Source organism: Flavobacterium artemisiae, assembly GCF_042678225.1.
Classification (GTDB): domain Bacteria; phylum Bacteroidota; class Bacteroidia; order Flavobacteriales; family Flavobacteriaceae; genus Flavobacterium; species Flavobacterium artemisiae.
Window position 1 is genome coordinate 542,308 of record NZ_JBHUDZ010000016.1, and the last position, 57,671, is coordinate 599,978.

A 57,671-nucleotide genomic window follows, 5' to 3' on the forward strand; every position below is an offset into this window, starting at 1 on the left:
AGCGAAAGCCAGTCCTGTCAAAAGTATATCAATTGCACCGCCTGTCAGGGCAGGCTTAAAATGCACCAATACAATCAGGTGCATTTCAAAGAAATCGAATATTTCGCCGTAACTGATGCCTGCCAAGGGTATCAGGTTGTGCGCATCATCTGCTCGCACAAGGACATGAAAAAGAATTTTCTTCCCGACTATTCGCATACAGAAGTAATGCAGCATTGGATAAATCCCAAAGGGGAAGTGCGCACCATCTCAAGAAGCACCAACGTTTTTTCCCAAGCCTATGATGCATGGAAATATTATTCCCCTTTGGAAATCCGTCCCAAAAATTTTCAGGACTCCCCAAAATACCGCATAAATCCCTATAAGGTTTATCCGCACATGAAAGTGATTCCGCTTTTGAAAAGAAACGGCTTTAAAACTTCGACCTATGGCATTGCACCGCAGATTCTCTTTACCGCACTTTTGAAAGACCCCATTGCAGAAACCCTTTTAAAATCGGCGCAGAATTCCCTGCTCAAACATTATCTTACTTCCCATGAACAGCACCTGCGTGAGAACTGGCAGGCTGTAAAAACCTGCCTTAAGCTCGGCTATAAAATTCAGGACATCAAAATTTGGGAGGATTATATTGCCCTGCTCCGATGGTTTAAAAAAGACCTCGGCTCTCCTGCGCTTGCCTGTCCCGAAAATTTAGACGAAGCGCATGACAGGCTTGTCGCCAAAAAAAGGGAGATTCAAAGAAGAAAGCATCTTGCGCAGATGCGCGCCGAAATACAGCAGGCAGAGCCGATTTATAAAAACGATAAAAAACAGTTCTTGGGGCTTTCATTTACCGATAACGACCTTACGGTAAAAGTCCTTGACCGTGTGCAGGATTTTCTCAACGAAGGCGACTCGCTCCATCACTGCGTATTTACCAACGAGTATTATAAAAAGAAAGATTCCCTTATCCTTTCTGCGCAGATAGAGAACAGACCTATTGAAACCATTGAAATATCCCTTTCAAAAATGGAAATAATCCAATGCAGGGGTAATCGAAATAAAGCCACCAAATATCACAGCAGGATTCTAAGGATTATCCGCAGAAACCTGCCTGAGATTGCCAAACGGTTGAAAAAACAGAAAAAGCAGACCGCTGTTGCTTAAACCCTTTAATACTTACACCGCAGACTTCTACTGCGGTTTTTTTTCGGCGCGCAGACACTTTAAGGCGCACGGGACAGTCTTCGTTTAAGGGCTATTGCGGAATGTTAAGTCAATTTCATCACAAAGTTCGGGCACGGCTTTCGGTTCTCCGCAAAAAATTCCCCCATAAATGCAGGGCTGCGCTCCTGCTTTATTGCGTTGCTTTCTGCGTTCGCTCAGCCCTGCCCGAGCAGCGGTGCTGTAATTAATCTTAAAACTACAGCAGCTATGAAAAATCAAAATCAAAACACAGACTGGCAGAAAGTATCAGAAATCGAGCTGATCTATAAATCCAAAGTAAAAAGCGCCGACAGGCCTTATATCACATCTTCCAGAGATGCTTACCGAATTCTTGTTGACAGCTGGGATCCCGGCAAGATAGAATTCTTTGAGCAGTTCAAAGTACTTTTGCTAAACCAGTCCAACAGGGTTCTGGGAATCTACGAGCTCTCCTCAGGAGGCATTGCAGGGACTGTGGTTGATATGCGCCTGCTTTTCGCGGCAGCCCTGAAAGCTGCCGCCGTCGGAATCATTATCACCCACAACCATCCCTCAGGAAAGACAGTGCCTTCAGAGGCCGACAGAAATATGACCCGAAAAATCCATGAAGCGGGAAAACTGCTGGATATACCGCTGCTTGACCACATCATCGTAACACCTGAGACCTATTACTCTTTTGCAGATGAAGGCGCCCTGTAAGGGCGTTTTCATCTTTTATGCCCTTGGTCTGTTCTGGTTTTTTAAGTAATTTTGCCCTATGAATCATGAAGAAATAAAACGCCATTTTGAGAACAATCCTCCCCCGAAGGAAGTTAGATTGACTGAATGGGCAAATATCACCGATACGCAGGTTTTCCTCAACAGCTGCTATTCGACTATCAGAAACTTTAACGGCCCGATAGACAGATGCCCTGCATGGTGGCATCTGAGGGATTTTTACATTCTAATGAAAAAAACAGCCGGCCAGCCGATCAGCGAAGAGCCTGCTTCAGAATAATTCTAATCCTACCGTAAATTCTTAATAAAGCAAAAAAGCACCTAAATCGGTGCTTTTTTTATGCCCTGAAAAATAAGGCTTTTTAAACTTTGTTATTATTTAGAACATTTTATTTTTAAAAATTGTTATTGACTGTACTAATTTTGGTCTGTATAAAATGATTAAGATTATGAGCCGGGCTATTGTACACATCGACATGAACACGTTTTTCGTATCCTGCGAAAGGCTGACAAATTCAGAACTTAACGGCATACCGCTTATCATCGGCGGAGGTGACAGGGGCGTTGTGGCATCGTGCTCTTATGAAGCCAGAAAATTCGGCGTGCGTTCCGCCATGCCGATCCATATGGCCATGAAGCTCTGTCCTCAGGCAAAAATTATGAAAGGCGACATGGAACTCTACTCCAGGCTTTCCCACGACATCACCGAGATCATTCAGGAAAAGGCGCCCGTGGTGGAAAAAGCCAGCATTGATGAATTTTATCTGGACATTACCGGCATGGATAAATTTTACGGCAGCTATAAATGGACCGATGAGCTCGCCCAGCGCATCACCAAAGAAACGGGGCTTCCCCTAACCTTTGCGCTTTCGGTGAACAAAACCGTTTCGAAAATCGGAACCGGCGAAGGCAAACAGAAGCAGAACCTGGAGATTCCCGAACATCTGGTGCAGTCCTTTTTGAATCCGCTTTCCATTAGAAAAATCCCGATGGTCGGCCAGAAGACCTTTGAGCTCCTTTCGAGAATCGGCATCCGCACCATCCAGACGCTCTCTGAAATGCCTGCCGAATCCCTGCAGCAGATGATAGGCAAAAACGGAACCGAGCTCTGGAAAAAAGCCAATGGGATTGACAACACCCCTGTAGAGCCCTACACGGAAAGAAAGTCAATTTCTACCGAGCATACTTTCTCGCAGGACACCATCGATGTATTGAAACTCAACAGGATCCTGCAGGGCATGGTGGAGAAACTGGCTTACCAGCTGCGCGCAGAGGAATGGCTCACCTCAACGGTAACCGTCAAAATCAGGTACGCCAATTTTGATACCGAAACCAAACAGTCAAGGGTGCCGTACACCTCAGCGGATCATATTCTGACCCAGACCGTCACTGATCTCTTTGCCAAGCTCTACCAGCGCCGTATGCGCCTGCGCCTCATCGGAGTGCGCTTCAGCGGTCTGGTCAGGGGAACCTATCAGATTGACCTTTTCAATGATACCGAAGAAATGCTCTCGCTCTATCAGGCGATGGACAGGATGAAGACCCGTTACGGCTTCGATGCCGTGATGAGATGCGCCGGAGCATCTTTCAAACCCAACAATAAAGACGAAATTTTAAAACGCAAAAAATAAATCATGTACCTCAACTGCCACTCTTTTCATTCGCTGCGCTACGGCACTATTCCGCTGGATGATCTGATCAGACAGGCAGCCCAGTGCGGTGTGACGGCAGCGGCCTTGACCGATATCAATACCGTTACGGGGATTTATGATTTTATAAAAGGCTGCCAGGCTCTAGGCATAAAACCGCTTGTAGGGATAGAATTCCGCTGCAGACATAAATTCCGCTATATCGGCCTTGCCAAAAATGCTGCAGGGCTTGCCCAGATGAACCGGTTTCTGACCGATCATAATTTCAGCGGCGCTCCTCTTCCCCAAAAGGCTCCGTCTTATGAATCGGTTTATTTTGTCTATTCGCTGGAAAATGCACCTGCGCAGCTCAGCGAAAATGAATTTATCGGCATCCAGCCTGACCAGCTCGGCAGGCTTTTTATGCCTGAGCTTAAAAAGAAGATTTCCAAGATGGTTATCCTGCAGCCGGTGGTGTTCCGCACCAAAAGGGAATATAACCTCCACAGGATTCTGCGCGCAGTCGACCTCAATGAACTGCTCTCAAAACTCGGACCCGAGGACTGCTGCAGAAAATCAGATATGATGATTCCCGAAGCTGAACTTATTGGGCAATATAAAGACTATCCGCAGATTATTGAGAATACTCGATACATCATTGAGAACTGCAATTTCAATTATGATTTCGAGAGTCCGAAAAACAAAAAGCATTATACCAAAAATAAAGCGGGAGACATTGCCCTTCTGACCACCCTTGCCGAAGAAGGTCTGGTATGGCGCTACGGACGGCATAACGCCGAAGCAAAAGCGCGTGTCGAGAAAGAGCTAAAAGTAATCAATGATCTTGAATTCAGCGGCTATTTCCTCATTACCTGGGATATCATACGCTACAGCAACAGCCGGGGTTTCCTCCACATTGGAAGAGGCTCGGGCGCCAACAGCATAATTGCCTACTGTCTGGGAATAACGGACATCTGCCCTCTGGAGCTTGATCTGTATTTTGAGCGGTTTCTGAATGAAAACCGCAAGAGCCCTCCCGATTTCGATATCGACTGGTCGTGGAAAGAGCGTGATGTGATCCTGAAATACATCTTCGACCGTTATGGCTATGAGAATGTGGCGTTCTGCGGCACGAATGTGGAATTCAAATACCGCTCGATTTTCCGCGAGGTCGGCAAAGTTTTTGGGCTTCCGAAAGACGAGCTGGATATGCTGGCCAAAAATCCCATGAAGCTCCACCAGACCAACTCCATAGTCAAACTGGTGCAGGAATACGGGATGATGCTCGAAAAATATCCCAACATGCGCAGCATGCATTCCTGCGGAATCCTAATCTCGGAAGACCCGCTGACCAATTACACGCCGCTGGAAATGCCGCCGAAAGGTTTTCCCATTGTCTTGTTTGATATGCATACGGCTGAGGATATCGGTTTTGACAAATTTGACATTCTCAGCCAGAGAGGCATCGGACATATTGATGATACCGTGAAAATAATTGAACAGAACAGAGGTATTCGCATCAATATCCGCGACACTAGAATATCAAAAAACGAGCAGTCCGCAAACGTATATCTTGCAGAAGGACGAACCATAGGATGCTTCTACATTGAAAGCCCGGCGATGCGCGGACTGCTGCGCCGTCTGAAATGCGATAATTATAAAACGCTTGTAGCGGCATCATCGATTATCCGCCCGGGAGTGGCACAGTCCGGAATGATGAAGGAGTATATCTTCCGCCATAACAACCCGTCAAGATTTGAATATTTCCATCCGGTCTTTGAAAAGGAGCTCGGAGAAACCTACGGCATTATGGTGTATCAGGAAGACGTGATCAAAATTGCCCTGCATTATGGCGGGCTCTCAGCTGCCGACGGAGATATCTTAAGGCGTGCCATGTCGGGAAAAGGACGCTCAAAAGCGGCGCTTCAGAAAGTAAAGGACGATTTCTTTATTGCTGCTGCCGCAAAAGGGCATCCCGAACAGCTGAGCCAGGAGATCTACCGCCAGATCGAATCCTTTGCGGGCTATTCTTTCTGCAAGGCGCACTCTGCCTCCTATGCCGTGGAGAGCTATCAGAGCCTTTATCTGAAGGTGCACTTCCCTATTGAATTTATGGTTGCCGTCATAAATAATCAGGGAGGATTTTACCGAACTGAAATCTATGTGCACGAAGCCAGAATGGCCGGCGCTGTTATCCATACTCCCTGCGTGAATAAAAGCAGATTTGAAACCGCGCTTTACAGTAGCGATATTTATCTGGGATTTATGCACCTGCAGGGCCTTGATTCCAAACTATCGCAGTTCATCGCTTTTGAGCGCGAGAGAAACGGCATTTATAAATCACTCGAAGATTTTATAAACAGGGTTCCAATGGGAATTGAGAATGTGAAAACCCTTATTTTTATAGGCGCATTCCGTTTTACGGGAAAAACCAAAAACCAGCTCCTGGTGCAGGTAAGCCTTCTGATGAATAATTTCAAGCCCGAAAATCGCGGACTTATGCTGATTCAGCAGCCCGCCAAAGAATTCAAGTTGCCTGTCCTGGAGCGCTCGGTATTTGAAGATGCCTTCGATGAAATCGAGCTGCTGAATTTTCCGGTTTCCTGTACCGTGTTTGATCTGCTTCAGACCAGACACCGCGGGGACGTGATGGTCAGGGATTTATTAAAATACCATAAAAAACAGGTCCGCATGCTGGCCTACCTGATCTCGACAAAACAGGTGCCGACCAAAAGGGGCAATATGTATTTCGGGACATGGATCGATCATGAAGGAGCCTATTTTGATACAGCGCATTTTCCGGACAGCCTTGTAAATAATCCCTTTCAGGGAGGAGGATGCTACCTACTTTTGGGAACAGTTGAAATTGACTATCATTTTCCAACAATCACAATTTCAAGAATGGCAAAAATGCCTTTCATCCCCGATCCCAGATATTCGGACTCGGAAAAAAGGTATACCACACAGTACAATATCAAACAGGATGTCAGCAGCACCCACCGCCAGCCTTATCCGCAGGAGCACGAAATCAATCTCCCGCGCCACAGAATGAAATTTTAGACTTTTATTTATGTAAAGTCCTTACAATGAATTAATTTTGATAGAGAAGCAAGAAAAGGAAAAGAAAAATAAACATCCAGCACATCAGTTTTCTGCTGTTTCTTTTCCAAAGCATTTGCTTACGATGCTCATTTTCTTTTACAAGCCTTTCAATACGCTTGATGTCTATTGGGTAATATTCCATAAGATCGTTTTGTCAAATTTAAGCGCAATTAAAAAGACAAAAGCTCTGCAAAGGCCATATTTGTATCAGGATAGGACATTTTTAAAACAGCTTAAAAACGGAAAATTATGTGTTATTACACCCAGCAGAATGCTTCGATAGAAAATCTAAAAAGACGTTTTAACGCGGAACTCGACAACGAGGAGACCTTTCTGCAGTCGGATTTCATAAACGGGTTCTCCCATCCAAATATCCCTGTGATACTGGATTCCTCTCCGCATCTAATCACAACGGATTATACTTGGGGACTTCTGCCTTCCTGGGCAAAAGACATTGAGTTCAGGAAAAACACCCTTAATGCCCGCATTGAAACCATTGATGAGAAAGCATCATTCAAAAATATAACCCATAACCGATGCCTGATAATCGCATCTGCCTATTACGAATGGCATTGGAATGATGAGAAGGGAAAAAGCAAAGACAGATATCAGATCAACTCGCAGGATGATGAAATCTTCACTTTTGCAGGTTTGTATTCCTCATGGACTGATCCCCTAACGGATGAGATTAAAAATACCTATACCATGGTAACGACAAAAGCCAACAGACTAATGGACTTTGTGCATAACCATAAACACAGGATGCCGATCATGCTCAAAAAGCAGGATGAAACAGCTTGGCTGGATCAGTCTGTGACTATTAACGAATTTGCCTATCCCTACGAAGGAAACTTAATCGCGCTTCCGTCAAATTAATACCAATTTTATGAAACAGGGTATCGATTTTTTTAATGGAATGAGCACCGAAGATCTGCATGAGAGATTTATGCAGAAGCTGTATTCAAAGACCGAATTCATACAATACAATGACCCTGATGACTTTTTCGATCCTGAGCAGGAATACGGGAATCACATTACCCAGTGCATTTCTGAGGAAAGAGACTTTATAAGACAATTAATTCGTAAATCTTTAGCAGAAGCTGGCATAAAATTGACAGATGATCAGGTAGAAGAAATGGTGAAGCAGAAAAGAGAGGAAATTAACCTACTAACAGGATCAGCAATCGAAGACTATATTGAAAAGGTATCGGTAACCTATATTGATCCTATCTGTGAATTTAAACAAAAATTTCTTTTGCGGAGATTGGTTAGTAGATTTTGGAAGTTTATAAAATCGTTAAATACAAAATAAAACGACAGAACGCGGACAGCTGAACAAATCAATTTTGTAAGGATGTTTTACGGCATCCTTCATTGCATTGCCGCTGGCTGCGCGATGGTGTTGTAAGTGTTGTATCTGACAGCCATGTCAAATATTTCCTGATCGTAAAAGTTCCAAAACCTTGTCTTTTTCAACTCACCGAAGATGTAGTTCAATTACCTTTCCAAGTTCTTATAGGGGTTGCAGAAACTCTCAGCAAAGATGCTGTAGCTTTACCCTATCTAATTGAGGTAGTTTCAAATAACGGTCTTGCATTTTTCAATGGCTTTCATAAGTTATTTTTTTAAGTTTAAAAATCTTATTTGTGCTTTTCACAAATCACCCTCCTGCCTTAAAACTTGTTTTCAAAAAAAACGGAAAAAAGAAAGCAGTCTGTCCCACATTTGGATTTGAAAGGTCATCATGGTAACTGGCAAAATGAAAAAACAATTCCTGTTTACGGATTCTCGTAATAACCTAAATAAATTAATTCCGAGATTTGCCATTATGCAAATATTATATTGTCAATAGTCTGGAATTATCCAAAGATTCACTATGCCACAAAAAAAAGCATCGGACATAAACAAGGAGTCACTGCGAAGAAGAAAAAATTTATAACAAAAAAATCAAAGCAGAAGCTAATTAACGTATTTACACCTAATATGCATGTTTGAAAATTCCTTAAATTTAGAACCATTAAAGACCAAACAGACCAACATAAATAAAGTTAAAACACCATGAACAGCAATCTTTCAAACAGAGGTTCCCAGTGGCGAAAATGGGATCTTCACATACATACTCCATACTCAATTGAACAGGATTACGGCGGCTACAGCACCGAAAATTGGGACCGATTTATAAACGAACTCGAGAACCTCCCTCTAGAAATAAAAGTTTTAGGAATCAACGATTACATTTTTCTTGAAGGATACAAAAAAGTCCTGAAAGAAAAAGCAGCCGGAAGGCTAAAGAATATTGATTTGCTACTACCGGTGATCGAACTGCGTATAGATAAATTTGGAAACCTTAATAAAGATGATGCTTTCAAGAGAGTCAATTTCCATGTCATTTTTTCACCCGAATTAAGCCCCGAAGCAATCGAAGGCCAGTTTCTGAACAGTCTGACTTCCCTTTACAAGCTTGAACACGACTCTGAAATAACAGATGCCGATTGGGGAGGCGTTATTACAAGGGAAAGCCTACAGCAGCTTGGAGAAAAATTAATGGCATCATCGGGAGGGAAACTTAACGGCAGTCCGCTTCACATTGGATTCAATTCATTCAATGTGAGCTACAGCGACCTTCTGATAAAACTTCAGAATCCCCAGCTCCAGGGTAAATTCATTACCGCGGTCGGAAAAACAGAATGGGATGCATTGAGATGGGATGCATCACCCGCTGAAAAGAAAACGGTAATCAACAATTGCCATCTGGTTTTTTGCGCGTCGCCAACAGTTGGAGAAGCAGCAAAAGCGAAAGCCAAGCTTATTGAACAGAACGTTAACTCCAATCTGCTGCACTGCAGTGATGCCCACGGCTATGCAATGCCAGAAGGTAAAACAGCTCCAAAGAAATTAGGTCACTGTTTTACGTGGATTAAAGCAGACACTACTTTTGAAGGTCTAAAACAGATTATCCACGAACCTGAACAGAGAGTCCGTATTCAGAATGATGAACCCGACCAGAAAGAAGACAGTCTGGTTATTGAAGAGGTGCGATTCGTTTCGGACAGCAATCTGTTTACTCCTGAATCCATATTACTAAATAGCGGTCTTAATGTAATTATCGGGGGAAAATCATCAGGCAAGTCAATCCTCTTGTATAACATCGCACGTACGCTTCTTACCGATAGGGCCATTTTAAAAACTGACGATAAGAAATACCGCTATGAATTTGGTACAGGTTTTGACTTTATAGTGAAAATGAGATCTGGCCTTGAGGAATCAGTTCATCGAGATGATCTGACACCGAGCATACTGTCAGAAATAAAATATATACCGCAAAACTATCTTTCAAAACTTGCAGAACCAGAGAATAAAAAGGGAAATGAACTTCAAAAATTAGTGAGAGGTTTACTCTTAGAAGACAGCCTTTCTAAATATAAATATCAGGATTTTATTAATATTGTCACATCCAACGACAGCAAAAGGGAACTTATCATCAATAGCTACTTTGACATAAAAGCAAAACTCTTATCACTTAACGCTGATCTGTTAAGTAAAGGCAGTGAGGAAGCGCTAAACAAGAGCGTCAAAGACAATGAAGAAAAAATCACAAAGCTCAAGGAGAGCATTGGAATGAAGCCAGAAGACATTAGCAAATACAACTTATACAATGAAGAGCTTCAAACCATAAATATTGAAATTAATAGCCTCAGAGCTGATCATTCTAAATTAATAAATTTTAACACCGAGGCAAAGAGCATCTTAAAGGAACTTGCATCCAAAAGAAATCTTGCATTGCAGGCTTTCGAAGTCCCAGCTGTCAAAGAATTCTATGAGAATTTTTATGTCGGCATAGACGAAGTTTACCGCAGTTTAGAGCAATTGGAAGTAAGTGTCAAACTGGATGAGAACCGCCATTTTGTTGATCAGGACAATATTTTTAACCGCATATTCAGTTCCAAAGTCCAACGCCAAAACGAACTGCTGGAACTCCTGAAGCCGTTTCTGAAAGATGCAGAGATTAAAAAGCAAATTGAGGAACTGGAGAAGATTGTACAGGAATATAAGCAAAAACTGAGCGTCATCAGCCAGCTTAAAACCGAAATCAAGAGCTGCAGAGAAGCCCTGAGCGACGAAATAGAAAAAGTATTTTCGGTCTACAGAGCGTCGCATGATGAGTATATCAAAATAGTGCACGAAATCGGAAAACGAGCGGGAAAACTCAAGGATGAAAACCTAACTATTAAGGGCATTCCAAGATTTAATTTTCCTAAACTCAGAAAAAAAATACTGGAAATAAGTGACGGAAGAAGAGGCAGTTACCAAGAATATGCAACTTTTGCAGAGGAGGCTACTGCAGTTTCTGATTATAATCTTGAAGCACATATTGATGAACTGAAGACAATTTTTTCGAAAATAGAAGCAGGCGAATACTTTCTAAACAGCAAAACTGACCAAAAAAACGCCATTAAGATCCTGCTTGATGATTACTTTTTTGATTATTGGGAGGTAACATATGATTCAGATACACTAGATAAAATGTCAACCGGAAAAGCAAGTTTTGTAATCCTTATGCTTATTATTGGCTTAAGCGAATCTCCTGCACCTATACTAATTGACCAGCCAGAGGACAATCTGGATAATCGTTCCATAACTAAGGATCTCGTTTCCTACCTAAGAAATAAAAAGCAGGACAGGCAGATCATCCTAGTTACCCATAATCCAAATATTGTTGTCAATGCGGATGCTGAAAACATTATTGTTGCTAACCAGAAAGGCCAGAATGACGTCAAAACCTCAAGTATTTACCAATTCGACTACATAAACGGTTCTATTGAAAATTCATTCCCTAATAAATCCGATGAGAAAAATATACTTCTCAGTATGGGCATTAGAGAACACATAGCCGATATAGTTGAAGGAGGAAAAGATGCATTCAAAAAAAGAGAAAAAAAATATGGATTTAAAAACACGGTCTAATCAAGAGTAAAGTCGCAGCAATGTCCGCCAATGACGAATTTTCTTTTAAACGTTAATTCGCTTCAGTTATTTTTATGCGATTTCGACTCCCTTAAAGACTGAACAGAATCCAGCATTATCTGACTCGCAACTTTTTTTCAATTGCGAAGAAGAATTTAATTCAAAATACCACACGGTAACTATTTAGCACTAACCTACTAATATTATCCATCATATGTCTGATAAATCAATCGAGATCAGCAAAAATTATATAGAAAAGACTGCTAATGAGAAAATACTTGGCACATTAAGAGATCTGTTTGTGCTTAAAAATCTCGATTTAGGAGAAAATAAAACAGACTCGAGCCAGGACTGGGGTACTGATTTTTATATTGAAGTTATAAACAAACAAATAAAAAGAGAGCTTCTATTTTTAATTCAGTGCAAGGGAACCAACGGAAATATTAGTATAAAGAATGACAATACATTTTCATGGCAAATGTCGATCCGACATGCCAATTATTATTACCATGAACTTTCAGAACCTCTTATATATTTTGTCTGCGATATCCAGACAAAAATAGTTTATTGGTATCCTGTCCAGATCGATCACAATCTCGAAGACAGGATAAAGGAGCAGATCAAACTAGACATACAATCTCTTCAGGTGTACATTCCTGCTTCTAATGTACTCTGCGAAGAGAATTTTGAAAGATTTCTGGCTGACCTTGAAATTTCCAGAAGAACACAGATTCATAAAAACAAGATAAAAATCAATAATACATCCAATTATGATGAAATCCTTAAAATCGGAAGCGAACTAAATATTATTGACGCGTTCGATAAAATATTAAACCTCTATCAGGGCATTAATGTTTTTCCAACCTATATTATCGACAAAATACTATCGTTCCTCGGCAGAGGCACGTCATTATATGGAGAAACCTTAACGACAAACAATGAAATTCTATTTGAATTATTTGAAAATCTGAACCTAAAAAATAATAAGATTTTCCTAAATAAGAAAATTACGCTCTATAATAATGTAGCTGATATTCAAAAAAAACTGCATAGGATTCTGGATTTTTTTGAATTGAATTTAATAACACATATTGAATGGAGAGGTACAGCCCAAAAGCCAGCGGACCGTCTTTGCGTTCACGATCTTTTTTTTAATGGCAAATGCCAATGCGAAAGATGCACCTATAAAAAACTCAATCTAAGAAAAACTGAAAAACTGCTAAATTCTTCACCCTCTGATATGAGTTTTGAAAGCAGGCTGAAGAAAGCCTATACCTTATTTCTTATAAATGACTATGAAAGCTCTTACAGGCAATACAGCAGTCTACTTAAAGAAATTAGAATTACCGAACATCCAGGCGTTTATATTGTTGCCAAATATAATCTCCAGCAGCTGAATATACATTTCAATAACAACCTTACACCTAACAGAGCTGAGATCTTAGAGGAGCTTAAGAATCAAAATTTTATTCTAGATGAAATTTTAATCCCGGGATATTTCCATGATGTACTGAAATTAATCAAGGAGAACCGGCTGGTTCCCAACAGTATCTTAACAGTTGACGATACCTTGACCGAAATCAGAAATTTGTGGAATAGCGACCAGCTTGGGGGAAGCTCCAGCAACAGTTTTGACCGCACATTGGTCATTGACTTTTTGCGAGCTTATAATTTTATAGAATTCAATCTGCTGATCTACAATGAGTATAAAGAGTTTGAAACGCTAGTAAGCAAAGCCCTCGAGGGCATATTTGCCCTCTATTCCATACAGAATGCCAGTTCAACAAAGTATAAACATTTTGGGCATTCCATTATCAATATGTGGCTTTTTCACGCCGATCCCCGCCAAGCACATAAACTGATAAAAAAATACCGCCTAAAGATTCTAGCACTAGAATCTACTAAGACTGTCTGCAATGAACTTTCAATGTACTGCAGCAATTTAATAACGTCTGCTGATTTGATCCAACAGCGTTTTAAGGATAAAAATCATTCCCATAACAGAAAAATTGCTAGGATCATTGAGAATTACCTGCTAATCATATCGATGATCCAGACCGATGATGAAACAAGAAATATACTTCTGAGCAAATACATAACGCTAGTCCAAAAACTGGACCACTGGTATTTTACTGCTTTTGAATACCTCACCTTTTTTCTGGATAATGTCCAAAATATCACTTCTGAAAATATAAAAAAAATAATCCTGCTTATGTTAAAGCATGAAAGATACACTTATGATACTTTCTCGCTGGCTGTTTCGCGTTATTGTGAAAAATATCCAGCTGGCAGATCATTGGAAAATGAACTGAAAAGTCTGTTTGCAGTAGAAAAATTTAATCATGAGGATTTTTGCAAAAACAATAAATTTTCAGAGCTGGTATTTTTAATACCTAAATTGACCAAACCTACCCAAAACAGGATAAAAAAGGGAATCCTAAGCAAACTGCATGCAAACTTCAGCACAAGCATTTATTATTCCTTTACGGTCTATGACATTATAGATTTTGACGCTGCCCTTTTGGAAAAATACATTGAAAGCACCCCAGATTATACCCAAGAGCCCTACAGCAGGAATTTCCTTGGAACAAGAAAAGAATTAAGAAATTATCATTTGGATAGACTCATCAGTCTGATCTTTAAATTCGATCTGGAATTTACATCGGAAATACGCAGCCTATCTTGCAGAGCTGCAGGCAGCGACTACTATGACTGGCTGATGAATATGGAAACCTACAATTATGAAAACTTTAATATCTACTGGGTATTATATAATAAAACCGCCTATTATTTAAAAGCATTTAAAAAATGCAAAATACTTAAGGCACATCTCGCAGCGGGACTCAAGGAAAATTATATTGAAGGAGTGGCAAAAGTATATTTAACAATAACATCTTAAAAATCAGTATGGCAGTATGGCGGGAAGCTTAAAATAATTCTTTTACTTAAATATTTCAGTGAAGTTAACCGCTTTTACCTTCAGCCGACAATTCCGCCCGATTTGCTATTTTTATAAAATGAGAAATATAACAATGTTTAAAGTACAGCCATGAGATTGCCCGAAAATTACTTTACCGACAGCAAAATTAAGTCATTGAGCTCCCGCTTGGAAACAGTTGCAAAGGATCCGCATTGCTCTCGAATCTATGTTGGCTCTTCCGTTAAGTCCGAGAACCTAAAATTCAATCTTACAAGTCTGCTTTCAAATATCATCTTAAAAGTTCAACTGAGCAAAAGAGAAAAAAAAGATTTTATGCAGATCATTGAACTGTACAACTCAGAAAACAAGACTGAAGTCCAATACCAAGATTTTACAGCTATTAACTGGATTGTCGAGGTAAATCAAGAAATTGTAATACCCGAACTCTTAAGAACTTCCATATTCAGAAAGAGCTACACGAAAGAGGAAGGTAAAACGACAACAACAAGCCCTGATCTACAACACTTTATATCCATTCTAGAATTGTATCATGAGCGATTTTATAAAGAAAGAAAACTGCTTATATCAACAAAAGAGCTAAACGAAATTTTGAAAAAGGCCCACGAGTCTATAAATATGCAATTTCTATTAGAAAAAGGCATTATTGCAAGAACAGAAGATCCCAAAAGCTACCAATGGAAAGATTCCAACCAATATGTCCGTCACCTTGGCACCGAAATCGGCGCTACTTTATGGGCTGAATTTGGCGGTGAGGCTGCGGAATATGAATCTTTCAGGCAATATTACACACTGATCCGGTCAGTAGGGATATGGCCTACAGATCTTAAAAATTTCCTTACACGTAATAGCTGCAGCAATTTAGTAAAACTTGCGGTAAAATATTTATACGATCAGCAGGATCTTGCACAATCTGCATCTGAATTTAGAAAAATATGGCTCAACGCCTCTGACTACTATGACAGAGGAATTACAGCCGAAATTCCATCAATAGAATTTAATTATAGTGACACCTTCACTTTTATAAATAGCGTAAAATGGGCGGAACGACAATTTCCAGATATTTTTGATTATCAATCTAGCAGAAATTACTTTCTGCTGCTTGTAAATGTTATTATAGAAAATGAACCAGATCATCCCAGACCGCATCAATCGATATTAAAGCTACTAGAAGAGCTAAATTTTCCAATCGTGGTATGGAACATATATGAGCGAATCCCGAAGCACTATCCGGAGCTGATCCCCTCACTCTTGCGTGACACGAATCTTGTACCCCTGGCTTTCCGGCTGATTGATAAAATCACTATAAATGAAAATTACCAGTCTGAAGATTCCGATGAACAGAAATACAGACTAAATAGTGAAGAAATCAATGCGTACTGGATGGAAATGTTTGCAATTTTTCTTGACAAAGCAGAAGCAATTAACTACGAAAAAGAAAAAATGGGCATCGTGCTGTCAAGAATCCTTGGTGACCTTGCATTAAAAATATTTACCAGCGAAGGGCAGACCAGAAACAATTGGAGAGATCATCTTAAGTACAGAAAAAGATATGATACAGTCATTAAAAAACTAAGCGTTTTAAGGCTTTCAAATTCATTCTCCGGCAAAGATGCAGTAAATCCCCGCATTATTTTCCACTTCCTACCTTCAATGACCAAATATGTGATGGAACAGCTTTCAATAAATGAAGTACCAAATAATGGCTATCTCAGAATCAAATCCAGCTGGACCGATTTGGGTATTGAAATTCTTAAACTGCTTAATCTGCGAACTTCAGAGGCAGAAGTCGGCAAAGAACTGAGCCGTGTTTTACAGGACAGTGGCAGCAGCCTGACTCTAGCTCTTAGAGATTACCTAGTTTACTATTACACGGTTAAGGAATTTGATACAAAAAACTTCTATGGACAAGAAGCGGCCAGATGGAATGCTTCACGCACAGATCGCGAATTTGGCATAGAAATTATTGATTGGGGCTATCTGATTACTTGTATGGAAAGTGAATCAATCCTTGAAGGGATTAACGACACCATTATCGGTTCTCTAAACTTTTTAAAAAAAGGCGATAAATATGATAAGCAGAATATAGAGCAGGCCACCAAGCTCAAACTTTACACCAAGTCCCTGCTGCTTGCGTTTCTTGCTATAAGCGAAAAGAAAAATGAATATGAAATATATGGCTTGCCGGCATTGTCCGCCTTACAAAAGCTGGAAAAGTGGATTATGCAATATGCGCTTCGATATTCTGTGCAAGATATCTCCAATAGCAGAACCGATATTTTCAATGAGCTTTACAATAGTTTTGGCTACCACCAATATCATACTCATCTGAGTGACCTGCTATACAGATCCGTACCTTATTTCAAAACCGATACCCAGGAAAAATTCGTTGCTGATTATGTCACTCAGAACAATGATATATCGCGCTTGCTAGCGGCACTCAATTTAATCGATCAAAAAAATCTCCAGGACATCATCTCCGAGAGAATAAATCAAATTGATGTAGCCCAATACATATCTTCAAAGTTTATGATAACGGATCTTGAATATGCATTAAGAGAAGCCATAGTTTCTGATAATCACTGGCAACTGGCAGAACAGTTTCTTCTAAAAATTCAGAACCACTATAACAAGCTCAAAGATACATACCAGAAGGCTGAAGATTTTCTATTTGAGATAAATCTTCTGCTTGCCTTCAGACAAAATAATTTTGATAAACTGAAAAGCATGCTAGTGCCTGAAAAAAAATATAGAATTGAGGGGGAAAATAAGAAAGGTAGAGACCTGAAGAGCTATTTCATTGCACTATTTTATATCTACAACGATAAGACGTACGACAAAGCCATCAGACTTCTACATAAACTGCAGGCGGATGATCCAAAAAACATTCGGTATGCCTTTCAGTTATATCGCGCACAAACCCTTAAAGCTATAGATTCATAATGGACATAAAACTACTTCATCAAGCACGTGAGGCTTGGAATAATACCCTGGGATTGCTTTCTGAAGAGGAAAAAGAAGCACTGGGTGAATTCCGGGACCAAATTTTAATGACAGACCTGCATCATCTTGATTTCAAAAAGGATGCGATAGAGTTTACCGCTATTGTGCGCCAATTATCCAAAAGCAGCCTCTACAATCAGGAAATTATTCCTGTAATTTACAATTATTATACTGATGGTGACCATCACGAAATGGCTTATGAGTACATACGAAATGCTGAAAAACATCTGAATATTATAAAGGAAACAATACTTCCTAAAATTCGGTTGCTGATAAATGATGCATTTTCCGCTAAACTTGAGGGCAGTCTCCAAAATAGCTTTTCCAATATCCTTAGCCTTCCTCCAGATGTCCTGGTGAGAATTGTTCCGGGAATTCTTAATGACAAAAGGGTTTTAAGCGAATTCATTTTGAATGAATTCATTCAGGCAGCAAGAATTCTTAAGGAAAAAATAGACGGATTGAGCGAAATCAAATCTGAAGATAAATACAATGATCTGCTTTTAGCCTTGCTCAGGCTCAGGTTGCCTGTCTGGGGATGGGAGATTTCGGATCAAGCCAGGACAGGAAAGTCACCAACAAAAAAAGCGGCCGGAGAGGTTGACCTCACTATTAAGGCAGGTGGGAATACCATCGCTTTATTTGAAGCTTTGGTTCTGAGTAAAAGAAATCGAATATATACACAGAAGCATGTAATGAAGACTACAACATATGCTAGCTTCTTGGACAGGTATTATATGCTAATCTACTATACAGGCAAAACTGCTGATTTTGATAAGACATGGGAAAACTATAAGAATGACGCTTCGGCCACTTCCTTTGCAAAACAGTATAAATTTAACACTGTGAAAGGATACGAGGATCTTTCTGCAAAATTTCAAAATATCAATACGCTGAAAATAGCCAAATCGTTTCACGGCAAAACGGAATATTTCCATTTAATGATTGATCTTAGCCGATAAAAAATTCTGAAACATTTAAAGCAGAAATTCCATCAGTCTAGCTGATATGACAATAATCAATTAAATTAAAATCTACAATGTTTTCAAAACCAATAAATAGCAGCCTGAAAATTAAAGTCAATACAATCCTAAAATCAGCAAAAAGAAAAGCCGATAAAGCTTTTGCTGAAAATATCGCATCAAAAGCAAAAGATTTGGACGATTTTGAAAGCCTAAAAATAATTGATAGGGAATATAAAGCTTTAAAGAAGAAGATTAAAAGATCGGATTACCCATTTTATATTGAAAACAGCAGTACGCCGGAATGGCTCCTTACGCAATTTGCCAGCCGAACCTATCTGCTAAATATCGACGAGAGCAGTGAGTTAGAAGAGGCAATATATCTTGGAAAATACAGAAGCAATATAAGTAAAAATATAGTGAAGATATTGAAAAAGATTCCGAGCTATTCTTATGAGCAGTTCGTAAATGGTGAAGTCTGCAGGTTTTTCCTATTTTTCAAGGAATATAAAAATATAGCTGAAGATGATTACTACAAAATAATAAAATGGCAGTCTGAGAAAATAATCAGCATTATAAGCTATGAAAGCTCAATGCTGATAAAAAAAATTCAAATCCACTGCCAAAATATAGATAGGCCTGAATTGTTTATCTCATCACAAAGAGCCATTATTGAGGAGCTCTTCACCTACAATGGATCCAGCGCATGCGAAATTAAAAATATACTCTCGAAGCTGTATATCTTTCAGGATTTTAATTTTGAAAACTTTGAGAATGTTACATTGCTTGAGAATTTTAAAATTTACAAAAATGAAGAATTTCACTGGCACAAAGCGGATTATAATATGATTAAGCCTATAGCGGATTATCTTTTATTAAAGCCCGAATCTATTTTCACAAATGATTTTTTAGTTTTTCAGACCATTGATAAAATTGCCGTATGGTTCAGCCAGATACTCAAAGGAAGGGATATTCAAAATGATTACATCGTTCCCGATTATGCTAAAGAATTTGACAAGGTTAAAAATGAAGCACAAGAAGAAATAGAAAGGATTTCAGATCTACTGTATGATTTTATTAACGATGAAACGAATACCGAAAAAGAAATTAAAGACTATTTCCTAAATCTTTATGATAGCTACAGAATAAGATTAAATAATATAAAAGACAAAAATGTACTGCAGGTTATTTCCAATGATAAAGAACATATTCTTATCGATTTTTATACAACGAATGCTTTCTTCAGTAATGATTTGGAAAAGGTCTCAGAACACATTAAAGAGCTAATGGTTATACATGAGTTATCTTGGGAAATTCTGGTGGCATACAATAATTTTTTTGATACAAAGAACATATATGATACACAGGATTACGGCGTTTCAGATATTACGATGCTATTAAACAAAATGGTATTGAATAAAAAACTTTATAAAGCCAGTAAAAAGGCTATGGATGATTTTTTTCTGCATTTTCAAAAATATAGCCTGCCTTTCGATTATCATATTAAAAATGTTCAGGAACTATTAGTTAGTGTTTTTTCCATCGCATTGAAAAACCTTCAGGAAATTTTAGATGATGCAGAACCGACAAATAAAGTTATATTTCTTCAAAGCAGAATCAAAGAGATAAAACAGCGTGAGCTTCAATTCAAACAAATTGAAAGTGAATATATTATTGATTCCAGTAGATTTAGATATACTGAACTTCTCAAGGAATTCTTAATGATTGAAGCCGACTTCCTAAAAGAGACCATGACTATTAGAAATATTCTTCCTGCTCCCCAGATACCACCCAAATTAGATCTAACACCCACCTTCGAAAACATTGTAAGCAGGGAACATCAGATTTTTATAAGCCAAATGATGGAAGACTTATGCATTACGCTTAATGGCAAATCTGTTATTAGTGAAAGAAAAAAAGGTGCAATCCGCGGAATTGTAGAGGCTCTGAAAGAAAACAGGATTCTTCCCGATAAAAGTCTCGAGAGCCTATGCAGAATAATTGGCAATAAAATAAATCTTGATATAAACTCCAAACTTGACTTTTCCAATATTTCCGAAAAATATAGAAAAGAGGCTTGTCGCTATATTGCTCAGAATTATCGGGGCTAATATAATTTTTATAAGGTCTTAGCCCGCCAACCTTATAAGATACTATCCATAACTAAATATTTGCACCATTAACAAATAAAAAAAAAAGTTATGATTATAGTAAATTTAAAAGTGAAAAAGTATTTTAATTTGAAAGCGCAAATTGGAAAAAGCGTTGTAGAGATTACTATTAAAATTGGACAACCTATGGCCTTAAATTGTTACATATTATGCATCATTTGTCGTTGTTACGATCTTTCTTGGGCTACAATAAACAGCCTGCCGTTCTTATGGCGAATTGTACTAAAATTGTGGCATTGCAGCCATGTATTTTTTCAATAAAAATTTTAAATGCGCAAAATGGCAAATAACCCTGTAAAAATCCATTATCGCGACATAATCATAAAAACTCCTACAAGTTAGCCAGCATTTGAAATGCCATTTGTCTTGGCTAAAAACTGAAACAGAATATAAGTATTTTTCCTTTATTTGAAAAACAAGCATTGTATCACTTGGAAGGACACAGGCAAGCTATTCAAAAATAACTGTAAATTATGCCGTCTGTTTTGCATAGAACCAGTATAATAATATAGCAAAACAGCTGCTATAAATTTAAGCTTACTTCGGTTTTGAACCCTATACTTTATTTCAGTTAAGCAAAAGTACAGAGATCCTATCGATATTGAAAAATTAAAATATGCAGAATATAATATTCTTAGCTAAAATAAAAATGTACAGAAATCACACTAAGAGATTAACAAAATCAAGGTTCACTTCAATTTTGAAATGTAAAATAGATCTTCAATATTTAATAAGAAGCAGTAATTTCATTATTGTTTAGGGCCTATATTCAAAAACATCTTTCAGCCCGACCTGCCCTTTTTCTTTAACGATTTTCCCTAATATGATCTTTGTGTAAGGAGTACTTAGAGCCTTGCAGAGATACTTTATATTCTGTTCATTTCTTTCAAAAGGTATCAGTGCCGCAAGCTCTAATCCAATTTGCGTAAGAGACAATATAGCGACGCTATTTTGCTTTTCATGCGCGGCAGTGGTTACCTGTATTCCGGTATCTCCAAATTCATAAAACATTAGGGCGGGAAATTCTAACGCGGGAAAATGCAACCCTATATTAGGCCCGCTTGAAAGCAGCCCTATTTCATACATCAGCAGAATTTCTGAGTACGGAATATTAAAGTACCCTTCAAAAGTATTCTGCTCAATGTAGGGAATAAAATGCCCTCTGCTGTGCCTTACATTTAACTGGACAAATTTTGTAAAAATTTCAGCCTCATATTTAGTAATATTCTTTAAGAGCTCCAAAGTCCTTAAGGAGAACGATCCCGGCTTTTTTACTTCACCTGAAAGAATCTTTCCCCACAACTCCTGCATCTGCTCATTTGAAATATCTTCTGCAAGATTAAAAAATCTTGTCGTCCAGTCGGAATCAACCTTATCGGAATTAACTTCCGAATCCTGGTTTAGCTCCTCAGCGGCAATTTCAATAATCTTCTCAATATTAACCTGTTTCCTATGTTCGCGATAAACAATTTTTTGTTCCATTTCACTCATCGTTTCAAATTCAATGAGCCTGTTCTCTGCAGCGGCTTTGGCTTTCGCTTTTTCCAGTACCAGCAATTTGTAAGCTTCCGCGTCAGCTTCTTTTCTGATTGCCCGAGGTCTGTACAACGTTCCGAAACCCTGGCTGATAACTTCGATTAATTTTTCAATCGGCTTTCCTTCAAAGAATGTAATTCCTCCCATCTCCTAAAATTTTTTTTTAATAGGCACGCACTTCCTTCCAAAACTTTTAAGATTCAATTTTCACCAAAACTATCTCGCCGTCGCTGGTTAGGTTTTTCTATGATGTTAAAATCTTCGCAAACCCGTCTTAAATCCCTAAATTTTGATTTTTAATAAGTTATGCATATCAAATATAACTATTTTATTAAATAAGAAAATACAAATTTATTAATTGTCTTTAATGAAAACTATACCTGCCACTGATCTTTGTCTATCCCTGATCAAGCTTGAGTTGCCTCCAAAAGGCCACAAAAAGCTACTGCTATTTTAATAAATTTTTCCCTTTTAATCTTTGTGGCAGAATCATGGCACAATATATTTTGAACAATCAAAAATCTAGTAAAATCAAAACCTAATTAGTCAGGGTTCGAGTACATTAAAGAATAATACTTGGGACTTATAAAATTTTCAAATACATACATCGGCTGTAAGGTGCAGAATCGGTGCATTTAGATTTAAAACAATTTTAAAACATTGTATTAAAACTATTTAAACACTTAGGTTCGAATCATTACTACCATTTAAAACCAATAAGAAGTAATACTCATTAATATGCTGCAACATCTTGATAAAAGCATTTGTAGGTGATAATTTTATTTTCACAAGAAGGCACTTAAAATAACCAGAATTTGAAAATAAAAATGCAAAAGCTTTGTCTATTAGATTTTATATCGTAATATTGCAATATAAATATAAAACGATGGGAGCAACAAAAACAGATCACTTTACAGAAAGCCAGAATGAGCTTGCTGTTTTAGCCAAAGCATTAGGCCATCCTGCGCGTATTGCTATTATGGAATATTTATTGAAAGTGGATGCCTGCATCTGCGGAGATATTGTAAACGAACTTCCCCTTTCACAGCCGACCGTTTCACAGCATTTGAAAGAATTAAAGAATGCAGGACTGATTAAAGGAAGCATCGAAGGAAATTCCATCTGCTACTGCATCAATGAACCAGGACTGGAAAAGATAAAAGGCTTCTTTGAGCACATATCAGATCATTTGGCAAAGAAGAGAAGCGAATGCTGTTAATCTATAAAAATATGGAAATCAGGAAACTTTCAGACAAACACTGGGATCAGGTAAAAATAATTTACCAAAAAGGGATAGACACCGGCAATGCAACTTTCCAGACCAGCGCCCCATCATGGGAAGACTGGGACCAGTCGCATCTTAAGTCATGCCGGGTTGTGATGCAGGAAGACGGTAATGTAATTGGCTGGGCTGCCCTTACACCTGTTTCTTCACGCTGCGTTTATGCAGGGGTTGCAGAAGTGAGCGTATATGTGGATCCAGCACATTCAGGAAAAGGAATCGGGCTTACCCTTTTAAATGAACTTGTCCGCCAGAGCGAAGCAGAAGGAATCTGGACGCTTCAGGCAGGAATCTTCCCTGAGAACACGGCAAGTCTCCGCATCCATGAAAAAGCAGGTTTCAGGATACTTGGTACAAGGGAGAAAATTGGAAAACAAAATGGTATCTGGAGAGATACTGCGCTCCTTGAAAGAAGAAGCTCCGTTATTAATTAATAAAAAATATAGTCTAACTAAATATAAAAAATTATGAAACTTTCAGAAATTAAAGAAGTGCTTAAAACAGTGGAAGCTGTAAATTTTGAACTGCCGGACGGCACATTTGTACCGGAATATTTTCACGTAACTGAAGTAGGCTTGGTTACGAAAAACTTCATCGACTGCGGAGGAACAGTAAGAAAAGAAACAGTTGTAAACTTCCAGCTTTGGGATGCCAACGACTACGAGCACAGGCTTAAGCCTCAGAAACTGATCCACATCATTGAGCTTTCAGAAAAAGTATTGGGAATTGAAGACCATGAAATTGAAGTGGAGTATCAGAACACGACTATCGGTAAATACGATTTGGATTTTAACGGTAAAAACTTCACTCTGCTTAACAAGCAGACAGCCTGCCTTGCTCAGGAGCAGTGCGGTATTCCATCTGACAAGCCAAAAGTAAAATTATCTCAGCTAAATGCTGATAATGCTTCTTCATGCACTCCGGGCGGAGGATGCTGCTAATCAATAAACCATAACAGCCAAAGAACTATGTTATATCCACAAATTGAGAATACCGTTAAATCATTTGATTTTAAGCAGATCTCCGAAGATCGCAAAGCAGTCCTGCAGCCATTAATCGACTTCATTCAGACTAAAGTGGACAGCAATCTGGAAACCAGACTGAACCTAATCTGCACACACAATTCCAGAAGAAGCCATCTCTCGCAGGTTTGGGCGCAGACTGCGGCTGCCTATTACGGCATCAAAAACGTTTCATGCTATTCAGGAGGAACAGAGGCTACTGCCCTTTTCCCGATGACAGCGGAGACTTTGAAGGATACAGGATTCAGCATCAAAACCCTTTCAGAGGGATCAAACCCTGTTTATTCCATAAAATATTCAGCTGACGGGCTTCCTGTTATCGGTTTTTCCAAAACCTATGATGATGATTTCAATCCTGAAAGCGGATTTGCTGCAATAATGACCTGCTCGCAGGCTGACGGCGGATGCCCTTTTATAGCAGGTGCGGAGAAAAGAATTCCGATCACTTTTGAAGATCCAAAAATTTCTGACGGAACGCCTCAGCAGAAAGAGACTTATCTGGAGCGCAGCCTGCAGATTGGAACTGAAATGTTTTACGTATTCTCACAAATAAAAAAATAAAATGTCAGCAAATAACTGTGCACCAGCCGTCGGACGCAAAAAATTGAGCTTCCTTGACCGCTTCTTAACCCTTTGGATTTTCCTTGCTATGGCTATAGGCGTGGCAATAGGCTACTTAATTCCTTCCAGCGGAGATTTCATCAATTCTTTCTCCAGCGGTACCACAAACATTCCATTGGCAATTGGACTTATCCTGATGATGTATCCGCCTCTGGCAAAAGTAAAATATGAGCAGATGGGACAGGTTTTCAAAAACACTAAAGTCTTGAGTGCTTCTTTATTCCTGAACTGGATTGTAGGCCCTGTTTTGATGTTTTTATTGGCGCTCCTATTTTTAAGTGGATATCCTGAATACATGATTGGAGTGATCCTCATCGGTCTGGCACGCTGTATTGCAATGGTTGTGGTATGGAACGATCTGGCAGACGGAAACCGTGAATATGCAGCAGGACTTATTGCCCTTAACAGTATTTTTCAGGTGCTGCTTTACAGTGTATACGCTTATATCTTTATAACCATCCTTCCTCCCTATTTTGGATATAATGGTTTTGAAGTCAATATCAGCATTGCCCAGATTGCAGAGAGTGTGGGAATCTATTTGGGTATTCCTTTTGCTCTGGGAATCATAAGCCGTTATGCTTTGATAGCCTTAAAAGGTTCTGAATGGTTTGAGAATAAGTACGTGCCGTTTATCTCGCCGATTACACTTATTTCACTGCTCTTTACAATCATTGTAATGTTCAGCCTGAAAGGGGAACTTATTGTTCAGATCCCTATGGATGTCGTGCGTATTGCAATACCGCTTGTAATATACTTTACTTTGATGTTTGTCATCAGCTTTTTTACTGGAAAATATTTTGGGGCAGACTATTCAAAAGCGACCTCTATTGCGTTTACAGCAACCGGAAATAATTTTGAATTGGCTATCGCCGTGGCAATCGGAGTATTCGGAATAAACAGCGGACAGGCTTTTGCAGGTGTTATAGGTCCATTGGTAGAAGTCCCTGCTCTTATTGCACTGGTAAACCTTGCCTTCTGGTTCAGAAAGAAGTATTTCACGAAACAGGCAGCTGAAGCAACTGCTTAAGAAAATATGAGAATTGCAATAATATCGGATATACATGCGAACTTCCCCGCATTGGAGCAGACCCTAAAAAGTATTGAAGAGCAGAATATTGATGCTGTTTACTGCCTGGGAGATTTGGTTGGCTACAATTTATGCCCCAATGCCGTGATCAACGAGATCCGTAAAAAGCATATCCCTACCCTTGCAGGAAATCACGATGTCAAAGCTGTCGAGATACACAATGACGGTTCAAATGACATTGAAAGCTACGCATATCAGATTGTGGGTAAAGAGCAGATAAAGTATCTTTCTGCTCTTCCTGCCCATATTAAGCTTGAATACCAGACAGCCAGCAGACTTATAAAGATTCTGATGGTTCATGGCAGTCCTTACAGCAACAGGGAATATCTGCTTGAGGACAAAAATGAGAAAGATTTCACTGATATCTTTCTTGATTCCAACACAGATATTCTTATCTGCGGACATTCCCATCTGCCTTATCATCGCATATTGGAAAACCCCAATAAAAAAGGCAGTTATTTTCATGCCATTAATGCAGGCTCGGTTGGAAAACCAAAAGATAGAAATCCAGACTGCTGTTATGCGGTGATAACCATTGAAAAAAGCAGCAATCTTTCCAAAAAAGACGGTATTAAAGTGGAATTCATAAGAGTTCCTTATGATATTGAAAAAGCAGCCCGTGCTATTGAAGAAAGTCCGCTCCTTGACGTTTACGCGTTTATGCTGAGAAAAGCATATTAATGTATAGAAATAAAACCTGCTATGGAAAGTTTTAAATTATTTTTAAAGGGCATCGTGCCTCTCAGCGATCATGAATTTGAAATTTACAGTCCGTATTTCAAAACAAGGACATTAGCCCGAAACAGTTACTTTGCAGAAATCGGCAAAACCAGCAACGAAGCCGCCTTTATCAAAAAAGGACTGCTCAGAACTTATTACATAAATGAAAAATCCGAAGAAGTGACTTCCTGCTTCTGCGTAGAAAATAATCTCACAGCTTCATATAAAAGCTTTATCTCCCAGCAGCCTTCGGAACTTTCCATTCAGGCTGTAGAAGATACCGAACTTATAACAATCAGTTACAATGACCTGCAGATTCTCTATCAGAAGAGTCCGCTTTGGCTGAATATAGGAAGGACAATTGCCGAGCGGCAGTATATGGTGATGGAACAGTATGCCAGTGTTTTATGCAATGAAAGCGCAAAGGAAAAGTACCTGCGCATGGTCAAGGAACAGCCTGCCGTTCTAAATAAGGCTTCAGTAAATGATATTGCAAGTTATCTTGGAATTACGCGCAGGACACTCAGCAGGATAAGAAATGAGATAGCACAAAAATAGAGGACATTTGTCCTTAGTTTTAATTTTGCTTCCCCATAGTTTTGCTTTTATAATCAATTAAAAATAAAATGGAAACAGCAATTATCATTTCATCATTCTTTCTTGTCCTATTCGCTGTCTTGGCTTTATATGACGGCTTTTATCTGCATATTTTCAAATACCAGCTTCACAATCGGGAAGAAAGTAAAACCGAGCACATTACCCATACATTGAGAGCTGTTTTCTTTCCGGCAATCCTTTATTTTTTGTTCTTGAAACAAGATAATTATACGGCTTTTGCAATAGGCTTGACTATTGTCCTTTTAGACATACTGGTGCTAGGGTATGACGCTTTTATAGAGAAAGACAGCAGACAGTTTATGGGAGGGCTTCCGCGCTGGGAATATATTGTCCATTTATTCGTAAACGGTTTTCATTTTGCGTCAATTGCGGTTTACCTTTCCATCAGGTTTACTTTTCAAAATGGTGAAATAATGCTTTCGAATATAAATCAGTCCCCAGGTTTCTTTAATTTGTTAATTGTAAATCTCCTGCCGGGAGCTATCCTAATGGCAATTCTTCATATTTTCTTATGCATGCCAAAAACAGCCCTTATTTGGAATAATTTTAGAAGTAAAATCAATTGTTGTTAATCCCGCTTTCTTAATAAGCAGAACATAAAATCTATGAGTTTGGAAATAAATACTATTCACAATCAGTTTTATATCATTTTGGGAAGGTATATTAAGGCCCGTATAAATGATACCGATGATGCATCTGATGTTTTGCAGGAAGTTTTTATAAAGATAAACGAGAATTTAGGATCACTGACCGACGAAGGCAAACTAAAAAGCTGGATTTTCACGATCACAAGAAATTCCATTATTGACTATTACAGAAAAAATTCCAATAATAAAAAATCAGAGCTGACCGATTGCATGATGCAGAAAATAATGCATGAAACAGATTTTGACACTTCGGAAAGTCTGGACTGCTGTCTGATAAAATTCATTGAACGGCTGCCGGAAGACTATCGGGATATTATCATGGATAGCGAAATACATGGAATTAAACAGAAAGACTTAACAGAAAAACACAGCCTTGCCTACCCTTCCATCCGTTCTAGAGTGCAGAGAGGCAGATCCAGATTAAAAGAAATGCTTCTGGATTGCTGCAGTATCGAATTAGACCGCCGTGGAAATGTTATGAATGTTACTTCTAAAAAATCATGCAGCGGAGGAAAATGCTGATCACCGAATCATTTACGGAAGATTCATATATAAAAATTCAGACTGTTAGAAAAAAAATCAGCAAAGTCTGCATCATTTTTAGATTAGTACGTCTTAAGTAGTATTAATCATTAAAAATTAAAATTATGAAAAACAAAATGTACCTTACTCTTGCAGCATTGGTATTGTCTGCTGGAAGTATCTTCGCTTATGCGAACTTATCAAAAACTGATGCAAAGAAAAACTGCACTGAAAAATGTTCTACGCATTGCTGTAATGACGATTCGGGAACTTGTGCTCCGAAAGATTGCAAAAAGTAATATTTCGGTTTACTGCTTAAAAGACAACTCAAAAAGTTGTCTTTTTTTATGCGTAGGGATATTCATAAATTTAATTCAAATGTTTTGTATTTTAGCCTTTGCTTAAATAATCAAATGACATATATTTGTATTATGGAAGATATAACTTGTATACGCCAACAGGCAGATATAAAACAAATAGTCCGCTGCAAAGACAGAGTGCTAGAACTCAATGATACTTTTGATTATTTATCCAATGGGCTTGAATTGGCTGGCAACAATGTTAGATTAAGAATTCTCTTTTTACTTTATGAAGAAAAACAGCTCTGTGTCTGTGACATAAGTGATATTCTTGAAATGAGTATTTCTGCAATTTCACAGCACTTACGGAAACTAAGAGACAGAAAACTTATTGAAACTAAACGGGAAGCGCAGACCATTTTCTATTCGTTGACAAAGGAGTATGAAAAAATGCTAAGACCTTTCTTTGAAATTTTAGCCCAGAATGAAATTTTAGAAAAAATATGAAAACAGAGAATAAAATGATCGGAGCTGGATTTTTCACAGCAGTAGCTGCTTCATTGTGCTGCATTACTCCCATATTAGCATTAGTTGCCGGAACAAGCGGGATTGCTTCCACTTTTTCATGGCTTGAACCAATGAGGCCTTATTTCATCGCCCTGACTGTTTTAATTATTGGTTTTGCTTGTTATCAAAAGCTGAAAACTAAAAAGCAGATAGACTGTAACTGCGATATAGAAGAAAAGCCGAAATTCGTTAATTCAAAAATGTTTTTAGGATTTATTACTGTATTTACAGCAGTTATGATTTCATTTCCTTATTATTCAAATATTTTTTATCCAAATACTGAAAAGAAAATCTTAGTCTCCAACAAATCCAGCAGTCAAAAAGCTGAGTTTGCAATTAGTGGAATGACTTGTGCCAGCTGTGAAAAACATGTAAATCATGAAGTAAACAAATTGACAGGAATAATAAATTCAGATGCGAATTATACCAATGGTAATGCTGTTGTAGAATTTGATAATTCTAAAACCACTATTACCGAAATTGAAAAAGCAATTAATTCAACGGGCTATAAAGTAACCAACAAAAAATTAAAATGAAAATCGTTCTACAATCTATAATAACTTGTCCTCTTTGCTCACACAGCAAAGAAGAAACAATGCCGACCGACGCATGCCAATTCTTCTACGAATGTGAAAACTGCAAACAAACTCTTAAACCAAATCAGGGAGACTGCTGTGTGTATTGCAGTTTTGGAAGTCTACCGTGTCCACCAATTCAGCAAGATAAAAAATGTTGTTGATTCAAAAGATACTGCAATATAAAGCCTATTTAATAGCGGATTAAAAACTTGCGTAGATAAAAGCATCAATTATTTAACAAAATATATTATCAAACTTACTTAATAGTATTGTAAATAAATATACTATCATTACTTTTATACACTAAATCTATAGGATAAAAGAAGTATGATAATTAAAAGACCTGCAAAAAATAAAATATTATTACTTCCCTTTCTTTTATTTATTCTTCAAGTATGTGCACAGCAAAAAGACAGCTTATCCCCGCATTTCTCAATAAATATAGAACTAAGACCAAGAGTTGAATACACTACAAATTATACACTTCCACCCAACGACTCAATTGATCCATATTTTTATATCACACAGAGAAATCGAATTTCTATGCAGTACGAAAGAGAAAAATGGCTTATAAAATCAGACCTGCAGGAAATTCATCTTTGGAATCAAGATAATAAAACATCCAAAATAGGAAGCATTAATTTTTATCAGTTGTATTTTGAAACTAAATTCAAATCGATAAACTTTAAGTTAGGAAGGCAAAGCATTTTACTGGATAATGGCAGGTTATTTTCCGACGCTCCCTGGGCACAGCAGGGACGAGCTCATGAAGGAATACGCGTAATGAATTCTTCTAAAAAGTTCTCTAACGATTTCTTCTTTTTATTTACACGCAATTATAATAAAGAATTTGATGCATTATATTCTCCCGTCGCTTCAAATCGTTACAAATACTTGTTAATGAACAATTTTCACTATAATTCTGGCAAATATTTTTCTTTTAATTCAATGAATATCATTGATTTTCTTAAAAGTGCGGCCTCTGACAAAATATATACTCGTGCCACTACAGGAGGAAGAATTGAGTTTCAAAAAACTCAATGGTATTACACACTTAATACCTTTCTGCAATTTGGAAATAATCCAAAAGGCCAGAAATTATTTGCCTACTATCTTCAGCCAGAAATTAGATTAACCCTTCCAAAATCAATTTGGAGATTGGGAGCTGAAATAATTAGCGGAAGCAGCTCTTCATTACCTAAAAATGAATCTAGAGATTTTGACCTATTATATGGAGTTACTTGGAAATTTAACGGAAACATGAACGTATTTACACGTTTTCCTGCCGATGTTGGCGGAAAAGGTTTAGTAAATCCTTACTTATTTACCACAATACCAATGAATAATAAATTATCGCTGCGTACGGATTTTCATCTTTTTTACACCCAATATTCCTTAATCAATAATTCAGGCCAGCAGGTATCAAAGTTTCTTGGATTTGAAAATGACATTTCACTAAAATATAAACCTGTAAAAGAATTAGAAATTAATTATGCCTTTTCATTTTATAAATCGACTGATTCAATGCGGTATCTTCCTAAAATAATAGATGAAAATAAAATAGCAATTTGGAGTTATCTGATGATATCTTATAATTTTAATGTCATAAATTCAAAAGCTCACAAAAATTAGCTCTTTATTATATATTCGTTAGCTTTAAAGGTTTTATTTAGCCTATTTATACTAATGATAAAAATTCAGTAGTCGACTTTTAATCTCTAAAATATTTATAAATTTGACATGTGAAATCTTTCGTAACAATATTATCCTTCATCGTACTGTTTCTTTCTACAGTTCCATGCTCCGCATTTGCTAAGCACTCAGAATGCGGTGTAGAAAAAAACTGTGAGAATGACTCACATGACTGCGGTAATGAATGTAATGGAAAGTGTTCCCCGTTTTATTCCTGCGGAAACTGTATTGGCTTTACAATAAATTTTAATTCCGTGATTATTACTGAAAAATTGGAATTCAAATTGGATGAAGTCTCACAGACTCCATCTTACAATAAATTTGTCGATTCTTCATTCCTCTGTAAAATCTGGCAGCCTCCTAAAATTTCTTAATATAGAAAGTTTATCCCTGCATTAATCTCATTATGCGGGTCTATTATTTATTATTAATATTAAGAAATCATAAATGTTTAAATATATTTTATTGATTGTGGCAATGGCATTTATTGGCACTGCGCAAGCACAGAATACTATCAAGTTTCATTTCAAGAGTGCTGAAACTAACGAACCGATAAAAGGAGCTTCTGCAAAAATTGAAGAAATAAATTCGGTTTTCATATCAGATAATGAGGGAAATGTCACTATCGAAAATCTAAAAGATGGAAGCTACACCTTGACGATTTCTGATGAAGGCTACACTCCAAATAAAACAGTTTTTAAAGTTCCTTCTAGCTCCAATTTTATAGAAATTGCATTGCAGAGCGAAGATCAGGAAGCTGAAGAAATGAAAGAAATCGTTGTTACGTCAACCAGAGGAACTAGAACAATCAGCAATATTCCAACCAGAGTAGAATTTATTGCCGGAGAAGAACTTGAAGAAAAAGCTAATATGAAACCAGGCGATATTCGTATGATGCTTAATGAGAGTACCGGAATCCAGACCCAGCAGACTTCTGCAACTTCAGGAAATTCTTCTATCAGGATTCAAGGGTTGGATGGAAGATATACCCAGATTCTAAAAGACGGTTTTCCCTTATATTCTGGAGCATCAAGCGGACTGGGATTACTGCAGACTCCTCCATTAGATTTAAAGCAGGTTGAAATAATCAAAGGCTCTGCCTCTACCCTTTACGGCGGAGGGGCAATTGCCGGATTAGTAAATCTTGTTTCTAAAACTCCTAGCGAAGAAAGAGAATTGCGATTTTTAATCAATGGAACATCAGCTCTTGGACTGGATATAAACGGATTTTATTCTCAGCAGTTTAACAAAATTGGTGCAACCGTTTTCGCTTCTCACGATCGCAACGCCCCTTACGATCCAGCTGATATAAAGCTAACTGCAATACCAAAATTTGAGCGTTTTAATTTTAACCCTAAGCTTTTTGTCAATTTTAATGAAAATACCAGACTTAATTTTGGTGTCAATACCGTTTTTGAAAACCGTTTAGGCGGAAACATTGATTACATCAAAGATGAAAGTAAATATCCTGACAGTTATTTTGAAAAAAATAAAACTCAGAGAATAAGTACTCAATTTACCCTGACGCATAAATTTAATGAGCAGGAATCGATAACAATTAAAAACAGTTTTAATAATTTCAGCCGTGTGATAACTATTCCTGATTATGTTTTTGACGGATTGCAGAATAGTACTTTTTCTGAAATCAGTTATTATAAAAACGGCAAAATTGCAGAATGGGTTGCAGGTGCTAACTTATATACCGACAATTTTAGTGAGGACAGCCAGACTGATTTCCCATTAAGAAACTATAATCAGATTACCTATGGAGCTTTTCTTCAAAACACAGTTAAAGCCAAAGAATGGCTAGAGATAGAAACGGGTCTTAGAGGCGATTATGTTATGGATTATGGTTTTTCTCTGCTTCCAAGAGTGTCAGCTTTATTTAAAATTAATCCTAAATTTACTTCACGAATTGGCGGAGGTTTAGGCTATAAAACCCCAACTATTTTTACAGAAGAAAGTGAACGCATTCAATATCAAAATGTACTTCCCATTAATAGTGATTTTAATAAACTTGAAAAAAGTTACGGTTTTAACTTTGACGTAAATTACAAGACTAAAATTACCGAAGATCTTTCCTTATCATGGAATCAGTTATTTTTCTATACCAATATTGATAATCCATTGATTTTAAATTCCATTCCAAATAACGTTTATCAGTTTGTAAATGCCAATGGTTATCTGGACACAAAAGGAACTGAAACAAATGTGAAATTAGGCTATAAAGATTTTAAGTTATTTCTAGGATATACTTATACAGATGCATCGATAGATACGAATGGAGTAAAATCTGAAAATCCTTTAACGGCAAAACACAGACTGAACAATGTTTTGATGTATGAAGTTGAAGATAAATGGAAAGCCGGTTTAGAAGCATATTATTACAGTCCCCAAAAACTAAGTGATGGTACTACAGGAAGAGATTACTGGATTTTAGGACTTATGGTAGAAAAACTCTGGGAGAATTTTTCAGTTTATGCCAATTTTGAAAACTTTACGGACACCAGACAAACTAAATTTGGAAGCATATACACAGGAAGTATTTCAAATCCTGTATTCAAAGATATATATGCACCACTAGACGGCTTTGTAGTGAATGCCGGAATAAAGATTAAAATTTAATCTTTAACTTTTTATACATAAAAGCCTTCAAAATTAAATTATTTTGAAGGCTTTTGATATATGCCCATAACTGTAATTTCAAAGTAACATAACCACATTATGATGTTTATTATTTAGGCCTTTTTGTTTATTTTTATAACTATTTGTTTACTAATAATGAGATCCTATTACCAGTTAATAAACCAAGAAAGTTTAATCTAACTTTTATTTTTTGATATTTTAACATTAGGCCCTTACAATACATACAAACCTCTTCAAAATAATAATTTATGGTAGAAATTCACTTAAAAACAAGCTAATTTCTTTAAATAATACATAAAATGATTTATATATTGTGAACTAAACGTCACGTAATTCTGAAATAATCAAAGAAAAAAGATGAAGGTTCGTGTATCTTTTTTTCTTTATATATTTTAACTATTAGAAACAAAACATAAAACACTGACAAATAAATAATTGTGAAAAATTCTTTATCTTTATCTTAACAATATTTTAGATATGAAATATGAAGAATATGAATATACAGGGAAAATTACACCTCTAGAAGCTCAAAAAATGCTAAATGATGAAGGAATGAATGTTACTTTGGAAGAAGCGACAGATATTTTGAAATTTCTAGCTAATATGGCAGATGTGGCTGTAAGAAATTTTCTAAAAGAAAAAGAAGATACTTTATAACCAATTTAAGTTAGCAAAATCTATTTTTAAAATCTAAAAACTCCGTACTGATAATGTTAGAAAGAATTTGTTCTAAAAATTGTAAATATAGGAGGTAGCATGTAAAAATGTTCTGAGTTTTGTGGAAAAATCGTGCCACATTGCATTTGGAGTAGATACTTTTTCGCTACTACGTAACAGAACTTTTAATTCTTAATCGAAAATACTAAGTATTTTACTATATTTGTGATACAAAAAAGATTAATACTACTGCATGTTAGTCCGTTAGTATACAAAGTTTTGTGCATGAATTTGTATTTAAATATTAAAAAATTGAATTTGGTGCAGAATCGGTGCACAGAGGTCCAAGACATTAATAAAAGTGGCATATACAGCGGTTTCAGACGTATAGTTCGAATCCTGCTCTCCCCACAAAAAGTCCTGAAGAAATTCAGGACTTTTTTATTTTTGTTTTACGGCACTTTTCATTTTTTTTTTAACTGCACGAAATCTCTATGGCAGAATAGTGGCAGTCTGTATTTGAAGTTACCTCCAAATTTCCACAAAAGCTAGGATAATTTTAGTAAGCACGTTTTGGATAGTTCAAGCAGCGTCGAAGTGGTTATGAATCCTGAAAGCCAGTCAGGAAAGTAAAACTTACGCATATTTTTTTTATTTTATTCGTATTTAAAGGCTGTCCTAAGTGACAGCCTTTTTTTGCATTACTTCTTTATCATTTTTATCTAGACGTAAGCTTATTCAATTTGATATTAATTAACGTTTTGACATTAAATTAATTTTTCCTGTCTGAAGCCCTTTACCTGTTACTTCAAGCTGGATTGCTCCCGCTTTTTCAACTGCTTTGACCAATACTACTAATTTACCGCTGAAAAGTTTCATATGATTTTCATGAAACATTTCCAAAGATGTAGCATCTCCATTACATGCTGCTCTATAAGTTCCTGCTCCAGTTACCTTAAATTGCAATTCGTTAACTGCTGTAGGACATGGAATTCCGTTTTTATCTACTACTGAAACCGTAACAAAAGAAATATCCTCTCCATCAGCTTTAATAGTTTTTCTGTCCGCTTCCAAAACAATTTTGTACGGATCTCCCGCAGTTTTAATTTCTTTAGTTATTGCTGCTTTTCCATTAGAATCAAATGCAACAACTTTTACTGTTCCTGGTTCATATTTAACATCATTCCACATCAAACGATAACGGTTTTGTGGAGTTGCATTATTCTTTTTCTGAATTCCCATACTTTTTCCATTTACAAAAAGCTCCGCACTGTCATAATTGGTATAAACGAAAACTGGAGTTACTTCGCCTTCTCTTCCTTTCCAATTCCAATGTGGCAGTATATGAAGTGTTTTATACTTTGTATTCCATCTGCTTCTATAAAGATAAAAACGGTCTTTAGGAAGTCCCGCTAAATCTGAAATTCCAAAATAAGAACTTCTTGAGGGCCATTTTTCATCGTAAGGCGTTGGTTCACCTAAATAATCAAAACCTGTCCAAACAAATTCTCCAATAACCCAAGGTTTGTCATCCTGAAGCACAAAATCATCGTCTGGAACATTCGACCAGCTGCATGCTTCAAGATCATAAGAAGAACTTTGAAAATCATTGTATTCTTTATTTTTTGCCTGCACAACAGGAAATTTATAAATTCCTCTTGAACTTACTGTCGAAGCGGTTTCTGAACCTAAAATAAGTCCTTGCGGAAATGTTTTATAAGCTTCTTCGTAAAGATGAACTCTGTAATTTAATCCGGGAATATCCAGCAAAGCTCCAAAACCAGATTCCATAGTTGCTTTCACCTGATCCATACCAACCGTCACAGGTCTTGTAGGATCTTCACGGTGAAAAATATCCTGTAGCCATCTCGCACGTTTTACACCTTCAGCTCCCCATTGATCAGGAACTTCATTTCCAGAACTCCACATTACAATAGAGGGATGATTTCGAGTCGCTCTCACTAAATTCACAATGTCTTTTTCGGCATATTCTTCGAAAAAACGATTATATCCATTTTCAACTTTTGGCTTTGCCCATTCGTCAAAACTTTCAGCCAAAAACATGAATCCCATTTCATCAGCCAATTCCAATTGTTCAAAAGAAGGCATATTATGAGAGCTTCTGATTGCATTACATCCCAAGTCTTTTAAAATCGTCAGCTGTCTTCGAAGTGCTGCTTTATTTATCGCTGCGCCAAGAGGCCCTAAATCATGATGCAGACAAACTCCTTTAAATTTAGTTATTTTTCCATTAAGGCTAAATCCTTTATTAGGTTCGTATTTAATGTATCGAATACCAAACTTTATATTTTGTTCTTCTTTTAAAGTACCGTCTGCAGCGTATAATTTGGTAACTGCAGTATATAAATAAGGTGTTTCTGGACTCCATAAATTAGGTTTGGCAACTTCAATTGTCTGATGAAATTTTCCTTCTTTAGAATCTGTACTTTTTTGTGTCGCCACAATCTTATTGTTAGCATCTTTTATTTCGGTTACCATTGAAGCATTGGCACCATGAAACTCCGCTTTAATATCAACAACAGCATTATTTCCTTTCGTTTCTGGAGTAGTGATAAAAGTTCCCCATTGTGCGAAACTTTCTTCCTCCTTTACCACAATGCTTACGTTTCTATAAAGCCCGGCACCAGGATACCATCTTGAAGAAAAAGGCAGATTAGTTAATTTTACTGCCAATACATTTTCTTTTCCAGCAAGCAAATCATTGGTAATATCAATATAAAAATAGCTGTAGCCATAGCCCCAATTTCCTATTTTTTTTCCATTTAAATAAACTTGAGGTTCGCTCATAGCCCCCTCAAATATAAGAAGTGCTTTTTTTCCTTTTTTGAATTCTGGAACAGCAAATGTATTGCGATACCAGCCTGTACCGATATGTGGCAATGCTCCTGTTCTTCCTGTTTTTTCAGTCGCTTCTTTTTCGCCGTTTTGCTCAATAATTCCTGTTTGAATATCCCATTTTTTATCAAAAGGTCCATAAATAGCCCAATCGTGTGGTACAGTAACTTTTTCCCATTTCGAAGCATCGTAATCAACAGAAAAAGCGTCGCCTTTAACCTCTTTAGAAAAACGCCAGTTATCTTTTAAAAGAACTGTTGCAGATTGTGACATCATTTTTTCGGTTGAAAAAACTAGTAGAAATAAGAATAATGTTGATTTAAAAAATAATTTCATTTTCTGTTTTAATTTTTTTTTCACCATTAAGGCATTAAGTTAATTAAGCTTTGCGTTTCTTTTGGCATTAAAAATCAAGAGAATTAAGCCAAGCTTAATTAACTTAATGTCTTAATGGTAAAATTTAATATTTATTGTTTAAAAGCATCCAATGCTGGCGAAGGTTTTCCATCAGGAAGCCATGCATTTAATTGATAGCCGCTCCAGCTTTTTTCGCCTTGCGGTTCCCAATAGATAACTCCTAATCCTTTACTATTCGGTACGCTTTTTACTGCTTTTATAGTAGCATCAAGCATTTCTTTTGTATTTTCAACTAATGTGTAATCGCCACCGACTTCTACCACCATAACTTCTTTGTTATAACGGGAAGCCATATCTTTTAGATTGTTTTCTAAATCTAAGATGTTTTCTTTATAATCTGTTTTTAACCAAAATGGATAATAAGACAAACCAATTACATCATATTTCACTTTATTCTCGGTTGCTTTGTCAAAAAACCATCTAAATTTCTCATTTTTATTTCCTTCGTCTAAATGTACAATAACTTTAATTTTTGAATCTATTGCTTTTGTCGCTTCATATCCTTTATTAAGCAATTGCGCCAGTTGATTAAAATTATCTGTATGCCCTTCTGGCCAAAGCATACCGCTTGGAATTTCATTTCCAACCTGAACCCATTCTGGAGTCACGCCGGCTTTTTTTAACAGTTGCAAAACATCGTAAGTATGTCGGTATACATCGTCTAACAATTCTGGAAAAGAATGTTTTGCCCAAGCTGCAGGTTTGTTTTGTTTGCCTGGATCTGCCCATGAATCGCTGTAATGAAAATCGATCATGATGCGCATTCCCATTTTTTGTGCGCGCACTGCCATAACTACAGTTTCTTCTGGACTGCAATGTCCGCTGGCTTTGTCATCATTCGGATTTACCCAAACACGTAATCTTATTGTATTTATACCTCGATCTTTTAATAATTGCAGACAGTCTTTTTGAGAGCCATCTGCATCATAAAATTTATATCCAGTTGCTTCCATTTGTGGCAGCCAGCCTATGTCTGCTCCTTTTGAAAAAGAATCTTTTTCAACTGCCATTTTAGATTTACATGAAGTAAACAAAACAGCAGCTATCATCAATGACGATACAATTTTAAGTGATTTATTCATATTTTTAATCTTTACTGAAAGCTTGCATTACAGACAAGGCATTGTTGTCAAAACTGTATAATGCTTGATTTTCGAATGTAGAACCAGTTGTTGATTGTGGTCCTTTGAATGCTACCCATTCGCCGCCCCAATAGGCAAATCCTTGTCCGTACTCTGATGATTTTACGATGTTTTTAATATCCATCACAAAAGTTCTTTGTCCTGCAGGAGTTGCTGGATAGCCCGATACCAATTGATCGCTTGATCCCATAATATTGTTTGTCTGATCGTTATGTAATAATGTAAACGGATAAGCGGTTTCTGCAATCAAAACTTTTTTACTGAATTTCTTTCCTAAGCCGTCAATAGTTGTTTTTATTACAGTTAAATCTTTACCATGCCAAATTGGATAATAAGATAATCCGATATAGTCGTAATCAATACTTTTCATTTTAGTAAAAAACCAATCTGTCGCACCGCCATCTACTCCTGCATAATGAATCATTATTTTTGTGTTGGGTGCTTTACTGCGAACTACTGCACTTGCTGCGTTTAAAATAGCAATACACTGCTGTTCGTTACTCATTAAATTACCTTGCGGCCACAATAATCCGCTATTGATTTCATTTCCAATTTGAATAATATCTGGTTTAATTTCTGAAATTATTGTTCCAGTGTACTTTTCAACTTCCGTTTTTAAATCGGCAAAAGATAAATTTTTCCATTCCTCAGGAGTTGTCTGTACTCCTGGATCAGCCCAATCATCAGAATAATGAACCGTAAGCCAAACTCTTAAACCCGCTTGTCTTGCCTTTTGAGCCAATTGTTTTACTTCGCTAAAACCAGAACGCCCATTTACAGGATTTTTCCATAAACGAATTCGAACTGTATTACATCCTGCATTTTTTAATGTAGTAAGCATTGGTTCAGCTTTACCATTGCTGTAAAATTTCGTTCCTAAAGATTCCATTTGAGGAAGAAATGAAACATCTGACGCTCTAATAAAAGTATCATTGGCATCTGGCGGATTAACTGCTTCCGCCTCTGAAGCATCATTGTTAGAGCACGAAAATTGAATTGCAGTTACAACCAGTAACCCCAAAATCTTTATATATTTTTTCATTAGATGAGTTATAAAAGTGAAATTATGATTTTAAAGAAAGAAGAAGCCTCAAAACAACCTTATTGAGGCTTCTCTTATTTTCAATTCAATTTATGGAGTTGGTATAAACATATAACGTCCATCTAAGTCGTTGAACCAGATTTCATATTTTCCAGCCTCAACAATAATATCTCCTCCATTATCACCCCAGCTTACATCCCAGCTGTTGTTAGCTTTAAACTTCATTTTTCCAGCTTTTAATGTTTGAGTAACTTTCCAAATGTGCGAATCAAATGCCGATTTAACCAAAGGAACTTCTGTGTTCCAGCCCGCATCATCACCTGTTAATACTGATCCTGTTAGGCCAATAGTTGCATAAGTTGTCATTGGTCCTGTATAAGGTGTAATTTTGTATGTCAACTCTTCAAGGTTAATTTCAAAACTGTAGTAACCTGAAGCCGTTGTTGGGAATACACCTGGATCCGTGTCGCTTTCTGTAGCTCTGTATTGTACTTTAGCTCCATTTGTTCCGTAAAGTGGTGCCCAGAAACCAATTTGTTCAATTAATTTAAATCCGTCTTTATTAAAAAATCCTGTATAATATTGTTTTGCTGGTTCTTTTGGATCTCTGTAAATTGGCATATTATTGCTCGTTACACTCCATCCTGCAGCAGTACCTGGACCTACTAAAAACAAATCAACTTTAGGGAATACACCTCTATAAGGAGTTAAGTTAATAGTAATTGGCGTAGAAAGTTTTGGTTCTGAAAGTGTTGTTCCTACCGTAGATTTCACTCTTACGTCAATTGTCCCTTCTTCATTAGCCTTAAGTCCAAGTTCTAATGCTTTTGCATTCAATTCTGCTACCGTAATAGTCGCATGAGTAGTGGTAGAAGTTGTAATATCTATTGGTGCTGCAAATTCTGTGTTACTTGATGCAAATTGAACAGTATACGTTACAATTGTTGGGTTTCCGTAATTAACTTTTTCCCATGTAAATGTTAGTGCTGTATTGTTTGGTGTATCTTTATTTAAAATTGTAGAAGAACCGCCTTCTGGAGTTATCAAAGAAAATGCAGCTTCTTGAGGTTCTAAAATCATTAAATTTTCTTCGTTTTCGCAAGACGAAAATCCAGCCAGTACAAGTACCGCAATAAATATTTTATATATAAGTTTCATTTGTATATCGTTTAAGTTAAAAAAATTAGTAACCTGTATTTTGAGTTAAATTTTTATTGGCTCCCAAAGATCCTTCCGGAATCGGGAAAACACTCATATAAGCAGGAATAGCGATTCCTTTTGAAGAATTTCCTTTCCACGCCCAGTTGTAAGAGCCTCCAGTATATTTTCCAAAACGAATTAAATCTTGTCTGCGGTGTGCTTCCCAATGTAATTCGCGCGCTCTTTCGTCAATAAGAAAATCAAGTGTTAATTCACCTAAAGTAATGTTTCCAACAGTTGAATTACTGTTTGCTCTTTGTCTTAAAGCATTTACATAATTTAATGCTTGAGAAATTGTACCGTTTCCTCCTCTTAAAGTAGCTTCAGCATACATTAAATACACATCGGCTAATCTGAATAATGGGAAATCAGTATCAGCATATGTAGAGCTAATTCCGTTAACTCCTGTTGAAGTTTTATTCGAAAATTTAGATAAAATATAACCTTGCGTTTTTACACCAATATCATCAATATCAATAGATCTTTGTTTTCCTGGATCGCCGGCAACACCTTTTCCAATTGTATTTCTCGTATCTTGACTGAATTTTGCACCGTCAAATTTTTGAACAAATTCCTTTCTAATTCTAAGTGCTCCTGTCCATCCTCCAATTCCGAAGTCGGCACCATTATTTTCCCAAGCCCCAATTTGTCCGTTTGTTAGAACAGTTGTTGCGCCCCAGTTTTGAGAAACTGCTCCATCCGACTGAATTCCGAAAATGATTTCTTGAGAAGTATTATTATCTGCTTTAAAATTGTCTAAATATTTTGATTTCAATGTATAACCGCCATCAATAATTGCATTACACATTGCAATACAATCATTAAAACGATCAGCCTGAATATATACTTGAGCATTCAAATACATTTTAGCCAAAATCATTCGCGCCATAGATTGATCTAATCTTCCATATTCATTTGTTCTGGCCGCCTTCAAATCAGGTAAAACTGCTTTTAGTTCTGTTTCAACAAATTCAAATAATTGTTTTCTGTTAAATTCAGGACCTGTAAAGTTTACAGGATCATTTTCGGTATACATAGGTGCTTTTCCAAATAAATCCATCATGTTATAATAAGCGTAAGCTCTTAAAACACGAACTTCCTGACGATAAAGCGCTATATCCTTCAATGTTGCGGCATCATTAATTCCTCTTGAACTTAATTTTTCCGGGGTGCTTTGACGTAAAAATTCGTTAGCATAAGAAACAGAAACCATTGTTCTACTAAACATTCCTAAAATAACAGGATTTGCAGCTGTCCAGATATTACGTTGCAATTCTGCCGTTCCACCATCATTTTCATAACTCCAAACCAATTCGTCTGTCGTTAATTCCTGCATGTATAACAAACATCTTGTAAACTGGCTTGTTCCAGCATCTACCCCTTCCAGCGAAGAATTATCTGGTCCAAGTACTCCTGTCAAAGTTAAATTTCCGTACACTCCGGCAAATGCTCTTTTGTATCCCTCTGGAGTAGAAAACAATACATCTGAAGAAAGAACATCATCATCTTTTGAAACTACATTCAAATCATCTGTACACGACTGAAAAATCAAAGTCAGTACAGCTATTGTTGTTACTATATATTTTTTCATGATTTCGTAATTAGAATTTAAGATTAACACCAAATAATATGGATCGTTGTCTTGGATAAATCGTTTTATCTACACCGTTATTTGTAATTTCAGGATCTAAACCACTGTATTTTGTCAATACAAAAACATTCTGAACTCCGGTTGAAACTCTTAATGAAGCTTTGCTGTTCAGCCAGTTGTTTAAAGTGTATCCTAAAGTAACGTTGTCTAATTTTAAAAATGACGCATTTTCAATATAAAGATCTGATAATACTACGTTTGAAGTAGTCTGAAAATTGGTTTCTAATACCTGAGACGGAATATTACTTAAAACCCCTCCGTTTTCCATAGCATCATACTGTGCCCTGCTCGCGTCTACAGCATTAAAAATTCGGTTACCAATACTTGCTCTTAAGTTGAATGAAAAGTCAAACTTTTTGTAATTCATATTAGACGCAAATCCTAAAGTAAAATCTGGATCTGGATTATTATAAATGTATTTGTCTGAATCATTTTTGATGTTGTCTCCGTTCAAATCTGCAAAAGCGCCATCAATTGGCTTCCCTTCGTTGTTATACATTTGTTTGTAAACGTAGAATGAATAAGGTGTAAATCCTTCTCTAAAAATTTGCCCCGGAGTTCCTGTTCCAGCGATATTATCTCCTAAAAAGATATCCGTTCCGTTAACCAAGTTTTTGATTCTTCTTTCAAACTTAGAGAAGTTAAAATTCATATTCCAATTGAAATTTTTTGTCTTAACCGCATTAGCATTAAGCGTGAACTCAATACCTTTTGTGGTAAAGCTTCCAACGTTTTGATACACACGATTAGAAAAATTACTTCCATCAGATATTGCTGCATTTACTAATAGATCTTTAGACTCTTTGTAAAAAACATCAACTCCTGCCGCTAAACGATTGTCTAAAAAACCAAAATCTAAACCTGCGTTATAAGATGTAGTTTCTTCCCATTTCAAATTGTGTGTTCTTTTTGAAGGAAGTGCGACTGGAACTGGGCTTTCGCCAAAATAGTACTCCGAATTTCCACTTCCGACTTGGTATTTTTGAAGATATCCATTTGGTTCAGGAATATCCTGCTGTCCTGTAATCCCGTAACTTAATCTTAATTTCAAGTCAGATAACGTGTTATTGTCTTTAAAGAAATCTTCTTTGATTTTCCATGCAAAAGCTGCAGAAGGAAAATTCCCCCAACGATTAGCTTCCTCAAATCTTGATGAACCATCTCTTCTGTAAGACAAAGTCAATAAATATTTGTCTCTAAAGTTTAGATTTGTTCTCGCAAAGAATCCTAATAAAACAACATCTGTATCCAATGTTGTTTCAGGGAATGTTGATGGTAAATCAGGATTTAAAATATTACCTGTTTCAAATTTTGAACTTTGAAATTTTTGATATGAATAACCACCAGTCATTTCAAAATTTAATGAATTAAACGTTTTGTTGTAAACCAAATAAGTATCTAATAATTTATTTCTTCTGGTTTGTTCTGTATATTCGTTTGTCCCGTACGGAATATTGTTGTTAGACGGAGCAGAACCCGCATCAGCACCAACCAATCTTCTTCTTTCTCCATTCGATTCATCAAAACCAACATTTACAACTGCTCTTAAAGCAGGTAAAAAATGAAACTTGTAATCAATCTCAAAATTTCCAAAAATTCTGTCACTTGTTCCTCTATCATTAGTATTCAACAATTGCGAAACAGGATTTCTGGCAGCAGTTGATACTAACGGATAATTACCATTGGCATCTATACCGGTAGTATATTCAAAATAGCCACCATAAGGTGCTCCTTCTACTTTTATTGGCTGTGTCGGATCAAAACCAATTGCTGCACCTTCGACACCATCAGTAAATCTGTTGATTTCGTTTGTATAATTCGCCGAAAGTCTCAGTTTTAAATGATTGTCTAAAAACGCTGGATTCATTACTAAACCAACTGTGTTTCTTTTGAAATTATTGGTCAAGCGAAGTCCTTGTTGATCTGTATTTCCCAGAGTTAAACTTGTTGGAATAATGTTGAACAAACTTCCTCTTATTGCTAAACTTTGATCTATTGTTCCTGTATTTCTGTAAATTGCTCTCTGCCAGTCTGTATTTGCAGTTCCCAATTTATCCAAATCATCACTTCTTCTGTCGGCGATAACACTTCTAAATTCATCTGCACTAAAAACATCAACCGTTTTAGTCAGTGTACCTGCAGCATATTGTACATTATAATCTACAGATAGTGTTTTACTTCCTTTTTTAGTAGTAATGATAATAACTCCATTAGAAGCTCTAGATCCATAAATTGCTGAAGCCGAAGCATCTTTTAAAACTGTAATCGATTCTACAGTTGCTGGATTTAATGATGCTAAAAAGGAAGAAGACCCTGTATTGGTAGCATTGTCCAGCGGTAATCCGTCGATGACAATAAGAGGGTCATTACTTGCAAAAAGAGAACTTCCTCCTCTAATTCTAATTTGAGAACTAGAACCTGGTGCTCCTGTTGAGTTTACGGTTAAACCGGCCACTCTTCCGCTTAGGAGATTTTCTGTTGTGATGTTGTTTCCTTTGTTAAAGTCTTTTGTAGAAAGTGCCGTAACAGATCCTGTAGCATCTTTCTTTTTGACGCTTCCGTAACCTACCTGAACAACGACTTCTTTTAATTGAGTATTATCTTCTTCAAGATATACTGTAATGTTTTTTTGTCCGCCAGTTTTAATGGTTTGATTGACATATCCAGTATAAGAAAATGTAAGCTGACTATCTGCTTTTATGCCAGACAACTGAAATTTTCCGTCAAAGTCAGTAGAGGTGCTTATGTTTGCGCCTGACACTTTTATGTTTACTCCGGGTATGGGCTGCTTGGAGCCGTTTTCCAGAACAACACCACTGATTGTGCTTTGAGCAAAAACACAAAAAGGAAGCAAGAGTAATAAAAGTAAAAATTTGGTTTTAATTCTTTTCATGCTTTTTTAATTGGTTTGGTTTTAAGTTAGGTTTTATTCATTAGTGATCGCTGCAAGAGAATTGCAGAAATATAATCTTTAAGAAAACAAGGCTCTTTTTTTGAGAATTGTTCTTTAAAAATCTTTTCTTAAGATTATAATAAGCTTACACTGTTTTTAAGAATCAGGAAAAGTTTCCCGTGACAATTTTAGATTGAGTAATGGTCATGTTTAAGTTTTTTTTGGTTATGATAATTAGTTAAGTTTTTTCATCCGATTTGCCTTGATCAAAATAAAAGATCAATATTTCAAACGTTATAGCTTATCGACTGACATTGCAAATTAAGGATACAGGATGCTTTTAGGACAGGGAAAAATTCATTTATAAAAGGGGACAATTTCGTAAAATCTTATCTACAGTACTGAATAAAAACATATTTGTCATTTTTTTCCATTAAAAAAAACGACAAAACAAATATTTGGCGCTGTAATAATATATTTAATAATAAAAAATATGGTAATTTTTAGTTAACGTATTTTGCAGTTTATTTCCTTCAAAGTATTCAAAATCGTAATTTTCAACATTAAAATGAATTGAAAATGTACTAAAAAACAAGTGTTGCTTTTACACCTTATTTAATAAATTATTAATTTCGCAGCGTATTCAAATTCAAAATTTATTCATATAAAATTTATCCAGTTTAAGATCGCACCTTCCGTTTATCTTAAATCAAAGAGCAGCGCTTTTTAAAAAACATTCTATGTCTAAGCTAAAGTCCTTTCTTGTTTTTGGTCTTCTCTCTATAATCTCATTTGGACAGAATCTGCCAATCAAACATCTTGATATTTCATCAGGACTTTCTAATAATTCGGTTGCTTCAATTTATCAGGATCAAAATGGATATATGTGGTTTGGAACTTTTGACGGCTTGAATAGATATGATGGAAACGATTTTAAAATTTACCGTCATATTCATACAGATCCTAATTCTATCCAAGGAAATGCGATAAGCTGTATTGAAGGTGACTCTGAAAATAATCTCTGGATAGGAACCACTGCAGGTCCTGTTGTTTTTAATGCAGAACGAACTTCTTTTGCTCCATTGAAATATTATGATACAAATAAAAAAGTTAAACCTTTAAATGTTACTGCCCACGAAATAATTGCTGTAAATTCTCAACACATCATTCTCGTTGCTACAAAAGAGGCAATTGTACTTTATAAAGAAGGCGAAAAAACGGGAACTGCAATTCCTTTCAATGGAAAATTAAATTACATTGCAAGATCCATCGCTTATAATGCTAAAAAGCAAATGTTCTATGTTTTTATAACGGGAACTGGTCTTTGCAAATATGATCTTAAATCAAAAAAACTCTCGCTTCTTAACAATACCATTACAGGTGCAAATTGTATTAAATTAACTAGCGAGGGTCTTTGGATTGGATCAGATGAAGGGGCTTTTTTATATAATGAAAGCCAGAATGTTTATTCTAAAAATTACTTTCTGGAAAAAACAGTCGTACGCGATTTCTATCAGCAGGATAACAGACTCTGGATTGCCACTGACGGAGCTGGTCTTTTTACCCTTATAAAAAATCAGAGTACGCCTGCAGCATATCGTGCCAGCGGTCCTGCTGCATTGCTTAAAAGTAAATCTTTGTATGATATTTTTGAAAGCAAAAACGGAGAAATATGGTTTGGAACACTTCGCGGCGGCGTAAGTATGATGGGGGAAAAACCGCTCTTTTTTAATCATTTTAAAAGTAAAGATCCGCTAACCAATAAGGAAGACGAAGATCCTGCTGCCAACTTTATACTTTCTTTTTGTGAAGATGAAAAGAAAAATGTCTGGATTGGTACTGATGGCGCCGGAATACGATATTGGAACAGAAAACAAAACACTTATGATGTATACGCAACAACATCAGCTGTTGGAAGAAAAATTCAGAGCAATTTTGTTACAAGCATCGTAAAAGATTCTGATAATGCCATATGGGTTGCTATGTGGAAAGGTGGTGTTTGTCGAATTGATCCAAAATCAAAGGCCATTCAAAATTTTTCAATTTATAATCAATTCACTAAAAAAGCAGAACAGGAATCTTGGCTGCTCTTTTTGGATTCGAAAAAAACATTATGGCTTGCTGTAACTAACGCAGGTGCCTTGTATCAATTTGACCGAAAACAAAATAAATTCATCTGTTACAGCAATACGCTGCGCGATGTGACTTGTTTGTACGAAACCAAAGACGGGAAAATCTGGGGCGGTACATTCAATTCTTTTTTTGAGATTGATTCAAAAACAAAAAAAGTAAAAAACTATCATTCTGATTATAACATTAGATGCATAACCGAAGATCAAAACAACAATCTTTGGATTGGTACTGTTGAAGGCGGTTTGCTATTATTCGATAGAAAAACCAGAAATATTAAAAAATTCACTACCGAAAACGGGCTTTCAAGCAATACAATACTTCGACTTTTAGAAGACAAAGAAGGCAATTTATGGATGAGCACCTATCATGGAATTTCAAGATTTAATCCTAAGAATAAAATTTTTAGAAATTTTGGAGTTACTGATGGACTCCAAAGCAATCAATTCAGCTGGAATGCTGGTACAAAACTTTCTACAGGAGAATTTATTTTTGGAGGTATAAACGGATTCAATGTTTTTGATCCCGATAATATAAAAGACAAAAAAAATACGGGAAAATTTTTATTGAATGATTTATTGGTAAACAATCAGTCTCTAAAATTGAACAGCCCTTACATCACAGAAAAAAAACTTGAAATGATTCGCAGTGTCGAACTTCCTCATGAAAAATCGGCATTAAGTTTTGATTTCGTTTATCTTGATTTTGTGAATTCTGAAAAAATCAATACTGCTTACTTTCTGGAAGGCTGGGATAAAAACTGGAATTATACCTCAAAAGAAAACAGAGCCAATTATTCTAGACTTACCGAAGGCACCTATGTTTTTAAAGTAAAAACAACTGATGTTTTTGGAAATTGGACCAATGAAGTAGCACTTGCAACGGTGACAATTCTACCGCCTTGGTACAGAACATGGTGGGCATATACACTGTATCTAATTGGTGCAATCGCAACGATTTATATTTACGTTGATTATCATAAAAATAAAGAAAGACTTCGTTATGAAATAAAACTGGCTCGAATGGAGCATACAAAAGATAAGGAACATGCCGAAAAACAGTTTTCTATGTTTACCTATATGGCGCATGAACTGCGTACTCCTTTGTCTTTAATTATAAATCCGCTTAAAAGTGCAATTGAACGAAAGAATAATACGGAAGATGATCTTGATTTAAATCTTGCCTACAAAAATGCCAAACGCTTATTGAGCTTAACAGATCAATTATTATTGTTTAGAAAAGCAGAAACAAATCTTGATGAACTTAAAGTTTCAAAAATCAATCTGAATGCGCTTTGTCGAGAAATCTACGAAAGTTTTACCCAGATGGCGGCAGCTAAAAATCTAAATTATCAATTTATTGAAGAAAAAACGCCAACAGAGATATATGGCGATTATGAAAAAATAGAAATTACGCTTTTCAACTTAATTTCAAATGCATTCAAATTTACTCCAAATCAAGGTTCCATAACGATTGAAATAATGGAGAATAGTAATGATGTATCAATAATTGTATCCGATACTGGAAGCGGGATTGCTGCAAATGATATTGATACTATTTTTGAAAAATTCAAGCAGATTCAATCAAAATCCAGTAATGGTTTTGGAATAGGATTATACATTGCCAAGTATTTTGTGAATAAACATCATGGTGAAATAAACTGTAAAAGTGAAGTTGGAAAAGGCACTTCGTTTATTATTACACTTCCAAAAGGAAATAGTCATTTTGCAGCAATGAACATAAACGAAAATCCGCATATGTCGCCACTTGTGGGAGAACTTCTTGATGGAATGCCTGCAGATCGCCAAAATACACTTGAAAGCGTGATTCAATCATCACTTCCAGAAAATCTACAGCCAGCATTAATCAGTACCAAAAAAGTACTATTAGTGGTTGAAGACAATCCCGAAATGAATCAATATCTGGTAAAGCTTTTCTCTAAAAATTATATTGTTTATACCGCTTTTAATGGTATTGAAGGATTAAAACTTGTCGAAAAAAAAATGCCAGATATTGTCTTGAGTGATATTGCTATGGAAGGCATGAACGGTTTGGATTTATGTAAAAAAATCAAGCAGAATGACGATTTGAGCCACATTACAGTTATTCTTCTCACGGCTACAACCAGTAATGATATTCACTTGCAGAGTATTACAGAAGGCGCAGATGATTATGTAACCAAACCTTTTGATAGTGAAATACTTCTAGCTCGAGTTGAATCTGTTCTTAGAAACAGAGGACAGCTGCGCAGGTATTTTTTAGACAGCATAACACTTCGTGAAAACGTAAATAAAGTTCCTCTTGAATACAAAGAGTTTCTAGATAAATGTATCGAAATAGTAGAAGCTAATCTTGAAAACAGCGAATTTAATCTAAAGACTTTTTCGGCTGCAATGGGAATGAGTCATTCGAGTCTTTATAAAAAAATCAAAGCAATTTCAGGAGAAACGGTAAATGTTTTTATACGATCAATTAGAATACGCAGGGCTGCCGTGATTATGCTTACTGAAAATATTAATATTGCACAGGTCGGTCCTCAGGTTGGTATTGAAGATCAGCGTTATTTCCGCCAGCAGTTTGTGAAATTGTTCGGTATAAAACCGTCTGAATACATAAAAAAATATAGAAATTCTTTTAATAAGGAATTAAATGTCATTCAGAAAAGAGATGTGATTTAACTAGAATTTAAAAGTAAAACTACTGTTCAAATCCCAATTTGGCTAAAAAATTTTGCTGTTACAAACAATAACGAAAAGCCTTAAGAATGAATTTTTATCACAATTACTAATAACTCTCAATTTGAAATAGTAAACAGATAAAAACAAAATTTTTTAACTTATCTAAAAAAGAGTTATTTTGATAATTGAGGTGCGAACCCGTGATTCATCACACGTCTTATTTACTCAAATAGTTAGAATTTTATATCAGTATTGTTTTCAATTATGTCCACATCTTGCAGAACATAATTTTATTAGGGAGAGTTCACAGAAAACAATCGATAATAATTTGTAGTTGAAAAATATCTCTTAACGACTCATTTTGCCTGTTCACCGAAAACAGAACTTCGTAAACCCGCTTTCTATCGAACTTTACAGCAGTAAACAAAAATTTACTGCACACTAACTTTTAAAACTTTAGATCATGAAAGCAAAAATCGGAATTACAGAACAAAACACAGCGGCTGTTTCAAATGAATTAACAAAACTATTGGCAGACGAATTTGTACTTTACACCAAAACAAGAAATGCACACTGGAACGTGACGGGTGATAATTTTCATGCGAATCATATTTTCTTTGAAAACCAGTACAAACAGTTAGATGAAATTATTGACAGCGTTGCCGAACGTATTCGTAAAATCGGACATTACGCACCTGCATCCTTAAAAACATATCTTGAACTTACACATCTTACCGAATACAGCGAAAGAACAAATGACGGACAAGGTTTTATGAAAGATTTGTTAAACGATCATGAAAGTATTATAGAATTCATACGAGGCAACATCACTCCTTTTGCCAACGATTATAAAGATTACGGTTCTAGTGATTTTATTACCGGATTAATAGAAATTCACGAAGAAATGGCCTGGATGATCCGTTCTTACTTTAGATAGAATAATATAGAATAAGTATATTTGTCTGAACCAAAAACCAAATACCATGAAAGCGTTAATCGTTGATGATAATGATATTGCCAGAACCACTTTATCTCATCTCGCCAAACAAATTCCAAATCTTACCATTGTAAATGAATATACAAATGCTATTGAGGCTTATCATCATTTACAGAAAAATCCTGTTGATTTGATTTTTTTGGATATTGAAATGCCCGAGATGACTGGAATCGAACTGACCAAAAACCTGTCGGGAAAAGATACCATTATCATTTTCACTTCTTCTAAAAAAGAATATGCGCTTGAAGCTTTTGAACTGAATATTGCAGATTATATTTTAAAGCCAATTACTCCAGCAAGGTTTCTTCAGGCAGTTAGTAAAGTGCAGTCTATAATAGAAAGCAGGAAAGAAAATATAGAATTTGGTAAAGAAGAATTTTTATTTGTGAGGGATTCTAATATTACAAGACGCTTAAAAATGGATGATATTTTATACGCCGAAGCTATGGGCGATTATGTGAAATTTTATACCAAAGAAAAAATGTTTGCAATTCATGGTAAAATGAAAACCGCCGAAGAACGTCTGCCAAAAGACGCTTTCATCAGAGTACATCGTTCTTATATTGTTTCGATTAGCAAGATTGACACGCTTCAGGACGGCGGAATTATGATTAACAAAAAATTCATTCCCGTTGCCGATGCTTACCGTAAAGCACTTAACACCAGAATGAATGTGTTTTAAATTTTCTGGTTTACCTGCCGCGTAATGTGTTGCCATGCTGTCGCATCCAATTTAGGATAACACAATTTATTTATACTTTCATTTATGACAAATACGTCTACTGTAATGGGCAATAAACGCTTTAGCTATTTTATAATCAGCAGTTTTATTTTATGCAGTTTGCTGCTGATAGCCGTACAGATTAATTCGGCTAAAAATACCAAAGAGCTCATCAGAAACAATAATACACTTTTAAATGAATTGCGATCGAGTAATCATTTGAGAGAAATCGACCGCGATATTTTGGGTGTTGAAAGCAGAATCAGGGCTTCTATTGCAACCAATGACACTACACATCTGGAAGGCATTGACCAGAAAATTAAACAGATTAGAAATTTTCTGGATTCGCTGTCGGTAGACAATTCAGATCCTGAAGAAGAACAGCTAATCCAGAGACTCGGAGTTCTTGCCCAGGATAAAATGGCCACGAAAGGAAAATTGCTTCACCGCTATGATTCCGTTGGAAATATGGATGATGAAAGCTCTATTGCCAATCCGCGTGCCAGAATAATTTCTAATGAAATCACCGATATTACAGCCAAAATTTATCACAAACGCCAGTTGCGTATGGTTGATCTCAGCGACTTAAGTCTGGAAATGGGACAAAGAGCTAAATTATACGACATTTCACTACTCGTTTTACTAGTTTTAAGTGGTGCTGTAATTGGGTATCATATTGTGAAACAGTTTAGAAGACAGCATTTCCTGATTAAAGAATTGGATATCGCTGAAAAAAAAGCTTCGGTTGCCGCACAGGCTAAGGAAAATTTTCTAGCCAATATGAGCCATGAAATCAGAACGCCTTTAAGCGGTATTTTGGGCTTTACCAATTTACTTCAGAAAAGGAATTTAGATGAAACCGCTGCCGAATTTGTAGCTTCTATTCAACGTTCCGGAGAAAATTTAATGACTATTATAAATGATATTCTTGATTTGTCAAAAATCGAAGCAGGAATGATGCGAATTACTCCAGGCATATTCAGTATCAGCGGCTTATTGAATTCGGTTGAAACACTTTTCTCAGAACGAATAAAAGAAAAAAAACTAACGATTTCCAGTAAAGTAGACAGCTCCATTCCAGATACTTTAATCGGTGATGCAACCCGTCTGACACAAATACTGGTAAACCTTATCGGAAACGCTATAAAATTTACCCATCAGGGCTCTGTAACTATCGAAGTTTACAACAAACAACAAAATACAAATCAGGTATTTATCGGCTTCAAAATTACTGATACCGGAATTGGAATTGATAAAGAGAAACTTAATGAAGTTTTTGAAAGATTCAATCAGGGCGAAGATTCTACAACAAGAAATTACGGCGGCACCGGCCTTGGATTGTCAATTGTAAAAAAACTGATTTTATTGCAGAATGGTGATATTGAAGTAAACAGTGAATTGGGAAAAGGAACGACTTTTAGTTTTTATATTCCGTATGAAATTGCCGAGGAACAGCTCAATTCAATACCAGCTGCGACCGTCGACCAATTTAAAAATTTATCAAGTAACGCTTTGAGAGTTTTAGTAGTAGATGACAATGCCATTAACCAAAGTCTTATGAAACATTTACTCTCGCAGTGGAATATTGATTTTGATATGGCCTCGAATGGTTTGGAAGCGGTAGAATATCTTAGAAAAAAAGACTGCGATTTGGTACTTATGGATTTACAAATGCCTCAGATGGACGGATATACCGCGGTACAGCACATACGCGAAATATTGAAACTGGATCTGCCAATCATTGCAATGACAGCGCACGCGCTTCCTGGCGAAAGAGAAAGATGTTTGAGCCGTGGTATGAACGAATACATTTCAAAACCCATCAAAGAAGAAGAACTCTTTAAACTGATATCGGATTTCGGATTGAAAGATTCCAAATCAATAGAAAATAAAATTCCGGATTCTCATCCTGTTTTTCAATATATCGACCTAAGTTATATGCGGTCTGTAAGCGCTGGTAATAACGAATTTGAGCAAACCGTGACCCATCAGTTTATTACTAACGTGCCCGGACATTTGGAACAGCTTATTACGGCTTATCAGAATGAAGATTTTAAAACGGTGAAACTTAGGGCACACGATCTGCAGTCCAGTGCTGCAATAATGGGTTTGCTGCCACTTTTAGAAGAAAAGCTAGACATTTTAGAAATGGCACAAGAAAAAAATGCTGCCTTACAGCTGCTTTTAGAGGATGTAGAAAACATTCTGAAATTATCACTTTGTGAAGCTGAAATCTTTTTAGAAACACTTTCAAAATAAAGCAGAAAACAACACTTTCAATTTAGAAATCATCTTACAATTAATTCAACACTTATGAGACTGTCCTTAAAAGACAGTCTCTTTTTTTTGAAATCAGCTGAAGTAAATCCACTCCATTACTTCTTATAATTTCGTCTTATTATCCATTATTTTCAATTTTCCTCTTTTCATTTTCAACTATAAAAATAGTAAAACGATTCATTCTGCTTTTTAAACGAGTGTTTCTGCCTATTCGATGAAAAGTGTACTGTTTCAAGGCTTTAAGAAGGTAATTTTACTTCAGTAATAACATTAAAACTATAGGAATTATGGAAATCCAACAAACCAAAGAAAACGCATTATCACACTCAGCAGTAACAGCAGTAATCAATGCACCAATTGAAAAAGTAAACATCGCAGACTGGCTTTTAAACCTTCCAGATGCAGAATATCAGCGCTGCTCTACCCAGCACATTGGCGCGGGCATTACCAGCACTTATGACGGTCAGCCTATGTCTATTAACGTAGAAACTATCGGAGATACGTTAATGGTGCAGCATTATGTCGCAACGGTTCACCGTCCGGATTACTGTCGTATGCTTTCCGTTTCAGATTCTATTACACAGAACGGTCGTACCAAAGTTCAGGTTTTATGGGAACTTAAGGTTACTAAAATCGATGAGAACAGCTGTCTCTATACGAATGAAATTCATGCAACAGCCACACCGGAAATGTTTGAATACTTAAAAGGACACGGAGTTGATCTTGCCGCAGCTGCCGCTTCCAGACAAGCCGCTTCTGACGCTCACAATCATGAGGAAACGCCTAACTTTGCTAAAAGCATCGAAAACAAAGCGTTAACAGGTCAATACAATCAGCCGTTTTAAGACAGTAAAAACCGGGCGCGCTAAGGTGCGCTCTTTTTATTTCTAAACATTATGAAAAGAAATTTATTCGAAAAAATAATCGGTTCGTGGACGCTGGTTGAATTGCTTGAAGTACCTTTAGATGGCGGGACAACTATCTATCCGATGGGGAGAAACCCCAAAGGCCTGATTATTTACAATCGCGACGGATATATGTCGGCGCAGATTATGAATAATGAAAGTAAAAGTTTGGACTCAAAGAATTCAGAAGATTCTAGCAACGAAGAAACAGACGATCATTACACATATCTGGCTTATTCAGGGCCTTTTGTGATAGATGAAGAAAAACAAATAGTAAGCCATACCATGTTCATTTCTTTGTTCCAAAAATGGAGAAACCAAACTCAGAACAGGAAAGTCTACTTTGAGAATGAATTACTGCATTTGGAAACTGAAAATTTTAGGAGTAATTCCCGATTAGTAACCCATAAACTCACTTGGAAAAAAGCGGAAAAATCCAGTACAAACCATTAATCTTTAACCACATGAAAGCAATAGTTATAACCCAGCCCGGGGCTCCCGATGTATTGAAATTACAGGAATATCCAACTCCAGAAATAACGGGAGACGAAATATTAATTGAAGTAAAAGCAGCAGGATTAAACCGCTCCGATATTTTCCAGCGTGAAGGAAACTACCCTGCTCCCGCCGGAGTTTCTGCAGAAATCCCTGGTTTGGAAGTCGCTGGAATTGTCGTTAAATGCGGCCCGGATGCCTCAGCGTTTAAAATTGGGGATCAGGTTTGTGCTCTTCTTGCAGGCGGAGGTTATGCAGAATATGTGGCAGTACGCGAAGGTCAGTGTCTGCCAATTCCAAACGGGTTGACTTTTGCCGAGGCTGCCAGTCTACCAGAGACGATATTTACTGTTTGGTCCAACGTTTTTCAAAGAGGTGCTCTTAAATCTGGAGAAACCCTTTTAATTCATGGCGGAAACAGCGGCATTGGAATTACTGGAATACAGATTGCACATGCTTTAGGAATCCGTGTCATTGTCACGGTGGGTTCTGAGGAAAAAGGTCAAAATTGTCTGGAGCTTGGAGCAGATTCTTTTATTAATTACAAAAAAGAGGACTTTGAAACCGTTCTTCAGGATCAGGGTGTTGATGTAATTTTAGACATGATCGGCGGTGATTATCTCCGTAAAAACATAAACATACTTAAACCCGAAGGCCAATTAGTCTATATTAATGCTGTCAGCGGCAGTCATGTTGATCTTGATCTCTGGAAAGTGATGACAAAACGCTTGACCGTTACCGGAAGTACATTAAGAAGCAGGGAATATGATTTTAAAAAACAGCTGGCTCAGGAAGTACAAAAAAACGTCTGGCCTTTAATCGAATCCAAACAGTTTAAACCGATTATTTTTAAAACTTTTCCTTTCACAGAAGCTCTGGAAGCACATCTTTTATTGGAAGAAAGCAGACATACGGGCAAGATTATACTGGTACGCTAATCCTTTTAATATTTCATATTTTAAAACCAAACCAACAGCATTATGGAAAATCAAGGTGCCTCTGTAGTAATTTCACATCATATTCTGGACGGAAAAGAACAGCAATATGAACAATGGCTGGACGAGATTTTTCCTGTTACCAAACACTCAAATGGCTTTAT

Annotated in this window: 44 protein-coding genes (2 of these 44 only partly in view); 37 read left to right on the forward strand and 7 right to left on the reverse strand. The window is 36.6% G+C overall.

Annotated features, from left to right (window positions below):
* The 12 genes from ACFSC2_RS18655 to ACFSC2_RS18710 form a co-directional block, all read left to right on the forward strand.
* Positions 1 to 1,146: the 3' portion of a PcfJ domain-containing protein gene (locus ACFSC2_RS18655; RefSeq protein ID WP_379815858.1), read on the forward strand. Its footprint begins 171 nt before the window's first position; 1,146 of the gene's 1,317 nt are visible here — the last part of the coding sequence; its start codon lies beyond the left edge, outside the window; the stop codon is at positions 1,144 to 1,146.
* Between the two features lie 267 nt (positions 1,147 to 1,413).
* Complete coding sequence (locus ACFSC2_RS18660) at positions 1,414 to 1,884, forward strand: JAB domain-containing protein (RefSeq protein ID WP_379815859.1); 471 nt, start codon at positions 1,414 to 1,416, stop codon at positions 1,882 to 1,884.
* 58 nt (positions 1,885 to 1,942) lie between these two features.
* Complete coding sequence (locus ACFSC2_RS18665) at positions 1,943 to 2,182, forward strand: DUF6965 family protein (protein ID WP_379815860.1); 240 nt, start codon at positions 1,943 to 1,945, stop codon at positions 2,180 to 2,182.
* 169 nt (positions 2,183 to 2,351) lie between these two features.
* Positions 2,352 to 3,533, forward strand: coding sequence for a DNA polymerase IV (gene dinB, locus ACFSC2_RS18670; protein ID WP_379815911.1), 1,182 nt, complete (start codon positions 2,352 to 2,354; stop codon positions 3,531 to 3,533).
* 3 nt (positions 3,534 to 3,536) lie between these two features.
* Entirely contained in the window at positions 3,537 to 6,590 is a 3,054-nt protein-coding gene (locus ACFSC2_RS18675; RefSeq protein WP_379815861.1) for a DNA polymerase III subunit alpha, read from the forward strand.
* A gap of 291 nt (positions 6,591 to 6,881) precedes the next feature.
* On the forward strand, positions 6,882 to 7,508 hold the full coding sequence (locus tag ACFSC2_RS18680; protein ID WP_379815862.1) for an SOS response-associated peptidase: 627 nt from the start codon (positions 6,882 to 6,884) through the stop codon (positions 7,506 to 7,508).
* Between the two features lie 10 nt (positions 7,509 to 7,518).
* A complete protein-coding gene (locus ACFSC2_RS18685) occupies positions 7,519 to 7,944 on the forward strand; it encodes a hypothetical protein (protein WP_379815863.1) in 426 nt (141 codons plus the stop codon).
* A gap of 746 nt (positions 7,945 to 8,690) precedes the next feature.
* Positions 8,691 to 11,597, forward strand: coding sequence for a TrlF family AAA-like ATPase (locus tag ACFSC2_RS18690; RefSeq protein WP_379815864.1), 2,907 nt, complete (start codon positions 8,691 to 8,693; stop codon positions 11,595 to 11,597).
* Between the two features lie 214 nt (positions 11,598 to 11,811).
* Positions 11,812 to 14,496 carry a DUF4365 domain-containing protein gene (locus ACFSC2_RS18695; protein ID WP_379815865.1) on the forward strand — a complete coding sequence of 895 codons (2,685 nt, stop codon included), beginning with the start codon at positions 11,812 to 11,814 and terminating at the stop codon, positions 14,494 to 14,496.
* A gap of 150 nt (positions 14,497 to 14,646) precedes the next feature.
* The gene (locus ACFSC2_RS18700; protein WP_379815866.1) at positions 14,647 to 17,478 is read left to right on the forward strand and encodes a hypothetical protein; all 2,832 of its coding nucleotides are present in this window, start codon (positions 14,647 to 14,649) and stop codon (positions 17,476 to 17,478) included.
* Positions 17,478 to 18,500 (forward strand): hypothetical protein, encoded by a 1,023-nt coding sequence (locus ACFSC2_RS18705; RefSeq protein WP_379815867.1) that lies wholly within the window; start codon positions 17,478 to 17,480, stop codon positions 18,498 to 18,500. The genes ACFSC2_RS18700 and ACFSC2_RS18705 overlap by 1 nt, the downstream gene beginning before the upstream one ends.
* 77 nt (positions 18,501 to 18,577) lie before the next feature.
* Positions 18,578 to 20,611 carry a hypothetical protein gene (locus tag ACFSC2_RS18710; RefSeq protein ID WP_379815868.1) on the forward strand — a complete coding sequence of 678 codons (2,034 nt, stop codon included), beginning with the start codon at positions 18,578 to 18,580 and terminating at the stop codon, positions 20,609 to 20,611.
* An 816-nt stretch (positions 20,612 to 21,427) separates the two neighbouring features.
* Here the strand turns inward: ACFSC2_RS18710 and ACFSC2_RS18715 are convergent.
* The gene (locus ACFSC2_RS18715; RefSeq protein WP_379815869.1) at positions 21,428 to 22,354 is read right to left on the reverse strand and encodes a DUF2806 domain-containing protein; all 927 of its coding nucleotides are present in this window, start codon (positions 22,352 to 22,354) and stop codon (positions 21,428 to 21,430) included.
* A gap of 739 nt (positions 22,355 to 23,093) precedes the next feature.
* Between ACFSC2_RS18715 and ACFSC2_RS18720 the strand changes: the two genes are divergently transcribed.
* From ACFSC2_RS18720 to ACFSC2_RS18800, 17 genes are all read left to right on the forward strand, one after another.
* On the forward strand, positions 23,094 to 23,426 hold the full coding sequence (locus ACFSC2_RS18720) for an ArsR/SmtB family transcription factor (protein ID WP_041515706.1): 333 nt from the start codon (positions 23,094 to 23,096) through the stop codon (positions 23,424 to 23,426).
* On the forward strand, positions 23,417 to 23,923 hold the full coding sequence (locus tag ACFSC2_RS18725; protein ID WP_379815870.1) for a GNAT family N-acetyltransferase: 507 nt from the start codon (positions 23,417 to 23,419) through the stop codon (positions 23,921 to 23,923). The genes ACFSC2_RS18720 and ACFSC2_RS18725 overlap by 10 nt, the downstream gene beginning before the upstream one ends.
* 33 nt (positions 23,924 to 23,956) lie before the next feature.
* A complete protein-coding gene (locus ACFSC2_RS18730) occupies positions 23,957 to 24,430 on the forward strand; it encodes a DUF6428 family protein (RefSeq protein ID WP_379815871.1) in 474 nt (157 codons plus the stop codon).
* 27 nt (positions 24,431 to 24,457) lie between these two features.
* Entirely contained in the window at positions 24,458 to 25,072 is a 615-nt protein-coding gene (locus ACFSC2_RS18735; RefSeq protein ID WP_379815872.1) for an arsenate-mycothiol transferase ArsC, read from the forward strand.
* Position 25,073: 1 nt separating this feature from the next.
* On the forward strand, positions 25,074 to 26,159 hold the full coding sequence (gene arsB, locus ACFSC2_RS18740; RefSeq protein ID WP_379815873.1) for an ACR3 family arsenite efflux transporter: 1,086 nt from the start codon (positions 25,074 to 25,076) through the stop codon (positions 26,157 to 26,159).
* 6 nt (positions 26,160 to 26,165) lie between these two features.
* On the forward strand, positions 26,166 to 26,900 hold the full coding sequence (locus tag ACFSC2_RS18745) for a metallophosphoesterase family protein (protein ID WP_379815874.1): 735 nt from the start codon (positions 26,166 to 26,168) through the stop codon (positions 26,898 to 26,900).
* A 21-nt stretch (positions 26,901 to 26,921) separates the two neighbouring features.
* Positions 26,922 to 27,497, forward strand: coding sequence for a Crp/Fnr family transcriptional regulator (locus ACFSC2_RS18750; protein WP_379815875.1), 576 nt, complete (start codon positions 26,922 to 26,924; stop codon positions 27,495 to 27,497).
* 68 nt (positions 27,498 to 27,565) lie between these two features.
* Positions 27,566 to 28,129: a hypothetical protein gene (locus tag ACFSC2_RS18755; protein ID WP_379815876.1), complete on the forward strand. Its 564-nt coding sequence runs from the start codon at positions 27,566 to 27,568 to the stop codon at positions 28,127 to 28,129.
* Between the two features lie 33 nt (positions 28,130 to 28,162).
* Positions 28,163 to 28,726 (forward strand): RNA polymerase sigma factor SigZ, encoded by a 564-nt coding sequence (gene sigZ, locus ACFSC2_RS18760; RefSeq protein WP_379815877.1) that lies wholly within the window; start codon positions 28,163 to 28,165, stop codon positions 28,724 to 28,726.
* A gap of 125 nt (positions 28,727 to 28,851) precedes the next feature.
* The gene (locus ACFSC2_RS18765) at positions 28,852 to 29,025 is read left to right on the forward strand and encodes a hypothetical protein (RefSeq protein ID WP_274256627.1); all 174 of its coding nucleotides are present in this window, start codon (positions 28,852 to 28,854) and stop codon (positions 29,023 to 29,025) included.
* A gap of 132 nt (positions 29,026 to 29,157) precedes the next feature.
* Positions 29,158 to 29,532 carry an ArsR/SmtB family transcription factor gene (locus ACFSC2_RS18770; protein WP_379815912.1) on the forward strand — a complete coding sequence of 125 codons (375 nt, stop codon included), beginning with the start codon at positions 29,158 to 29,160 and terminating at the stop codon, positions 29,530 to 29,532.
* Positions 29,529 to 30,128: a mercuric transport protein MerTP gene (gene merTP / locus ACFSC2_RS18775; protein ID WP_379815878.1), complete on the forward strand. Its 600-nt coding sequence runs from the start codon at positions 29,529 to 29,531 to the stop codon at positions 30,126 to 30,128. The genes ACFSC2_RS18770 and merTP overlap by 4 nt, the downstream gene beginning before the upstream one ends.
* Positions 30,125 to 30,331 (forward strand): GDCCVxC domain-containing (seleno)protein, encoded by a 207-nt coding sequence (locus ACFSC2_RS18780; RefSeq protein WP_379815879.1) that lies wholly within the window; start codon positions 30,125 to 30,127, stop codon positions 30,329 to 30,331. Before merTP ends, ACFSC2_RS18780 begins: the two co-directional genes overlap by 4 nt.
* 166 nt (positions 30,332 to 30,497) lie before the next feature.
* Positions 30,498 to 31,802 carry a hypothetical protein gene (locus ACFSC2_RS18785; RefSeq protein ID WP_379815880.1) on the forward strand — a complete coding sequence of 435 codons (1,305 nt, stop codon included), beginning with the start codon at positions 30,498 to 30,500 and terminating at the stop codon, positions 31,800 to 31,802.
* 110 nt (positions 31,803 to 31,912) lie between these two features.
* Positions 31,913 to 32,236, forward strand: a complete 324-nt coding sequence (locus ACFSC2_RS18790) for a DUF6660 family protein (protein ID WP_379815881.1) — start codon at positions 31,913 to 31,915, stop codon at positions 32,234 to 32,236.
* Between the two features lie 73 nt (positions 32,237 to 32,309).
* Positions 32,310 to 34,487, forward strand: coding sequence for a TonB-dependent receptor (locus ACFSC2_RS18795; RefSeq protein ID WP_379815882.1), 2,178 nt, complete (start codon positions 32,310 to 32,312; stop codon positions 34,485 to 34,487).
* A gap of 498 nt (positions 34,488 to 34,985) precedes the next feature.
* On the forward strand, positions 34,986 to 35,165 hold the full coding sequence (locus ACFSC2_RS18800) for a hypothetical protein (RefSeq protein ID WP_379815883.1): 180 nt from the start codon (positions 34,986 to 34,988) through the stop codon (positions 35,163 to 35,165).
* Positions 35,166 to 35,918: 753 nt separating this feature from the next.
* On the opposite strand, the gene ACFSC2_RS18805 is transcribed toward ACFSC2_RS18800, so the two are convergent.
* The 6 genes from ACFSC2_RS18805 to ACFSC2_RS18830 form a co-directional block, all read right to left on the reverse strand.
* Complete coding sequence (locus tag ACFSC2_RS18805; RefSeq protein ID WP_379815884.1) at positions 35,919 to 38,357, reverse strand: DUF4982 domain-containing protein; 2,439 nt, start codon at positions 38,355 to 38,357, stop codon at positions 35,919 to 35,921.
* A gap of 131 nt (positions 38,358 to 38,488) precedes the next feature.
* Positions 38,489 to 39,520: a glycoside hydrolase family 53 protein gene (locus ACFSC2_RS18810; protein ID WP_379815885.1), complete on the reverse strand. Its 1,032-nt coding sequence runs from the start codon at positions 39,518 to 39,520 to the stop codon at positions 38,489 to 38,491.
* A 4-nt stretch (positions 39,521 to 39,524) separates the two neighbouring features.
* Positions 39,525 to 40,622 (reverse strand): glycoside hydrolase family 53 protein, encoded by a 1,098-nt coding sequence (locus tag ACFSC2_RS18815; protein ID WP_379815886.1) that lies wholly within the window; start codon positions 40,620 to 40,622, stop codon positions 39,525 to 39,527.
* Between the two features lie 90 nt (positions 40,623 to 40,712).
* On the reverse strand, positions 40,713 to 41,780 hold the full coding sequence (locus tag ACFSC2_RS18820) for a SusE domain-containing protein (protein WP_379815887.1): 1,068 nt from the start codon (positions 41,778 to 41,780) through the stop codon (positions 40,713 to 40,715).
* Positions 41,781 to 41,805: 25 nt separating this feature from the next.
* The gene (locus ACFSC2_RS18825) at positions 41,806 to 43,413 is read right to left on the reverse strand and encodes a RagB/SusD family nutrient uptake outer membrane protein (protein ID WP_379815888.1); all 1,608 of its coding nucleotides are present in this window, start codon (positions 43,411 to 43,413) and stop codon (positions 41,806 to 41,808) included.
* A gap of 10 nt (positions 43,414 to 43,423) precedes the next feature.
* Positions 43,424 to 46,366, reverse strand: a complete 2,943-nt coding sequence (locus ACFSC2_RS18830; RefSeq protein WP_379815889.1) for a SusC/RagA family TonB-linked outer membrane protein — start codon at positions 46,364 to 46,366, stop codon at positions 43,424 to 43,426.
* Positions 46,367 to 47,106: 740 nt separating this feature from the next.
* Here ACFSC2_RS18830 and ACFSC2_RS18835 point away from each other — a divergent pair.
* From ACFSC2_RS18835 to ACFSC2_RS18870, 8 genes are all read left to right on the forward strand, one after another.
* A complete protein-coding gene (locus tag ACFSC2_RS18835) occupies positions 47,107 to 51,174 on the forward strand; it encodes a hybrid sensor histidine kinase/response regulator transcription factor (protein ID WP_379815890.1) in 4,068 nt (1,355 codons plus the stop codon).
* 463 nt (positions 51,175 to 51,637) lie between these two features.
* Complete coding sequence (locus tag ACFSC2_RS18840) at positions 51,638 to 52,111, forward strand: Dps family protein (protein WP_379815891.1); 474 nt, start codon at positions 51,638 to 51,640, stop codon at positions 52,109 to 52,111.
* Between the two features lie 46 nt (positions 52,112 to 52,157).
* Positions 52,158 to 52,853 carry a LytR/AlgR family response regulator transcription factor gene (locus ACFSC2_RS18845; RefSeq protein WP_379815892.1) on the forward strand — a complete coding sequence of 232 codons (696 nt, stop codon included), beginning with the start codon at positions 52,158 to 52,160 and terminating at the stop codon, positions 52,851 to 52,853.
* An 84-nt stretch (positions 52,854 to 52,937) separates the two neighbouring features.
* Complete coding sequence (locus ACFSC2_RS18850) at positions 52,938 to 55,151, forward strand: ATP-binding protein (RefSeq protein WP_379815893.1); 2,214 nt, start codon at positions 52,938 to 52,940, stop codon at positions 55,149 to 55,151.
* A 308-nt stretch (positions 55,152 to 55,459) separates the two neighbouring features.
* On the forward strand, positions 55,460 to 56,017 hold the full coding sequence (locus ACFSC2_RS18855) for a hypothetical protein (RefSeq protein ID WP_379815894.1): 558 nt from the start codon (positions 55,460 to 55,462) through the stop codon (positions 56,015 to 56,017).
* A gap of 51 nt (positions 56,018 to 56,068) precedes the next feature.
* Entirely contained in the window at positions 56,069 to 56,530 is a 462-nt protein-coding gene (locus tag ACFSC2_RS18860; protein WP_379815895.1) for a lipocalin-like domain-containing protein, read from the forward strand.
* An 11-nt stretch (positions 56,531 to 56,541) separates the two neighbouring features.
* Positions 56,542 to 57,510, forward strand: a complete 969-nt coding sequence (locus ACFSC2_RS18865) for an NAD(P)H-quinone oxidoreductase (RefSeq protein WP_379815896.1) — start codon at positions 56,542 to 56,544, stop codon at positions 57,508 to 57,510.
* Positions 57,511 to 57,552: 42 nt separating this feature from the next.
* Positions 57,553 to 57,671: the start of a putative antibiotic biosynthesis monooxygenase gene (locus ACFSC2_RS18870; protein ID WP_379815897.1), read on the forward strand. Its footprint extends 433 nt past the window's final position; 119 of the gene's 552 nt are visible here — the first part of the coding sequence; it begins with the start codon at positions 57,553 to 57,555; its stop codon lies off the right edge, out of view.

Bases quoted from the DNA above. Each gene is read 5' to 3' on its own strand.
- ACFSC2_RS18660 (WP_379815859.1), top strand. From the start codon at position 1,414: ATGAAAAATCAAAATCAAAACACAGACTGGCAGAAAGTATCAGAAATC.
- ACFSC2_RS18665 (WP_379815860.1), top strand. From the start codon at position 1,943: ATGAATCATGAAGAAATAAAACGCCATTTTGAGAACAATCCTCCCCCG.
- dinB (WP_379815911.1), top strand. From the start codon at position 2,352: ATGAGCCGGGCTATTGTACACATCGACATGAACACGTTTTTCGTATCC.
- ACFSC2_RS18675 (WP_379815861.1), top strand. From the start codon at position 3,537: ATGTACCTCAACTGCCACTCTTTTCATTCGCTGCGCTACGGCACTATT.
- ACFSC2_RS18680 (WP_379815862.1), top strand. From the start codon at position 6,882: ATGTGTTATTACACCCAGCAGAATGCTTCGATAGAAAATCTAAAAAGA.
- ACFSC2_RS18685 (WP_379815863.1), top strand. From the start codon at position 7,519: ATGAAACAGGGTATCGATTTTTTTAATGGAATGAGCACCGAAGATCTG.
- ACFSC2_RS18690 (WP_379815864.1), top strand. From the start codon at position 8,691: ATGAACAGCAATCTTTCAAACAGAGGTTCCCAGTGGCGAAAATGGGAT.
- ACFSC2_RS18695 (WP_379815865.1), top strand. From the start codon at position 11,812: ATGTCTGATAAATCAATCGAGATCAGCAAAAATTATATAGAAAAGACT.
- ACFSC2_RS18700 (WP_379815866.1), top strand. From the start codon at position 14,647: ATGAGATTGCCCGAAAATTACTTTACCGACAGCAAAATTAAGTCATTG.
- ACFSC2_RS18705 (WP_379815867.1), top strand. From the start codon at position 17,478: ATGGACATAAAACTACTTCATCAAGCACGTGAGGCTTGGAATAATACC.
- ACFSC2_RS18710 (WP_379815868.1), top strand. From the start codon at position 18,578: ATGTTTTCAAAACCAATAAATAGCAGCCTGAAAATTAAAGTCAATACA.
- ACFSC2_RS18715 (WP_379815869.1), bottom strand. From the start codon at position 22,354: ATGGGAGGAATTACATTCTTTGAAGGAAAGCCGATTGAAAAATTAATC.
- ACFSC2_RS18720 (WP_041515706.1), top strand. From the start codon at position 23,094: ATGGGAGCAACAAAAACAGATCACTTTACAGAAAGCCAGAATGAGCTT.
- ACFSC2_RS18725 (WP_379815870.1), top strand. From the start codon at position 23,417: ATGCTGTTAATCTATAAAAATATGGAAATCAGGAAACTTTCAGACAAA.
- ACFSC2_RS18730 (WP_379815871.1), top strand. From the start codon at position 23,957: ATGAAACTTTCAGAAATTAAAGAAGTGCTTAAAACAGTGGAAGCTGTA.
- ACFSC2_RS18735 (WP_379815872.1), top strand. From the start codon at position 24,458: ATGTTATATCCACAAATTGAGAATACCGTTAAATCATTTGATTTTAAG.
- arsB (WP_379815873.1), top strand. From the start codon at position 25,074: ATGTCAGCAAATAACTGTGCACCAGCCGTCGGACGCAAAAAATTGAGC.
- ACFSC2_RS18745 (WP_379815874.1), top strand. From the start codon at position 26,166: ATGAGAATTGCAATAATATCGGATATACATGCGAACTTCCCCGCATTG.
- ACFSC2_RS18750 (WP_379815875.1), top strand. From the start codon at position 26,922: ATGGAAAGTTTTAAATTATTTTTAAAGGGCATCGTGCCTCTCAGCGAT.
- ACFSC2_RS18755 (WP_379815876.1), top strand. From the start codon at position 27,566: ATGGAAACAGCAATTATCATTTCATCATTCTTTCTTGTCCTATTCGCT.
- sigZ (WP_379815877.1), top strand. From the start codon at position 28,163: ATGAGTTTGGAAATAAATACTATTCACAATCAGTTTTATATCATTTTG.
- ACFSC2_RS18765 (WP_274256627.1), top strand. From the start codon at position 28,852: ATGAAAAACAAAATGTACCTTACTCTTGCAGCATTGGTATTGTCTGCT.
- ACFSC2_RS18770 (WP_379815912.1), top strand. From the start codon at position 29,158: ATGGAAGATATAACTTGTATACGCCAACAGGCAGATATAAAACAAATA.
- merTP (WP_379815878.1), top strand. From the start codon at position 29,529: ATGAAAACAGAGAATAAAATGATCGGAGCTGGATTTTTCACAGCAGTA.
- ACFSC2_RS18780 (WP_379815879.1), top strand. From the start codon at position 30,125: ATGAAAATCGTTCTACAATCTATAATAACTTGTCCTCTTTGCTCACAC.
- ACFSC2_RS18785 (WP_379815880.1), top strand. From the start codon at position 30,498: ATGATAATTAAAAGACCTGCAAAAAATAAAATATTATTACTTCCCTTT.
- ACFSC2_RS18795 (WP_379815882.1), top strand. From the start codon at position 32,310: ATGTTTAAATATATTTTATTGATTGTGGCAATGGCATTTATTGGCACT.
- ACFSC2_RS18800 (WP_379815883.1), top strand. From the start codon at position 34,986: ATGAAATATGAAGAATATGAATATACAGGGAAAATTACACCTCTAGAA.
- ACFSC2_RS18805 (WP_379815884.1), bottom strand. From the start codon at position 38,357: ATGAAATTATTTTTTAAATCAACATTATTCTTATTTCTACTAGTTTTT.
- ACFSC2_RS18810 (WP_379815885.1), bottom strand. From the start codon at position 39,520: ATGAATAAATCACTTAAAATTGTATCGTCATTGATGATAGCTGCTGTT.
- ACFSC2_RS18815 (WP_379815886.1), bottom strand. From the start codon at position 40,622: ATGAAAAAATATATAAAGATTTTGGGGTTACTGGTTGTAACTGCAATT.
- ACFSC2_RS18820 (WP_379815887.1), bottom strand. From the start codon at position 41,780: ATGAAACTTATATATAAAATATTTATTGCGGTACTTGTACTGGCTGGA.
- ACFSC2_RS18825 (WP_379815888.1), bottom strand. From the start codon at position 43,413: ATGAAAAAATATATAGTAACAACAATAGCTGTACTGACTTTGATTTTT.
- ACFSC2_RS18830 (WP_379815889.1), bottom strand. From the start codon at position 46,366: ATGAAAAGAATTAAAACCAAATTTTTACTTTTATTACTCTTGCTTCCT.
- ACFSC2_RS18835 (WP_379815890.1), top strand. From the start codon at position 47,107: ATGTCTAAGCTAAAGTCCTTTCTTGTTTTTGGTCTTCTCTCTATAATC.
- ACFSC2_RS18840 (WP_379815891.1), top strand. From the start codon at position 51,638: ATGAAAGCAAAAATCGGAATTACAGAACAAAACACAGCGGCTGTTTCA.
- ACFSC2_RS18845 (WP_379815892.1), top strand. From the start codon at position 52,158: ATGAAAGCGTTAATCGTTGATGATAATGATATTGCCAGAACCACTTTA.
- ACFSC2_RS18850 (WP_379815893.1), top strand. From the start codon at position 52,938: ATGACAAATACGTCTACTGTAATGGGCAATAAACGCTTTAGCTATTTT.
- ACFSC2_RS18855 (WP_379815894.1), top strand. From the start codon at position 55,460: ATGGAAATCCAACAAACCAAAGAAAACGCATTATCACACTCAGCAGTA.
- ACFSC2_RS18860 (WP_379815895.1), top strand. From the start codon at position 56,069: ATGAAAAGAAATTTATTCGAAAAAATAATCGGTTCGTGGACGCTGGTT.
- ACFSC2_RS18865 (WP_379815896.1), top strand. From the start codon at position 56,542: ATGAAAGCAATAGTTATAACCCAGCCCGGGGCTCCCGATGTATTGAAA.